Source organism: Adhaeretor mobilis, from assembly GCF_007741515.1.
Taxonomy (GTDB): domain Bacteria; phylum Planctomycetota; class Planctomycetia; order Pirellulales; family Lacipirellulaceae; genus Adhaeretor; species Adhaeretor mobilis.
On the sequence record NZ_CP036263.1, the window covers coordinates 5,161,755 to 5,219,425 of the forward strand.

The window sequence follows — 57,671 nt, forward strand, 5'->3', positions numbered from 1 at the left end:
TAAAGGGATCTTGCGCAATCGTCGCGTGGACACTTCCATCGACAATTCCTTGGAGCGTTTCCGGATCTTCATCAAAAGCAACAATTTTGACTTTGTTGAGAAGGTCTTTATCGGCGAGTCCTTTCAGTATGGCTGGGCCTTGCCAGCCGTTGAGGCCAACGAAACAGTCCAGGTCTTCATTCGCTTGCAGTGCTTGGAGGACATTCTGCTCCGCCTTTGCTGGATCGCCGTCATCCGTCAAGATTGCGACCGTCTGCCAACGAGGGTCCGTTTCCGTCGCGTCCGCTTGAGCATTCTGCATGCTCTTCTCATACCCTTCTATTCTTTCCTGCAGGTTCCCCTTACTAAGGCTGGCAATCAAAACACATACTTTGCCACCTTCAGGGAGAGCTTTTCGTACCATATCGCCCACAAACTTTCCGGCATTGTAGTTGCTTGTGCCGACGTAGTACTGCCGATCTGATTGCGAAGCGTCGGAATCGAAGGTCACCAAGTGCATATCCTTCGCGAGACTATTAAGTAGGGGAGTCTGTTTCTCGGCATCCAAGGGGCTGACAGCACATCCGTCGATGGCGTCGTGGTCGATCTTGGCGAGCAGCTTCAGTTGCTCATCGGCCTGTTCCGCAGCCGTAAGCATTTCTACCTGCAGTTCTACGTTGTGCGCCTTAGCAGCCGCTTCTGCGCCCAGGACCGTGAGTTTCCAGAAATTGGAGTCCCCACCGGTGACAAACACTGCCCGAGTCACCTGTTTTTTCGTTGACTCCGGTTTGGTGGGCACGGTACTGCGATACCAGAATGCTCCGCCTACACTAACCAAGAGCAACAACCACAGCCACGGTCGAATCGCTGACATCTAGGACTCCGAATGGATAAACAGTCAACAAGGGAAATTACTTCAGGAGCAGCAGATAAACAATTTCCCGACTTCTTGAGGGTATTAGTGTCGAACCATTGGCCGCGGTGGTGTTAGCCGCGGTTAGCTTCTCGAAAAAGTCAACCGCGGCTAACGCCACCTCGGCTAATTTCTAGGGGTTCCTTGGTGCTTGTGCCGTTTCAACTCCGGCAAGTTATTTGACAGAACTTCCTTACGTGTCGGAAATCTTCTTTCGTCCCACAGTTTGCTGAGAATACTCAGCGGCTAGCCTACTCGAATCGCTAGCTGCCTGCCCAAGCTAGTTTCTTGACGCAACAGAGCCCTAATTCAAAATTGATCCGAGTTGAGCGGGTGACCATCAGCCGAAAGATTCAGCCGGTCCCAGACCGACGCATAGGGCGGGTTCTCAGAAATTCCGTCAATTCGTATTTCGATATCGTCACTGATCCAGTGAACGCTACCATCGACAAAACAAACGAATAGGCCGCCTTGATGCTGACTGCGTGCTGTTTGTTGGCTATTACGATCTCTTCCAATGCAACCCATCTTCATTTGCGCCAGCGCCACCTTCGTCCCGATTGCTCTGATAACATCTTGGCATCCGATGGTATCGTCAGCCTCGTCTCCTGGTGAATTCGGACCTGCAGCATCTCCATAGTAACCATGTCGCCAAAGTGCGCTCGGTCCACCACCGAGTGCCCACGTGCCACGCACGTCAAATTCGACGACTCCGGCGCGAATCTCTCCTGCCAGTATCGTGTTGCTCGTGCCATCAGTGACACGGGCTATTGTAATCCCGGTGTTAGCGCCCATGACCCCGCGAAGATCATCGCGATTCCACCCCGGTGAATTCGGACCGGCGGCGCTGAAACTCCCGTGACTGTTGGTGGACATAGCACCCAGGCCTGCATTTGCTGCGTAGTTGCCACGAGCCCAATTATTTCCAAAGCCATTCGTGTCAGCCGCAGTATTCCCATTGAAGGGCTCTTGATTGTACTCCGTATCTTCAGGGCAAAGTAAGCCAGGAATCTGAGCGCTGCGTGCCAACTCATTCGCTGGGTCGGAAATTGGTAGCGTCAGATCAAATGCATCATAGATCGACTGCTGCTCCATGTAAGCCAAGGTGAGGACAACCCAGTTGGCCAGATGGGAGTTTTTGTTACTGAAACCCGACGGATCTCCGTTGTTGTTTTCGGGCCAAGTGGAGCTAGGTGGGAACTCCCCGTTGGCCGACTCGTAATTGAGGATCGCGAGCCCCACTTGCTTCATATTATTCTGGCACTGGGTCCGTCGAGCCGCTGCACGAGCCGCTTGGACGGCGGGAAGTAGCAGTCCAACGAGTACGCCGATAATAGCAATGACTACCAAGAGCTCCACTAGGGTGAAAGCTTTGCGAGGCGATTGATGTACTCTTGATTGAATGACTCTAACCATGGTCTTCCTATTCCTTGTCTTAGGGTTTTTCTACTTTGATATCGAAGGGCATGTCCGCCGTGTCCACCACCAGCGGAGTCGAGCTTGCGCTACTGTATTTGGGATCTACAGCATTGGTTCGTTGTCCACCCCCGGTCTTCGAGGAAACAATCACTTTGTGCTTGCCTTGGACCAGTCCGTCGCCGTAGTCGTAGGTGGTGACTTGTTCGATCGTGCCATCTTCAGCGAGACCAGCAATGCCTGGCCGCGGGACGGTCTTCGCATCGACAGGTGGAGTTTGAGGGACGAACTGAACAAATGCGCCTGGTATAGGAGAGCCATCCACAAAAGTCACCTTGCCCTCGACGGGGACTATGTCGTACGCCGTATCAGAATCTCCGCAGCCCATCAAAAGCGAACTACTCGCCATCAGTGCGATGAAGATGTAAATCCTATCGATTCTCCTCAAAGTGATTTCTCCTGTCTGAGAATCCTTCCTCCGGATTCAATGGGTTGATGCTGTTGGGGGGATTACGTGATAAAGAACTAGTGCAAGTAATGCATTATGTGTTGCGTTTCCGACGCAGTAAGGAAGGGAATGCTGCAGTCGCAGCTAGCAGCAACGCTGATGGCTCTGGGACTGCACGAGCGACCGCGGCGCTCATTGCAGGCCCAGTGAATTCCTGTTGCCAAATCAGATAATCAGAGCCAGCAACGTCCATATCGGCGTCCGCATCTCCCTGCATCTTCGTTGCGGTGCCAGTTAAACCATAGTTAGTATCCCAGATAGCGAGATCGTCTCCATCGACGTCAGTATCCTCGTCGAAATCAGCCGCTAGCGCACCGTCATCATATTCCACGGTAAAATTGGAAATCGTGTAGCTGCCACTGCCTGCAGCGAACGGTTGATTGTTAAACATCAAGAAGCCCAAGGTATCAATATTCTCAATTCGGCCTCTCGTGTTAAATGTGTCTTCAGGGTAGACCCCCAGTTCGGTGTCGACATCGAACTCTGCAAACTCACCGTTGTTCGTATCTACGAAAAGGGTTTCCGCGCCAGGCACATCGCTGGTCCAGGTAACGGTCGTGTACCAGCCATTCACAACTTCATCGGCAATACCATCGGGCGGAAAAGAAAAGTCCACGTTGCGTTCGAGTCTTTCAACCGTGGTCGTGAAAGTATGAATGGTTGCGGTGTCCACGCCCAGTCCACCACTTGACTCGCCAGTTGGACTTGAGCCACCGTTCCCAAACGTCCCGCTGCCGCTGAGAAAGCCACTATAATTACCTGCCTCATAAGTAGGGACTGCACCGTTTTCATCATCAGTGATGCTGTCGTCGTAGCGCATTCGTAATGAAGAACCGAAAGCCGGTCCCATATCAATCATGATCGGAATCAACCCTTGATTGGTTGTGGTGTCACCAAAGCCAAAGCGAAATTGGGTATCACCCTCCGTCAGAAGATCGTGAAACTGCACATCGAAGCTCACGCTGAGTTTCTGCCCTACTTGGGATGTGTCGACACCCGTGAACTCTTGGTACACGCGAGGTTGTTCACCTAAATCAGACACCGCACCGGAGTGGGCGGAGGTAAACCCCGAGGAGGACTGATTAGAAAGCGTTTGAACGCCAGCGAACAATTGAAACGGATCGTGTTCCGTCCAAGAGCTGTTGAGGTTAATGGGTTGAGTCGCCGCACTCACTGCCCCACAAACGCTGGCAATCAGGAGCAGTACTCCCAATACGCTGGTAAGACAGTTGGGGCCACGCCCTTTATCGTGCTTATTCTTATTCATGGTATTCTGTTCCTTAAAAACCTCTTGAAAAGTGTTTCAACCAGTTCACCCGCGGTATAACTTCAGGCTCACTTCAATTTGCTTCGTTTCCAACGCATCAACCCGCCAGAGATGGCAGCGGCCAGCGTCAACAGCAACGACGACGGTTCCGGAACCGCACCACTGCTTGCCAGATTCATGGCAGGCCCGGTGAATTCCTGTTGCCAAGTCAGGTAATCAGAACCGTCGACATCCATATCGGCGTCTGCATCTCCCTGCATCTTCGTGGCTGTGCCCGTCAAACCATAGTTAGTATCCCAGCTGGCGAGATCGTCTCCATCGACGTCAGTATCCTCGTCGAAATCAGCGGACAGCGCACCGTCGTCGTATTCCACCATGAAATTGGAAACGGTGTAGCTGCCATTGCCCATGAATGGATTGTTATTAAAGATCACGAAGCCCAACGTATCGATGTTTTCGATGCGTCCTCTGTTGTTGAATACATCTTCTTGGTAAACACCCAGGCCGGTGTCGACATCAAATACCGAAGCACCTCTGCCTGCTTCATCGATATCCAAAAAGATCGTCTCCGCGCCAGGGGCGTCGCTTGTCCAGGTAACGGTCGTGTACCAGCCATTGACGACTTCATCAGCAATACCATCGGGTGGAAAAGAAAAGTCGACGTTTCGTTCGACACGTTCGATTGTCGTCGTGAAGGTATGAGTGACCGAAGTGTCCACACCCAAGCCCCCATTGAGGTCGCCAGTTGGGTTTCCGCCACCTCCACCATAAGTGGTACTGGCGCTCAAAAAACCGCTGTAATTTCCTGGCTCATAGTTGGGGACAGCTCCATTTTCATCGTCAGTAATACTGTCGTCGTAGCGAAATCGGAAGGAAGAGCCCTGGGTTTGTCCGATGTCGATCATGATTGGAACCAGCGCTTGATTGGTCGTTCTGTCACCGAAGCCAAAGCGAAATTGGGTGTCGCCAATCACCGGAACGGTGTGAAACTGCAGATCAAAGCTCGCACTGAATTTCTGCCCCACTTGAGAGACATCGTACCCTGTAAATTCTTGATACACGCGCGGCTGCTCACCTAAGTCCGATACCGCACTCGAGTGTGCCGAAGTAAACCCTGAGGAGGACTGATTAGAAAGTGCTTGAACACCAGCACCGAGTTGAAAGGGGTCGTGCTCCGACCAGGTGCTGTTGAGATTAAGTTGCTGGGTCGCAGCGCTCGCTGCTCCACAACCACAGGCAGACAAGTAGAGCACGCCCAATAGGCTGGTAGCGTGCAGTGCTTCCAATTTTCGAAATTGATTGATCCACTTCATGATGCTCTGCTCCAAAAGATTGACCTAACGAGTGCTTCCCGACGTGATGGCATTGTGCCTCTAATAACACTGCACATGAGAAAAATCAAATGCTTCGTTTCCGTCGCACTAAGCCAGGCAATGCAACGGATAGAATCAGCAGCATTGATGAGGGTTCAGGCACAGAGCCACTTGAAGGTGGAGGTCCTGTATATTGACTTTGCCAAGTTAGGAAGTCAGCACCGTTGACCTCCATGTCTCCATTCGCGTCGCCATCGGCCTTCGTTGCGCTGCCAGAGAGGCCGTAGTTGGTATCCCATGCGGCTAGGTCGCTGTCGTCGACAAAACCATCCTCGTTGAAATCAGCCGACAGGAAAGCACCACCGAGCACAGACAAGACAACGCTGTCAGCGTTGTAGACAAGGTCCCAAGAGAGACCACTACTTAGTGGGGCGAGGGAAAGATCGACCGCCTTAAACTCTCCATTAACACCGCTGCTGTTGGCAGTCTGTAGAATCGTGTAGCTATCTCCGCTGACGGGGCTGTAGCCATCCAGTTCAACGACCAACTCACCGTTGCCAATGCGGGCGTCATCGGTCACCTGGATTGTGGAATGGCTCGATCCGGTGATGACGCTATGTAACTCTGCCGTGCCACTACGTGCGACATACAAAGGGTCACCAAATGTCACCCCACCGCCGCTTAGCGTCTGATCGAGAAGCTCTGCCATGATCAAGTCACCCACAGCAACCGTCGCATCAGGACCTGTGACCTTCAAGGTTGAAGATGCGCTCCCACCGGTGCCTAAAGTCATCCAGAGTCCCTGCACGACTGAGAACTCAGCGCTATCCTTAACATCAATCACCGTGAGGCCTCCACGATATTGGATGTTTCTGTCGTCGCCATCGTGCAACGGCTCATCGTCTCCGGCTGATAGGATCAAGCCCGCTGTAGAGATCAAGTCAACATGCCCATCAGGGAACGGTTCTTGGCCGGGAGCAGCGAACGTGTTGGGATTGCTATCGACCGTAAACTTGCCAGCGCCCTCGAGGGTGATGATGGTGCTGGTCATTTGCTCTGGATCATCATTGTTGAAGTTCTCACGACCCAGATAATTCTGCATTCTGAAGTCGGTCTCTGTTCCACCCGTGGAGGTGTTGAAGATATTAAATTCACCATTGTCTCGCACGGTGATCGTCGCTCGTGCTCTTTGGTTGTAAAGAGCAGACAAATTGAAGATGGCATTGTCTTCAACGACAATGTCTGCCGAATTGCCATGCCGACCGCCGATATTGAAAAGACCATTCTGTATCTCAAAATCCCCAGTCAGATCTGCCGGTCCCTTACTATTACCGAGGGTAAACTGCGCACTGCCTGAAAGAGCCATGCTCACCGCACCTCGATTATTCATGCCGCCCGCGAGACTCACGTGAGAAGTTCCATCCATGATGATCGTGCTTGAAGGCGCACCTGGTGTGCCATGGGCGTTGTCGCCGCCGCCGCCGCCAAGGGTCCATCCATCGAGGCTGCGAAGTACGGCATCATTGTGCAGTTCCACCCTGCCTGTTGAGCCGGGTGCATTGGAGATCCCTAATCCGCCCCCAGCCCCTCCTGCCCCATTGCCGGGGACGTCGCCGAAATCAAGCGTGCCGCCATTGACGATCAGCGTACCACTCGCACCAGAGTTGTTCCCAAGTATCGAACTGGCCGCGTCGTAAATCACCATGTAGCCACTATCCATCTGGTAGGTACCAGTGCTTCCCCCAGCATCGCCTGCGATCAGGGCTTCCGTATCGACACCCGCTCCCGTGCCGGCGGCTGTGATGATAGCCGTGCCACCGCCGTCAATCTTTGGTGCCTTGTTATTGCCGATGGGAATCACACCTGTGGCCCAGTTAGCGGTATCAAAGAAGTCGCCCGTACCAGAACCCGCACCGCCACCATCGTCAGCGCTCCAAGATATCACCTGTGCGACAGACGGATTGGCCAAGCCAGACAAGAATAGCGAGGCAACTACCAATCCGGCGCAGAGAGTCGAAACACTGTGCCTCGAAATCAGTTGCCCTCGATATTCCTTTGATACAATTTCCATGCGATCCCCTATCTCGGAAAAAATGAAAAAACAGATGAGGTACCCCTGCGCTTTGCAGTACTTCAAGGGAGTGACAACTCCCCAGTCAGAATCCTAACAGTGCTGCCTATTCGAATCCAGAAAATGGCAGGTGCAGGTGGACGTCTGCCCCAGAGCCCACCGATATGCCGCGTAACGCCTATCTATTACATAATTCCGTCCAGCGGAGACGAAATTACGAAGAATAGTTGAAGAAACCCCAGATTTCTTGCCCGACGATGGTTCCTGCTTCCGGATTGCAAGAAAGACGTCCTGAAATCGAGCGTTTCCACGGAGAGCCCGCAGAAACATGGAGATAGAGATCAAGCAGAAGTGGGCATGTCATGTATGCAGACATGCGTCGAAGGGGGAGAAGCCGCATGCAGCAAGCCTACTAGCGCACCGATGATGGCAATCACCACCAGCAGTTCCACGAGAGTAAAGCCACGGCCGCTTTTTTCATCTAGAGCATTCCTTCTCGCATAGACAAACAAGCCAAGAAAAAAACTACGACATGAGTGGATCTGACATGCCCCCAAAACCCACTGACTACATGGTAGTCCTATGCCAAGTAGTGACATTTATTCCGTAAGCTCGAGACGAATTTCGAAGAAAAGCTGATAGAAATGCCGGGATTCTCGCAGAACAACTGACCCAGCTGGCCTGCTTCTTCGAGCTTTGCCGGGGCGCGAGCGCGTTGGGAGGTCGAGTCGGCTAGGGTGCCATTCCGTTTCGCTCGAATTCGAAGCGCCCAAATTCGAAACGGATTGGCGTGTTCCGTAAAGCCATTCAGCACAACGGTTTAAAAACCTATGGCCGGGCAAGGAACAGGCCGGCTGAAGTCGTTCCGACCACGGGGATTGCCCCACGGATGACCCGAAGTACCGTTTTTTTTGAGAAGTTTGGCTTTTGTTTCGTAATCCGCGTTCTTTGTTGCGGATATTCAGTACACGCCGCGGCCGACGGCGTGGGTGGGTTGCTCTTCAATAGTTGTTTCCATGGGAGGTTCTAAACTATTTTTATTGGTGCAATTCTCGTGCAGTTAACGACGTCCGCAGTTAGGCTGGACATTGCCACTGCCATCGACTCATCTGCAGTTAGCGCTGCGGTTAACTTTTCCAGGCAATAATCGGCCTACTTTTTTTTCGCGACCGGGAGTGGCCCGGCTCGCAAGACGACCCTTGGCATGTTTTTGCCTGCCCCTATTTCGGCTCTTTTTTGTTGTTTCCGCTACTTCTCTGGGGGGGCGGAACGGTACTTTTTTGTTCCTGTTTTAGAAAGTGAAGCGACTCATGAAAGTTAGAAAAAACGTGTCCATCGCGTGTGCAGTGGCCTTGTCGGCCGTCTTCTGCTGCAACGCAGCCCTTGCCTATGGGCCGATCGCCCTCAACCCTACTTGGGAAGAATGGGACCCAGCTAATCTTGGCACCGGCGTCCAGACGCTTTCCGGCGAGTCCGCGACTGGCTACACCACATCCATTAGTGGCACCGTGGGAGAAACCGGTGAGATTCCGCAAGCTTACCAGACTTTTTCTCCGTTAAATTTATCGCGAGTTGGCGATAAAGTCGAATTCTCTTTTGACATCCAGTTCAACGCTGAATTAGGTGCTATTAATCTAGATACTGACTTTCGCGCTGGCATCAGTTCCACCGCGAACAACTCGGGCGCTGTGTTCGGGTATGATGCGGGAGGTTCTGCCGGTGGAAGTTCGGTTCGCCTGCGTTACGACTCCAATGGTATCACTTTCAACGGCGACAACGGTGGCGCCTTTGACGTAAATAATATTAACCATTCCCTGAATGCCAGTGGCACGATCAATGGTGGGGGCGGCACACCGGCTGGCGATGTGCTCGGTGAGAGTACGACGGAAACCCACTCTTTCGTATTGTCGCTCGAACGCGTAGCGGGTGGACTCGTGGGGTCCTCCTCATGGACCTCCGACGCTCCTGGCGCTGTGCCAGTCGTCAACGCCTATCCTAGTCCCTACGACGATTCCTTTGGGACGAATTTGCCAACGGGCTGGACCAATACCATCGACATGATCCAGATCTCGCTCTTGGAAGAGAACGTCACCACTTCCTATCCTGCTAGCTTTACGATCTCCAACGTCGTTGTGTCGGGTACGCCCGTGCCTGAGCCGAGCTCGCTTCTGTTGCTAGTCGGGTCGATCGCTTGTGCAACCGTTGGCAGTCGACGTGCACGCTAGTCTGAAATCGCTGATTTAATTGTCAGCAATGTAAATCGAGAGGGGGGGAGAATGGAGCCGGCTTGGCCACTTCAGCTCCCCCCCTTTTTTTGCGTAGAGCAGAGTCTTTTTAGAAGGTTATGTAGACATTGCCGTGGTATAAGGTCATTCTGGGACTCCGATACTCCGTGGTCAAGAAACTATAGCCAAGTAACGACGCCCAACTTAAGAGACCATTTGGGGCGAGTCACGGGGAAATCGCCCAAGAGTGAAACTTTTCTCAAGAAGCTCTCGTAATTTTCCCATCGACATGCGGAGAGTAAGTGTGGAAGGGTATAGGTATAGTCAGGCGGGTGGCGAGCCAAACTTACCCAGGATAGGAAATGGCTAACGTTTTAGATGACGGGCAGTTTGTTGAGCGGCTAACCTCCAGCCAAGCCAGGCTGAGGGTCTATGCCGTTTCTCTGGTGCGCGATCCGCACGATGCAGATGACTTGCTCCAAAACGCCTGCCTGACACTTTGGGAAAAGCGACAGCAGTACGACAGCGACCGCGAGTTCTTTCCCTGGGCCTGTGGCATCGTTCTGATCGAGATCCTGCGACATCGGCGGAAAAAAGCAACCGATAAGTTGCTCTTCGACGAAGCCTTGATCACCACTCTTGCGGCGGACTACGTTGCCAAATCCACGGAATATGAATCCCGCTACGAATGTTTGCACAAGTGCATCGCCAAGCTGAGCGACCATGATCGCAGGCTCTTGGAGGAGCACTACCGAAAGGGCACCAAACCCAAGAAGATTTCCCAGCAACGTGGTTTGCCAGTCACGACTGTCTACAGTAGGTTGACAAGAATTCGTGAGCTGTTGCACGCGTGTATCGAGGCTGGGCTCGTTCAACAATCACATCCCTAGTAGATACGTCCGAGGAAGTCACATTCCAACAGCAACCATTTCGGATAATGGGAGCCTTTGAAGCCTTTCAGGCAATTAGAAAAAACAAATGGATGACACCAAACTACGTCTGAAAATTTACCGTTGGCTCGACGGAGTGATCGAGCCGCAGGAAAACTCGGAATTGCAAGCAATTCTGGCAAGCGATGCCCATGCGCGCGATGTCTTTCTGAAGTGCGTGGGCCTTCATGCCGAACTTTGCAACTCCGCTACTGCTCAGAATTACCTCGAATCGATTCAGGGCTTAGCTTCCGTCCCACCGGATCCGAGTTTGTCTACACGTCGCGAAGAGAACGGAGCGTCTCGAATCTGGAGATACCTGGCGCTCGCAGCCACTGTTGTTATCGCCGTCGGTCTTTGGCGAGTAACCGCTACTTCGGAATTGCAAACTGCCGTAGTCGTCACGGACTCGGAGATTCTTGACACGATCAAACCTCTCTCCACTGATTGCGTTTGGTACGTCGAACAATCAGGTCAAGCAGATAAAACGGTACAAGAGCAAGCCAATTCCTTTTTGGCGGGAGATGTCATTCGATTGAGCAAAGGAAGGCTCGAATTACAATACACCCACGGCACCTCCGTGGTGTTGCATGCGCCCGCCGCTTACCAATTAATAACGGACATGAAATCGAGGGTTCTTCTCGGGCGTTTGACCGCTACCGTGCCTACCGAGGGTATCGGTTTCTCTGTGCTGACTCCGCGTGCCACGGTCATCGATTTGGGAACGGAGTTTGGTGTCGAAGTCAATGACGATGGTGCGACCGATGTCGTAGTATTCAATGGCGAAGTAGATGTTGATTACAACGACCACACTAACAATCATAGTGCTCAACGTCTCCGCATGGGCGAAGCGGTACGCCTCGATGCAGTCGGTACAGCAAGCCGCATTGCACAAATCGATGGGCAACTCTACTCGAAAAACAACCTGCAACCGCCAACGCGGCCGGCAGTGATATCAGGGGTCTTCGACAATATTGCGCGCGATTCTACGGTGTTGAATTACTATGAGATTGTTGCTCAGGGTATGCAAGAAGATGCACCTGCATTTGTTGATCGCCTAGCGCACCAGTGGAATGGAATCGATTCCAGCGGCATGCCGCCTTACCTAGTGGGTGCTGATTATGTGAAAACATTCAATAGCGATAAATTCCACAGAAACATTGGTATCAGCGTAGTTCTGTCCGCACCTTGCGACCTGTACATCTTGTTTGACGATCGACTTCCGACACCTGCCTGGCTGCAGAAGGAGTTTCAAGATACGGGAGATAATATAGGCATGGACACGGGCCCCTTTCATTCGCCAGCAACTGGCTGGCAGAACATGGACTCTGCGGGGGTTGGTCCCGGCGAGAGTGTCGAGGATACACTTTCCGTGTGGGTAAAAAAGGTTTCGGAGCCTAGTACCATATTGCTTGGATCCACGGTGACCCCTCAGTCGCATTCTAATATGTATGGCATTGTGGCGGTTCCATTGACATCCCCTTAGGTGATCCCTTCCGCAGTGTGATCCCTTCCGCCTAGCATGCCCGCGATCTTGCCCGGAAAAAAACCCTGCTTGATAATCGAGGTTCACGATCTGGAGTTATAGCCCTCGAACCCAATGGCCGTTGGCGGTAGGAATCGACTTACTGACGGGCGGCGGATTCAAATTATTCTGAATCAATCCTCGAGATTCGCTCGGCCTTGTCCGTCCGGTCCCCTAGGTGAAACTCAAGACTGTTCACTTGCTCGGACGGAAACAGAAGATGTCCGGCCGTCCATCTGAAAAAGAACTTACCCTCTGAAGCGGGAACCAACTCTAAGGGTTGACGACCTTGAATTTGAAGCCACAAGACGTTGCCGATGCGCTCGACTTTCATGGGGGGATCGTCGTCGAACTGAAAGGTTCCTACAAATTTGTCTAGCTTCTCTGGTGGCAGCGAAACGTACGGGCGTGTCGCCTCACTAGCCGGCCCTGGTTTATCTGCTTCAGGAAGCTCGCGCAGCCAAATGTTGCGATAACGAACGGGGTTGCCATGGTCCTGCAGCGCCAGGGGCAAGCGATCGGCATGTGATTCATAGGGGTGGTTTTGCAGCCACGAAGTAGGACCCCACAATTCCCGATCATCGTGAACCACGATCCCGTTGTGTATCACTGTGATACGAGCGGGTGAGAGTAAATTCCCTGCATGATCGAAGCGAGGCCTGCGGAACACGATGTCGTAAGACTGCCATTCCCCTGGTGGCAAGCAGGCATTCACCAGTGGTGGATACTGCCCGTAAATGGCCGCTGCTTGCCCATCTGGGTAGGTCTTATTTTCGAATGAATCGAGGACCTGGAGTTCGTATTTGCCCATGAGGAATACACCGCTGTTTCCTCGTTGCTGACCTGTGCCAAAGGGTGTAGCAGGCGCTGCCCACTCGACATGCAACTGAACATCGCCGAAGCCATCGGCAGAAACCAACTTCCCACTATCGGGCACCGATTCCATATAGCCATCGCGCACCACCCAGCGAGCTGCGGTGCCCTCCACCGATCGCCAATTCTTCAAGTCGGTACCGTCAAAAAGCACTAGGGCATCTGAAGGTGGCGGAACCGGAAGCGCTTGGCGGGCCGGTTTCACAATCGGAGGTTGCGGACGATTGATATCATGAATCAGCCAGCCAGAGGGTGTTTGTGCATTTGCGACAGCTTGCCCCACAGCAAGGAATAAAAGCCACAAGACACTACCACTGCGCAAGGATTTCTTTGCGTGACAATCTGGAATCTGCATAGGAAGAATCGCCTGAGGTAAGGCCGCAGAAGCATCTCCAACGGCGGGTAGACATTGCTCAATGAACGATGACAATGCACAACAATATAGTACACACCGAGAGCACTTTGTGATAACCCATGACTTTGGGACTGCAACTGGAGTTTGCTAGCGATCGCAACGAAACTACAGCGTGAAGCTTCTCAATCGGCTGAGAGCAGTGAGTGCCAATATGCCCCGCCGGTAAGCAACTAGGATAAGACGATATGAAACTCAGCAGATCAACAGAACATTTGAAGTCATGAGCATGAAGAGATGTATTGCCGTACTCGGGGTGTTGCTGGCGACGGCAACAATTTCCGCTGCCGATCAGCGCTATGTGCTGCAGTACGATTCGCCGGGCAATGACAATTTGTTGGTGGAGCGGAAAGAGAAGACCAAGAGTCTTGGTTACATCCAGACGGCGCTACCAATGGGAAATGGCCGATTGGGTGCGATGTTCTCCGGCGGAATCGACCAGGAACATCTGCTGATCAATGAGATCACGTTATGGATGAACGCTAAGCGAGGACTCGACGAAGTGGCGCAGTCTGGCACTCGCAAAGGCGCTTTTCGGCATTTGGAACTCGTGCGGCAGGCCTATCGTGAGGGGAAGTACGGCACCAAGCGAGGCAGCATGGAGAGCCTCTCAACGAAGTTCTTAAGCAGCACTCAACCGCTTGGGAATTATGCGCCATTTGCTGACCTGCTGATTTTCACCGGTCACGATCCCGCATCAGTCAGCAACTATCGCCGCTCGCTGGATTCGCGGACAGGACTGGGCAGTGTCAGTTATCGGATCGGCGAAGGACGGTTTACACGCGAATACTTCTGCAGCCATCCGAACGATGTGGTCGTGGTGCGCTACACAGCCGAGAGGGCGAAGCTGAACCTAACGATTCAGGCGACCACCAAGCATCACGCAACGCTACTGAAGGCGGAAAGCGACCGAATCGTCCTGACTGGAGAAGTCTCGATGGTTCAGGATTCGGTTGAATTCATGCAAGTGGTCCAGGTGAATGCTGTTGACGGAGAACTGATCTCAAGGCCGGACGGTTCGATTCTGGTAAGGGACGCAAGCGATGTGCAGATCATTCTGACGGGCTATTCCGACTACCTGCCTGTGTATCCGTCGTTCAAAGGACGAGATTACCAAGCAGATTGCGAAAGGACGATCACAGCGGCGGGCACCCTTGGATTCGATTCCCTCAGAAAGGCGCATGTGGACGATATATCCGCCCTGATGAAACGCTGCCGGTTGGAACTGGATTTTCGGCCTTCTGGACTAACCACCGATAAGCTGGTGGCGGACGGCGGAAGTGTGGAATTGGAAAACCTCTATTTCAACTACGCTCGCTACCTGCAGCTGAGCTGTTCGCGCAATGCACCCGTTCCCTCGAACCTGCAGGGGCTCTGGAACGCGGACCTGAAACCCCCGTGGAATTGCGACTACCACAACGACATCAACGTGCAGATGAACTACTGGATGGTCGAGACTGCGAACTTGCCGGGATCGTTCAAGCCCTTTGTGGAATGGACTAAGGTCCTGGCTGAATCCGGTTCCCATACCGCTCGTGAGACTTACGGCATCGAAAAGGGTTGGTGTATCGGCGTCAATGGCAATGTCTATGGCTTTAGCGCCCCGAATGAACATGGCCGCCGCATGCAGCAGTCTGCTCATTGGATCGCTCAGCATCTGTTCGAGCATTATGCCTTCAGCAGGGACGAGGCGTACCTGGAGGAGATCTATCCCATCCTCAAAGGCGCGGCGGAGTTCTTCGTGGAGTTCCTCGCACCGTGGAAGGACGGAACCCTTGTCGTCTATCCCACTTGGTCGCCAGAGAACGTTTATCTGCCAAAGCAGCATGGCAAACTGAACAAGCAGACCTATGGCGCGTCGTGGGATCAACAGCTTGTTCTGAATCTCTTTACCGACTGCATCGAAGCCTCCACTATACTGGACCGCGATGAGGCCTTCCGCAAAACCCTGCAGAACATGATCCCCAAGCTTTGTCCCCAGAAAATCGGACAGCACGGCCAGCTTCAGGAATGGCCAGAGGATTGGGACCGTCCGACGGATAAACATCGCCATATTTCACACCTTATTGCCCTGCATCCGGGCAGGGACATTTCGCCGTTGACGACGAAGGAACTGGCACAGGCTGCGTTGGTGACCATGAAGCACCGAGGCGATGAATCCACAGGCTGGAGTTCCGGTTGGAAGACCTGTTTCTGGGCTCGACTGCACAACGGAGACAAGGCGCATCAAATCTACCGTTTCCTCACCGCGAAGCGGGCCTATCCGAATCTGTTCGATTTCCACCCCCCGTTCCAAATTGACGGCAACTTCGGCGGCGCGGCGGGCGTTTGCGAAATGCTACTGCAAAGCCATCTGCGCAGTGTCGATGCGCATGCCCAAACGATCGAAGAGGCCGCACTTGTTGCCTATGAGATCGATCCGAAATCCCCGAATTGTTTTGTCCCTGTTGTGCAGGATGAGAGCGTGGCTCAGGCTCCCTACATCTTGCAGCTACTACCGGCGCTGCCCTCGGCTTGGCCAAGTGGCCGTGTCCGCGGGCTTCGAGCGCGGGGCGGGTTTGAGGTGGATATAACGTGGAAAGATGGCCAGCTGGTAGCAGCGACCATCCGCTCTAAGCAGGGAGGCGACTTTCGCCTTCATTGGGAGGGCACGCTTAGCGACACGATCAATTTGCCAAAGGGCCAATCGTTTTCATTGCCCGAGGAGGCTCGACTCCGTTCAACCCAAGTGGGAAATCCCGGGTGATGCTAATCATGGAGTCCTGAGGGCAGTATCGCGTACCCTCGGGGATTCTTCACACGCGTCGGCTTTTTTTGTGATTTCTGTAGATTAATTGGTAATCCGAGCAGGACCCTGCGGAGTATCAGTACCGGTGTATTTGTGTGCACTGCGTATTCGACAATTCTCCAACAGTATCAAGTTGCAGGTAGGCACTCATCTCATGCCATATTCAATGCAATCATCCCCTCGTGCCATACGAGTGAAGATTGGCGGTTTTACGCTCGTCGAATTGCTAATAGTGATTGCCATCATTGGCGTGCTCGTTGGGCTCTTGCTGCCCGCAGTACAAGCGGCCCGCGAATCCGCACGAAGGGCCCAGTGCATCAACAACCAGCAGCAGTTCGTGCTGTCGATGCACAACTATGAGTCAAGCCATGGAAAGTTCCCGAAGGGAATCGATGGGGAAGACTCGCTTGGACTCAATGCAACAGCACAGGTCTTCCTACTTCCGTTCATTGAGCAGGTTTCGCTCCAGGATGGTTGGAATTTCAAAGCGAAGGCAGACGCAAACATCGCGATTACCAGTATAAGACTTCCTACACTTTCCTGTCCTTCAGATGATGCTGCTGGAAGGCTCGTTGCGACAACCAACGCATCTAGACTTTTCTCCCGCTCAAATTATGTAACCTGTTTTGGCAGCAACACGATGCTTGCTGATCAAGCGGGGGAACAGATTTGGATGGATCACGATGGAAGCCAAGTTGACTGGACCACCGATGGCACTTATGGCGTGGATAGCGACACCACTTTTGCAAGAATGGAAGATGGGAGTTCTAATGTCATCGTCGCCAGTGAAGTCTTAAGTGGTAGGGATGACGATGGTACCGATGCAGGAAATTGTGACTCCAAATACTGTGTCGATGTTCGAGGAGTTTGGTCTTTATTCCTGCCGGGGGCATCGTGGTACACGCATTTCAACACGCCCAATGGAGCTGCAGACGCGGGGCCAGTGGGGGGAGCGGGCCGTAGCTGGGCTGTGAATGAAATGAACCCGTGGATGCCAGTGATATCTGGTGGACAGTATCATGAGTATCACGCCAGTGCTCGCAGCGCCCATCCAGGCGGGGTGCTGGCTGCCTATGGAGACGGTCACGTCGGTTTTATTCCGGACGAAATCGATGTTGTCGTGTGGAGAAGTCTTGCCGCGATCGATGACGGCAATACCGCAACGTTTGAATAGTGAATGGAGGTTGGCTAATTTCTTACGTATAGCAAGTTTTAGCCATTTGGTACCATGATGAAATCAGATTTTTCGAGCCGCGTCTTTTTGGCGGCTTTACTTGCTGCTTCCACTATGCTGACAGGGTGCAGCGAACCTAGTCGTCTTTCAGTCAATGGCGAAGTCAGTATTGATGGAGTACCTGTTGAGCATGGGTACGTGCAATTCACCCCCCTGACTGGGACCAGTGGACCCACCTCCGGTGCAGATATCAAGAAGGGCGCTTATCAAGTCGCTTCAGTTAGAGGGCTTGTGCAAGGCCGTTATCGCGTAGAGATTCAGTCTTGGAAACGTTCCGGCAAAGTGTCTGTGGACCCCGTCACTGGTGAAAATTTTCAAGGAGGAAACTTAGTGCAACTCTTACCAGCCAAATACAATAAGGAGTCTGAGCTGACCATGGATATTGAATCCGGGAATCGGACTTTCGATTTTCATCTCAAGCCGTGATTCGCGCCTTTCGGACTTCAAAGCCCCGGGGTGATTGATGAAATAAGGCTTGTCAACTGCATTGATGTAGTCTTCGACTCGTGAATGCCCTAAGGCAACATCGGTGAATGCTCCGTCGCGATCAGGAACGATGATCGATGCACTAGTAGCGCCGTAGTTAGTGATCTCTACCTTCCTCCCAGACGCACTTTCGAGCGTATAGAGCCGAATGCTGTCGAAGGCTTTGACCGCAATTTCTCCCGCCTGCGCACTCAACGTCACACAAAGGCCAACATTACTGTAACAATCCAGGTTGGTTGCATTTTGAAACTTCTGAAATAGAGTGTTATTGCATCGAGTGTCGAAAATCCACTACTTGTCTGGCCACGCGCCTACGGTCAGGATAACTTCTAGTAAGCCTGTGCGGGAGGCTCACGCGTGACAGATGCCCGATTAGAGTCCAACCCATCAAGACAAGTCCGATATTCAGCTATGATCTTAAGAAAATGCTTACTTTCGATTCTTATTCTTGCTACTGTTTCTCAGCTTGCCCGTTTTGCTCAGGCAGAAAGTGAGCGCCTGCCGAATTTTCTTGTCATTGTCGTCGACGACTTAGGCTACATGGACATCGGAGCTAACAACCCCAATTGTTTCTACGACACGCCCAACATCGATGGGTTGGCAAGTTCAGGCATGCGGTTCACCGATGGCTATGCCACTAATCCCGTCTGCTCGCCGACGCGGTTTAGCCTTATGACAGGAAGGTACCCCACGCGCAGGCAATGCACCAATTTCTTCTCTGGCAAGAGGTCCTGCAAATATCATCCGGCGGAATTGAACGATCGCATGCCGCTGGATGAAATCACCATCGCTCAAGCCTTGCACGACAAGGGGTACGCCACTTTTTTTGCCGGCAAGTGGCACCTCGGACCAAGCAAAGAATACTTTCCTCAGAATCGAGGCTTCGATGTCAACATGGGTGGTCATCACAAGGGTGGACCCTACACAGGCAAGAAATACTTTGCCCCCTTTGAAAACCCTGAGCTAAATCCCGAGAGTCCAACAGGAGAACATCTACCTGATCGGCTGGCCAGCGAAACAGCAACATTCATCAGGGAACACAAGCAGCAGCCCTTCTTGGCGTACTTGTCCTTTTACTCGGTTCACACGCCGCTCATGGGACGAGCTGACCTAGTAGAAAAATACAATCAAAGAGCCAGTGATGTTGAAGGCAATGTCTTCGAAGCGGAGGAGCAGGTTTTCCTCACGAAAGACGTACGCAAGGTCAGGGTTATTCAGAATCATGCCGTCTACGCTGCGATGGTCGAAGCCACTGATCAAGCGATCGGCAAAGTACTGGAGCAACTAGAAGCGTCCGGCCTCACGGAAAATACAGTTGTCGTTTTCACTTCCGATCACGGCGGACTATGCACATCAGAAGGATCTCCGACAAGCAATATGCCGCTCCGTTGTGGCAAGGGATGGATCTATGAGGGTGGCATTCGGGTACCGTGGATCGTACGCTACCCTGGCGTCACACTGGGCGGCTCAGTAAGTCACGAGCCGCTCAACTCGAACGATCTGTTTCCCACGATAGCAGCAGCAGCGGAAGTAAAAGTCGAGCATGAAATCGATGGAGTGAACCTTATCCCCGCACTTTCAGGTAATGAACTGTCGGAGCGTCCCCTCTTCTGGCACTATCCTCACTACAGCAACCAAGGCGGTTTCCCGGGGGGAGCCATTCGTGAAGGTAAGTTCAAGCTGGTCGAACGCTATGAGGACGGCCGAGTGCACCTTTACAATCTTGAGGAGGATATTGGCGAACAAACCGACATCACGAGCACGAACCTCGATGTAGCCAAACACATGCGTGACCGACTGCACGAGTGGTACAAGACAGTAGATGCGAGATTCCTTAGAGAGAAGAACGGACAAACTCCCTGGAGCCCATAACTGGGGCGAGTTATGCTCTGATTCCCAAACACCCTAAACCCTGCGAGACTACCATGAGGTCATCCACAATCAATCGCCGGCAAATGCTAATGTCCTCTGCAGCTGCAGCAGGTGTAACAGCGGCTCTTCAGGCTAGTTCATCGCGTGCCCAAGTAAGTGCTGCCTCAAAACCGCACTCCAACGGAGTGATCCTCTTTCAAGGTGACTCCATCACGGATGCCGGCCGTGCGCGCAAGACTGAAGCCAACCCGAACAATGCCACAACACTCGGCAGAGGTTATCCGATGCTGATCGGGGCCGGCCTACTCGAACAGAATCCGGCTGCAAATTTACGAATCTACAACCGGGGAATTAGCGGCAACAAGGTGCCTGATCTCAGCAGCCGCTGGAAAAACGATTGCCTGGATCTAAAACCGACTATCCTTAGCATTCTGGTTGGCGTGAATGACATCTGGCACAAATTAAACGGCAAGTACGACGGCACTGTAGAAGACTACAGCACAGGCTTTGCGGCACTTATCGAGCAAACCAAGAAGGCTCTCCCTAGGACAACGATTGTGATCTGCGAGCCGTTTGCTCTGCGGTGCGGTGCGGTGAACGACTCGTGGTTTCCAGAAATGGACCAACGCCGCGCTGCGGCTAAAGACGTAGCCACTAGCGCAGGGACAGTCTGGATCCCATTCCAAACTATGTTCGACACCGCCATCGCGGCGGGAACGAAGCCGAACTACTGGGCCGGCGATGGTGTCCATCCCACGCTGGCTGGGCATGGACTCATGGCAAGAACTTGGCGTGAAGTCGTTGGGCTGTAGTACGACACAAGTGCCCAGCCAATTGAGCTCGATTTTGCATAAACAACGAAACGACAACTAACGTCAAGAAACCCAACGGTAGCGTTCAGATTCCCGTCTGACTGAATGGCGTGAGAGCTTTGTTTCCATCGATTCCGTAGACTGCGGTGTAAGTATCGACACTGAGCAAGGCTCAAGCTAGTGGACTCGTCATGCCTACGGTGATCGCAGCGATGATGCCAGCCTTGGTAGTGCCTTTCCAGAACAGCAGCATGACCAGCGATGGTAAATTGGCCGACCCAGCCACACTAAACGCCCACCCGACTAAGTAGCCGACATTCAGCTTCTGAAATTTCGTACCCGAAATAATCGCGACGACGCCGTCTGCCACAGAGGCAATCTTGGCGATACGCACTTGTTCCACGACGGTCATGTTTCGACTGAACAACTCTTATAATGTCGGCATTTTCGTAGATTCATTGGTAATCTGAGCTTGCGGGTGCGGAGTACTTGCGGGCCGGTGTTTGGCGAATCCTGTAATAGCGTAGAATTAAATAGGACAATATTGGCTGCAACCGACTAAAGCTGAATGGCCGTGTTGGGTGCCGTTAGCGTGAACTTGATGAAATCAAAATTCGCGGTTCGTCCCAACTTATCATCAATTCTTCTCTTCTCCCCCAGTTTGTAAGTTCGACCATGCTGGTATCACCCCGTCGAAAACGGAACACTAGTCGTAGCGGAAACGCCGCTTTTTTACACTCGTGGAACTGCTGGTCGTCATCGCCATTATCGGTGTGTTAGTCGGCTTACTCTTGCCGGCGGTGCAGGCGGCGCGCGAAGCAGCTCGACGGATGCAGCGCGTCAATAATCTGAGACAGATTGGCATTGGCCTGCTGAACCACGAGAGCACCCACGGACTCTTTCCTGCCGGTTGGCAGGGCTGCAATAGTACGGCCCCCGGGCTGGCAGAATTTTGCCCGAAGAAGACAAGCCCTCGAGGGCTATGACATGACGGTTGCCGGCGCAAGCCTATTCGTTCACATCCTTCCCTTCATCGAACAACAGTCGCTCTTCGACCAGCTGGCACCGGATGAAGTCGCGCTGTGGGCTAACAACAACACTTGGGCTGACAGCGAGCCTGCGGTTCAGATTGCAGTTGGCACCCGGCCAGACGCATACGCCTGCCCTAGCAATGGTGAGCTGCAGCTTGTTTCGGAGCAACTCCACGGCGTTTCTTTTTCCCCAGCGACGGGTAGCTACGCGGGCTCAATGGGTTCCTGTGGACCAAGCTTCACTTGCAACGATATCAATGATGCACAGCAGGATCCTGCGCTAAGAATTAATGCCAAGTACAGTAACAATGGGATGTTCTTCTACTCCACACAGCTTCGCCTATCTCAGGTGACCGACGGAACGAGCAATACTATTTTTGTAGGCGAGACTATCGACGGTCACTTCAGCAAGCAATCGAACATTTGGACCAATGGCAACCGCGGGCAGTCGAGCATGCGCTCAAGCGCTACTCCACTTAACTTCCCAATGGGCCTCGACAGTGGTACGGGGCTACTCATCGGTATGGGCGGTGCCGAAGCATCCAACGGTCGTTTTTCCAGTACGCATCCAGGTGGTGCTAACTTTACCTACGCCGATGGGCATGTCGGGTTCATCACGGAGAATATCGACCACGTAACGTATCAGCAGGCCTCGACGCGCGATCGGGGCGAAGTGATATCGGAGTGATGTAAGCTGGAATTTGACATCTGAAATTTGGAGAGTCGGATGATAGAGGCAGGACTACAGGGGTTGAAATTATCGCTCGGGAGCAGATGGCACCGATCCCGACGCAGGGAAGGAGTGGCGTTAGCCGTAGTGCTTACTCTCGGCTTGCTTTCTGGATGTGGAGATGGCCGACCGGAGCGGGTTGCTGTATCCGGAGTCGTTCTCATTGATGGCAAGCCGCTGACGCACGGCTCGGTTCTCTTCGTTCCTGGACAGGGAAGGCCGGGCGGCGGGGGCTCTCGATGAAGCCGGCCGATTTACGCTCACTTGTTACGAACCAGGGGACGGTGTGCCGCCCGGCAAGTACCGGGTACAAGTCAGGGGCGTCGAGCCCATGGGTGAAGTGGCACAGCGCTGGCACGCACCAAAAAAATACGCCGATGCCGAGACTTCTGGACTCGAATTCGAAGTCGACTCAGCAAGGGACGACGTCAAGATCGAGCTCGATTGGGAAGTAAAAAAAAACGTTTGTAGAGAGATTCTACTAGTAAGCCTCCCGTCCCAGCGTATTGAAGAACGAAGGACGGCAGAGTCGCGGTAGCTGAGTTGCACGCTGGCAGAGAGACTGCGCGCCGAAATCAACCTAGAAGCTCCCTGACGGTTTAAACAGTACCCTGCAGAGCCTCAAACATCAGTAGCGGCGGAGTGTCTAGAACTTCACTAGGCGACACGCACCGGGGATGCGGCATTGGAATAGGTTGTAAACTACGGTTTGAGCCGTTCCCGGCTCAATATTCCAGGCTCATTTCCGATCAACCCAAACGGGGAATCCTGGCGTGCGCCAATCGTGGGTTCTTGGGAGGAACTCGTAATTTCCACGATTTGTTCCCCCCGCATCGCATTACTTTTTAACAATTCCGTAGAATTCTTCGTAATTTGATCGGAGCGATGCGGAGTAATAACGGTGACGGTGCATCGGCGAAGCTTTATCAACAGAGAACTGACCACTCACTGATCACCCTTCCATTCATATTCTATATCATTTCAATAGTGCCTGTGTTGAAGATCTCACTGCATTGTGTGCTGATTACCCTCGTGCTCGCACATACCGCTGCGTTTGGAGTGACGATCGATCCTGCTTCACCCGTTGGCGCGACGAACATCCGCGGTGGTTGGAACATCAAAGCCTGGCCGACGCGATTTAACACGATCGGTGAAGCTCAAGACCTTAATGGACATTTCGACGCAAACATCCTCCGCATCCCGATGTTTGCGACGGCACACAACGCGGACGGAAGCGTTGGCACTTCTGCCTACAGCACTGAGGTCGATGCGATTCGATCGGTCCTGGCTGTGAATCCCGACGTCGAAATTTTTTCCGGTCTCAAGCTACAAAGGGCTAATACGTTCCCTGCATGGGTGAGTGAAGGGGCTGCGCAGTGGCCCGTTGAAACCGGCGGGATTTTTGGCAACACCGTCCAACGCCACAGTCCCGATCACTACAGCACGATGGTCGCCGACTATCTGACCTTCATAAAGCGTGAAGTCATCAACACCACGCTTGGCACTCAGCCGTTTTCTACTACTCCAAGCTGCGATGGCAAGGGAGATCCTGACGACGAGCCACTCTATCAGGCGTTTGTTGAAGGCAACTCTGTCCAGTTCTGGATAGTTAATGCTGACAACACGATATTCAATCGGCCAATTGATCAAATAACGGGGCAGCTTTTGACCGATGCAGCGAGCGTCGAGACGACGTTCTACGGTGCGATCGACAATGACATCAGTCTCAATGAGATCTTCTCGCTACCGGTTACCTTCGATGCGGATGCGCAAGGCTTTTGGGTCAATGTCTTCCCTGCTCAATTGGTGGTAATCATCTGATTTGAACTTGCCGATGCGGGTGAATTTGATCGAGACGGTGACGTGGATGGACTCGATTTCCTGGCTTGGCAATGTAATTCCAATCTTGGGAGTTTGGCTGACTGGGAAGCCAATTACCGACTAGCCCTCACCATTAACGTAACGACTGTGCCGGAGCCAGGCCCCCCTCCTGCTGGCTTGTGCTGCCCTCTCTTTGGTTTGGTAGACATGGTCGCTAAGCAGGCGGTGAGCGCAACCTCAGATAGAAACGGAAAGCCCTAAGCTGTTGAAGAACGCATGACAAGGACCCTAATATATAACAACCAAACCGTATGGCTCCACTCCGCATAGCAATGGTCCCCACGAAACTGGTGGCATACTTCTCTAACAAGAAGGGCGCCATAAGTGGAGCCTGTTTTTCTGGAGTCTAGGCACAGGAAATACCATGACCAACCGCTTCGTGCATTCTGCCTTTGCAGTCGTTGCGTTCTTCAATCTCTGCAGCGTTGCCAGAAGCGATGGCAGTGCTGCTATTGGTGATGAAAGGCGTCAACCGAATATCGTCTTCATCCTGGCTGATGATCTTGGGTATGGCGATGTGCAGTGCCTCAATCCGGAGCGAGGCAAGATCACCACGCCACATATGGATCGACTGGCCTCACAGGGTATGACGTTTACCGACGCGCACACCACATCGTCGGTTTGCACACCAACTCGCTATGGCGTCTTAACCGGGCGTTACAACTGGCGAACGCATTTACAGAACGGGGTCCTCTGGGGTTACAGCACCCCACTGATCGCCAAAGACCGGCTGACCGTGGCTGGGCTGTTGCAAGAGAGTGGTTACCACACGGCCTGCATCGGCAAGTGGCACCTGGGACTCGCCATGCCGACGGCAGACGGAAAGGAAGCAAACAAGCAAGGGTCCAATGTGGATTGGAACGGGGTGATCAGCGACAGTCCGGTTCACCACGGATTCGACTACTACTATGGCATCTCTGCATCGTTGGATATGCCCCCCTACATCTATATCGAGAACGACCAGTTTGTAGGTCAGTGCACGACCAAGAAGACATTTCTTCGCAAAGGGCTGGCTCACGCCGATTTTGAAGCGGTAGATGTACTCCCCAATCTTGGAAAGAAGACCGCTGAATTTATCGCCCAGCAAACTGCTGACGTCCCCTTCTTCGTCTACGTGCCACTAACCTCACCTCACACGCCCATCGCACCCACGCAAGAATGGATCGGCAAAAGTGGGCTAGGCAAGTACGGCGACTTTGTGATGCAGACCGACGATGTGATTGGACAGATCATCCATGCTATCGACGCTACCGGACTGAGCGAGAAGACGATCGTCATTGTCACCAGCGACAATGGTTGCTCCAAGGCAGCCAAGATTTCGGAACTCGAGGCCCTGGGGCACTATCCTAGTGCGCACTTGCGTGGTTCGAAGGCGGATCTCTGGGACGGCGGACATCGCGTTCCGTTCTTTGTACGTTGGCCAAGCATCATCGAAGCGGGAAGCCAATGCGCTCAAACGATCTGTCAAACCGATCTGATGGCTACCTGTGCGGACTTGCTGGGAGCGGCATTACCCGCGGGCGCCGGCGAAGACAGTGTTAGTTTTCTGCCGGCATTGAGCGGGAAGCCTATTGTTTGCTCTCGCAACGGCGTGATTCACCATTCCATCAGCGGGCACTTTGCCTATCGTCATGGAAAATGGAAGCTACTACTAGCCAGGGGCTCGGGCGGATGGACTGCCCCCAGAGAAGCGGCGGCTGCCAAAAACGGTAGCCCGATCGCTCAGCTGTATGACATGGAGAACGACCCGGGCGAAAAAACGAATCTTTACGAGTCACATCCCAAAGTTACTGCGCGTTTGCTCAAAATGTTGGAGGACGATATTACGAACGGACGCAGCACCAACGGGCCGGCACTTAAAAACGATGTCTCGGCGATCAACTTATGGAAAAGTAGAAAGCAGAAGGAACAATGAACAAAATCACTCTGTCACTGATATGCCTGCTGGCATTTAGTCAATCTGCTTCTCCTCTTGAGACTCATGCTTTTGAGTCGAACGCCGGAGCAAAAAAGCAACCCTACGATGGTTCTTGGGAATCACTACAGAAGATGCCGGTTCCTGCTTGGTTCGATGACGGAAAGATCGGCATTTTCATCCATTGGGGACCCTACAGTGCGATCGGCTATCGCAAGGGAGGCGGCTATGCGGAGCATGTGCCGAAACTGTTTTACGCCGATCCGAAAAATTACTATCCCTACATGAAGCAGCGTTGGGGGGCGCACCCGCCTGAGTTCGGCTACAAGGATATCATTCCTGAATTCACAGCGGAGAATTGGGATCCGGATGCCTGGGCGGAGCTCTTTGAAGAGGTTGGCGCAAAATATGTTGTGCTGACCGCCGAGCATCACGACGGCTGGGCCAATTGGGATTCCGATCTTACGCCCTGGAACGCGGTGGACAAAGGACCGCATCGCGATTTGGTCGGCGACCTGGGCAAGGCCGTTCGGAAACGGGGACTTAAGTACGCGCCGTCGTATCACCGCGAGCGCCATACGGGCTTTTTTGCCATGGAGAAGTATGTGGTTCACAGCGAGCCGCGCCCCGACATTGCTGAGGAAATCAGACGTGTTCCCGAGGCGGCCATGCTCTACGGGCCTGAGTTCAGCTACAGCAAAGCGTTTGTCGATGACTATGTCGCCCGCTGGAAGGAGATCCAGGCAAAGTACCATCCCGACATGCTGTGGGTTGATGACTTTCCTATCTACACCCGCGATGGTAATCGCGTTCGTAACGGCAAGGCAAAGCCTGAGATTAAGTATTTGGACGACCAGGTCCGTGGCATGATCACCGACTTTATGAACGACGGGGCGGCACGTGGTCAGGAAGTATACTGCAACAACAAAGGTGGGAATCGAAACTGGCCCGATGGCGTGGGCTGCTTGGAAAAGGACAATCTGAAGCTCAAAGTGATCGGTCCCAAATGGCAGAGCTGCACGACCTTCGGTTCCTCTTTCGGCTATAAGAAGGGAGATCGATACAAGACGGTTGAGAGTGTAATTCACGAAATGATTGAAGTCGTGAGCCGCAACGGAAACTTTCTAATCAACATTGGGCCGAAGGGTGACGGCACGCTCGTTCCGGAGCAGGTGGAGCGTTTGCAAGCGATGGGCAATTGGCTGAAGATCAACGGCGACGCCATCTACGGTTCGCGCTACTGGAAGGTAAACAATCAGGAGAAAGGGCATCTGGCATTCACCACAAGAGAAAAGAATCTCTACGCCATCTCGCTTGAGAAGCCGGTAGTGCCTTTCACGATCGCAGCGACGAGTGGGTGGACGGCGGATCAGATCAAATCCGTCAAGCTGCTCGGAGCGGAAAGCGAAGTGAGCTGGAAGATCACTCCTGACGGTTTGCGAATCACCCCGCCATCCGACTTGGGAGCCAGTCAGCATGCTTGGGCATTTGAAATAGTAACTACTGAAGAACAGCATCATGCCAATGCGATTCAGTCGAATGCAGTGACGGCTTTGAAGGGAACGAAGAAGGTGGATCTGGAGGGGAATGTCGTTGGAAAGCCAAAGAAGAAATAGTGGACGGTCCGTAAACTTGTTCAGCGTCTGGAAGTGGTCGATCCTAGCCCCAAGAGCCAGGGGGCCACTTCCAGCATCGAATAGTTCTGATTTGCAGAATAATCGTGAGCAGAAGACATGAAACAAATCCAGCTATTGGTGCCGCTATTCCTAGTAGCGGCAAGCCTGTTTACTCCAATTGCCCGTTCGCAGGATCGCCCCAATATCATCTTCCTGATGACGGATGATCAACGTTGGGACAACATGGGCTGCTACGGACGACCGGAATTCAAGACGCCGAATATTGACCAACTAGCAAAACAGGGTGTTGTCTTTGATCAAGCTGTTTGTGCAGTTGCGATTTGTATGCCTAGCCGGGTGACGATGATGACTGGTCGACATGTTTCCAATCACCGAGTGGGATTCGTGGCACCTAACGACTATACCTTGTCGCAGGCCGATTTTGCCAAGGGCTACCCCGCAATGCTCAAGGAGGAAGGATATCGAACCGGCTTTATCGGCAAGGTGGGATTCACGGTTACCGAGAAGGCGCAGCGGCCAAGTACGCCAAGAGAGCATTATTACGAAGTGAATACAGGTGAGGTCTTTGACTTTTTTGCCGGCAGTGAAACTGTGCCTTCTAGGGGCCTCGAACTGTGGCCAGCCAATGATCCAGGCCTGCAGGAAATCTACCGAGCGGGGCGCAAAGGCACGGGACGTACGCTGAAGACTGGCGAGGCTATCCTGCGGTTCTTGGATACCCAGCCCAAAGACCAACCGTTTTGCCTTTCTGTCAGTTTCTATGCCGTCAAACATGACAGCGACAGAGATATGTATATGCCGCATTATCAGCAGTTCAAAGATTACGGATTCTCGGCGCCGGACAACTGGGTGGAAGGCGATAATGAAAAACTTCCGCAGGTGGTGAAAGATCACGCCCGTGGTGTGCCGCTGCATCGCCAGCGTTCATCAACCCCTGCGATGTATGAAAACCTGGTGCGCCGTTTTGCGACTCAGGGATACAGTGTCGATCAGCAAGTGGGGCTGATGATGGAGAAACTGAAGGAGATGGGCCAGCTTGAGAATACGGTTATCATTTACACCAGTGACAATGGGCGATTTCAGGGATCGCACGGTCTGTTCGATAAGTGCCTACTCTACGAAGAATCGGTCAGGGCGCCGCTCATTGTTTTTGACGGGCGGATATCTGACTCCAAACAAGGTCGTCGTGAAGATGCCCTGATTTCTTCCGTTGACATGGCACCGACGATTCTTTCGATCGCAGGATTGAAACCCCCGGCCACGATGCAGGGGCGTGATTTCAGCGGGATCTTGAATCAGACACAGGACATGTCCGAATGGCGGGATGCGGTCCTTATGGAGGACCTTTTTATTGTTAAGCTATTCCGCTCAAAGCGTAAGCCGAATGTAGATGACATCAATCAGAAGCTGATTGATGCCAACGAATCCTATCGTTCCCGTGGAATACGTACAGTTCGGTGGAAGTATTTTGTCTACTACGAACAGAGTCCTCCAATCGAAGAGTTGTATGATTTAGAAATTGATTCGCAGGAACAAACTAATCTGGTGAATAGTCCGGAGCATGCTGAGGTGTTGCAGAAGTTGCGGAAGCGGACTGAGGAAATGTATAAGGAAGCTGTGCGGTAGAACTATCCGAGTGATCTGGCTCGCGTTGTACTAGCAGAAGTTCCGGACGAGGTATCCAACTGCAAACACGTCCGGGTAACAATGTCTATTAAATATCAAGCTCAAGGAAAACTTCATGAAATACCCGCCTAGATATTGCTCGTGGACATTAGCGTTGTTGTTTTCAATAGTTTGCACGCAGTGCGTTGCGACAGAGTTTTATGTTGCTCCTGTGGGAAGTGATACCAACCCGGGAACAATTACCGAACCGTTCAAGACGCTGGAGAAAGCCCAGCAATCGGTGCGTGATGCCCTGCCCAGTGCCACAGAGGAAATCAATGTTTGGATACGGGGCGGAACCTATTACCTGGAAGACACCCTCGTGTTCGGACCAGCGGATTCAGGTTCTTCTTCTGTGCCGGTTACGTATTCCGCTTACCCCGATGAAACGGCCATTATCAGCGGATCCATTCCGCTGTCTCCAAAATGGAGCCCCCATGAGGGCGATCTACTTGTGGCGCGCGTCGAAACCGGGCTGAAGTTTGACATACTGTTCGTTGACGGCGATCTGCAAATATTGGCGCGTTACCCGAACTTTGATCCGAAGGTGAAAATTCTCGATGGCTATGCACCTGATGCTCTGAGCAAATCACGCGTATCCCGATGGTCTGACCCTACAACCGGTTTTGTACGGGGTTTGCACAACAACGAGTGGGGCGGAAACTCGTATAAGATTATCGGCGTCAAACCCAATGGCGATCCGCAGCTTGATTGGGTGGGTGACAACAATCGCGGAAAAGGCCTGCACAGAAAATACCGTATGGTTGAGAACCTTTTCGAGGAACTCGATGCCCCGGGGGAATGGTTCTATGACGAAACAGACGGCAATCTTTACTTCTATCCACCGGCGGGTATAGATCCTTACACGGCAACCTATGAGGGTGCCTCACTTGAAGAGTTGATTCGCATCGTGGGTACACCGGAGAAGAAGGTAAAACATCTGGCGTTTCGCAACCTTACGTTTACCGGCACGCACCGCACCTTGTTCACTCGCGAATACGAAGGTCTGCAGCGCAGCGACTGGCGTCTGGCCCGTGCCGGAGCCCTCTTCATTCAAGATGCGGAGAACGTCACGATTTCCGACTCTTGTTTCGACAGAGTCGGCGGCAATGCCATCTTCTTGAGTGCCTACAACCGCAATCATTTGATCATCGACAATGAGTTTATTGAGAACGGTGCCACCTGCGTCAATGTAGTAGGAAGCACCAAGGCATTGCGCCATATCAATTCATGGGATGATCATATTACCGAGGAGGGTGAAATTGATGGCAAAGCCGGACCACTGACAGAGGATTATCCCAAAGATATCACGATCAGTAGGAACCACATGCAAGATAACGGACGCTTTGAGAAACAGACCGCTGGCGTGAATATCTCGATGGCGGAGAGCATTAAGGTCAGCCACAACACAGTTCACGGTAGTCCACGTGCCGCACTGAATGTGTGCGACGGGACCTGGGGCGGTCACGTGTTTGAATTTAACGACATCTTTGACTGCGTAAATGAAACGCATGATCACGGGCCGTTCAATTCATGGGGTCGTGATCGGTTCTATTCCATCGGCGGCTATAACCACAGTGGTTCCAAGGGAGAGGTTAAATCTAAGTACGCCTCGCTCGATGCCTGGAAGACCACCATCATTCGCAACAACCGTGTGCACTACGACCAGCCCAGTTCGTTCGGCATCGACTTGGACGATGGGTCTAGTAACTACGAAATCTACAACAACCTCTTACTGAATACGGATATTAAGCTGCGCGAGGGATTCAACCGTGTGGTCTACAACAACATTCAAATCAACAAACGGGGTGAGTTCCATGTTTGGTACAACGAGTGCCGCGACAAGTTTACCAACAACATCTTGGTCAACGATGTGGCCTACAACACCAAGTATCTTAAGTCATCCCGGGCGAAGAAAATGGGCTGTGTGCTTGATTACAACCTGTTCTGGAATAGCGGAGACGAGGTCGCCCTTGGCGATGGCGGTTGGGCGAAAGTTGGCTGGGATGTTCACTCAGAAATTGCCGATCCGATGTTTGTCGATCCAGCATCCAACGACTACCGCGTTAAGAGAGAGTCTCCCGCGCTCGCTTTGGGTTTCAACAACTTTCCGATGGACCAGTTCGGTAAGCCCGGCGCGCCACAACCACCCGCAATTACCATCGGTTCCGGTGCATCGGCCGCCGCAACCGCAGAGCCGTTGATGGGCGGCATGATCGCCAGCATCACCGATATGGCCACGCAATCGGTATTGGGCGCACCCGATCGCAAAGGAGTATTTTTCGAGTCGTTGCCAGCCGATAGTTACGCAGCTAAGCAGGGCTTCCGAAAACACGATCTGATCAAGGCGATGAATGGCAAAGAAGTGACCACCAAGAAGAACTTTTGGAGGCGATATGAATCAATCGAATCGGGCTCAACCGTAGAGTGCACGATCGTCCGCAATCAACATGAGGAATCGCTTTCCTTCGTAAAACCGTCACGTTAGAGGCGTTCGCGCATTATTAGGGGATGAGTAAGTTATTGTGTAGGACTCCTGTAGAGCCAGCGAATCTGAGCCAACTCTGGAGCCTATGATCCTTTGAAGGCGTTGCGATTTTGCAAACAACGCCTCCCGAGAGTTATCATCTCTGTTTCCGATTAAGCTCTCGAGAAAACTCGCAAGGTCGACTTGGAATGCAACGCTAGGCAAAACGTAAATCAACGGCTTCGCTTTCCAGAATCGCACATAAAAATGGAGTAGGATACTTGTTTCACGAGCCTTAAGGTCCCGAAAAGGTGCATGAAAGAACGTGATGTTGCGGCCTCGATGGCAGTGAAGACCGAAGAGTTGAAGAAGCAAACTTAAGAGACAATGGCAAGGTAGCAACCAATGTATAACCAACTTCAATGGACGATCTTTCTTCTCATCGTACCTATTACGATTTGTACCCCGAGCGGCGTTACATTCGCTCAAGTCGCAGCAGTCACTCCTGTCACGACAGAGGACTCCTCGATGTCAACACTTGGACTCGCTCCGCCTACTGAGGCGGTGGTGCTGTTCGATGGATCGAACTTCGATGCCTGGAAGCCTTTTTCGTGGAAGTGGATCAATCCGAACGACGATCAGAACGAAATCCAGTGGAAGCTTGTCGATGGCGACGCTATGCAGATCGCCTTTGAATTCGAAGGCAAGCGTCGAAAGCAGGTTCTTTGCACGAAGGAGAAATTCGGCGACTACCGCCTGCACCTCGAGTTTCAGTTACCCAAGGAAGGCACCGGCAACAGTGGGCTATTCTTTGGACCGTTGTACGAGCTCCAGATTCTCAACAGTGCAGGCAAGAAGCGTCCTGGTCTCAACGACTGCGGCGCGATCTATCTAATACGTGCACCCGACTCGAATGCAGCTTTGGGACCGGGCCTGTGGCAAACGGTCGATTTAGAGTATCAGGCGGCACGGTTTCGCGAACACGAGTATATTGCTGAAAACAAGAACGCCCGTGTCACTGTGCGGCTTAACGGAGTGCTTATCCACGACGACTACAAGCTTTCGGTACGGCGGAACAAATATGGCGCATACCCCGAAAAACCGCTCTCGCACATCATCCTGCAAGACCATGACTCCGAAGTGAAGTTCAGAAATATTTGGCTAATCAAACAATGAAACGAATACAATGGTGCAATATGAATTGTAAGCGACTTTTCACGATGGCTCTTCTGATCGCAACCACTCTTGCGATGGCCAATGCGGAGGCGAGTGAGGCTTGGGTCATTGACAGTCAGGCCCAGTGGGAGGAAGCCATTCCAGCAGAACCGGGCTCCGCAAAATCAGGACTGGAGTTGAAGGACGGTGTAGCGAGCCCGACCGGCAATTCGGCTACACTGCAAAGCGCACTAAAGACATTCGATAAGAAGCACTCAGCCCAGTCAATTGTTTTCGAGCAGTCACCGGAATGGTTGAATTGGGAGCCGACAGAGAACTTGGGTCCTGTCAATCTGGGAGATGCTCCAGTGATGTTGAGTCTTGGGCCAGATAATTACTGGATGTTTGGTCGCTACATGAAAGAATCCAAAAAGGATGGCAAGAGCCCGTTGCCGCCGTTTACTCCTGAGCCAGCTACGCTGGAAGGTTTCGACATACCGTTAAAAACGACTAAGTTTCCCAATCAATTTGACGCGGCCGGCGGATTGAAAAAGGGAACCGGAGGCTATCACGCCTGGCAAAGCCGCGACATGGTCAACTGGGTTCATCACGGACCCATTACTGAGAGTGTCGGCAAGTGGATGACGACCGCTGAGTTTGCCGATGGAAAAGCGTACTTCTACTATGACTTTCCCAATGACCAGGACCCTCACGTCTATGTCGACGCCGACCTGTTCGACGGTCTTCCAGGCGACAACAAGGGGATGGCCTACGACGATCCTTCCCATGGGTCTGACTGCGCGATCATCCGCGACCTTGACGGGAAGTTTCATCTGATTGTGGAAGATTGGAGTCCCATCAACGCGCGGACCCACGCCTGGGATTCTCCGCTTGCGGCTCACGCTGTCAGTCCTGACGGAATTCAGGACTTCAAGCTGCTCTCGCCCCCGGTGGACGAGCGCACGAAACCAACCGGCCAGATTGGAACTTACAATCATCCGCACTGGGTCAAGGAGAATCCCGAACGTTTCATGACAAATGTGGCCGAGTACGAGATACACGAGCCAGAGCAAAACGCCTACGGCGATTGGTCAGCGATTTGCATCGGCGGGCAGTACTACCTGTTTTGCGACTTTGATCCTGCTGAAGGCAAGAACATGAGCGTCGGGTGGTTCACGGCGTCGAGCATTGACGGCCCCTTTTCGTTTTGCGATTCCCTCGGCAAGGGGCACCCTGACCCGGATATTTGCTTCGCTGAAGGGAAGTTCTATCTGGCGACTCAAATGAAAACCGATTATGTCAGCGCCGGTCCTTGGGTCGAATCAGTCGAAGCTCGTGTCGGGGTCGATACCGATGGTGACGGCAGCGTCGATCACTGGGGCGATTGGCAACGAGTCAAAGAAACGTACGACTACACGCCTGGTTTTGCCAAGCAGATACAGAAGACTCCAGCTTCGATCGACTTGTCAGATCTACCCGCAGGCTTTGGCTTTCAGTTCGAAGTCAAAGTCACCGACACGACCGAGAACAAGTCGAAACCGAAGCTTGACAAGGTCACTCTGACATTTGAGTGAACCAGTTCTTTAAGAATTTTAGTGGGCAATCTTCTCGCTTGCCCAATTCGTCCATAGCAAACAGACCGGGGCACTTGCCCTGCGGTACTTGTTCTTGAGTAGGAGTTTGATGAGGCACCTAATTATTGTTTCGTGTATGGTCGCAGTTAGCGCTACGTACGCGATGGCTGAGAAACCCAACTTCGTCATCATTCTTACAGACGACCAGGGTTACGCTGATGTGGGCTGCTATGGTTCCCCTGATATTCGCACGCCGCGACTAGACGCCATGGCTGACGAGGGCGTGAAGTTCACAAATTTCTATGCGCAGCCGATCTGCGGGCCATCGCGCGCAGCGTTAATGACCGGCTGCTATCCCATGCGGGTTGCCGAGCGGGGCAGTACGAAGCAGGTCCATACGATTCTTCATAGCAAGGAAATCACTATTGCGGAGATTTTGAAAACGCAAGGCTATGCGACCGCCTGTTTTGGGAAATGGGATCTTGCCAAACACTCGCAGTCGGATTTCTTCCCAGACTTGTTTCCTACGCGGCAAGGCTTCGATTATTTCTTTGGCACGCCGACCAGCAACGACCGCGTTGCCAACTTGTACCGCAATGAAAAGCTGATCGAACCAAAAGCTAACATGGCGACTCTGACCGAACGCTACACCGACGAAGCGATCAGTTTCATGCGGAAACATAAGGACGAGCCATTCTTTGTCTACCTTCCTCATACGATGCCGCACACTCGATTGGACGCCTCGTTGAGATTCAAGGGCAAGAGCAAACGCGGGCTCTACGGCGACGTGATAGAAGAGATCGATTTTAACGTGGGCCGCATTCTGGACGCGGTGCACGAACTGGATCTGGCAAAGAACACCTATGTGATTTTCACCAGCGACAACGGTCCTTGGCTGTCCAAGAATAAAGAACACGCCGACGGTCATTTGCCGAGGGATCACGGCGGTTCGGCGGGCCCCTTGCGGAGCGGAAAGGTATCGACGTTTGAAGGTGGCGTCCGTGTCCCTTGCATTGTTTGGGGGCCCGGTCGCGTGCCAGCGGGGAAAACGTGCGATGCGATCGTGAGTACGCTCGATGTCCTTCCCACCTTTGCGGCTTTAGCTGGCGGGGAAACTCCTGCGGATCGCGTTATTGACGGGGAGGATATACGCCATCTGTTTGGCGGCGAATTCGATAAAGCTAACGCAGACAAGACGCATTTCTACTACCTGAGAATGCATCTGCAGGCGGTGCGACAAGGTAAGTGGAAGTTGCATCTGCCACGCGAGATAGAACCGATTGGCGCCGCCCCTTTTAGTCGAAATCCGCACATTCCCATCGCCGACCGCATCGGCTTTCCCAAGCCGTTTCTCGTAGATTTGGAAGCCGATCTGGCCGAGACTACGGATGTCAGCGAACAGCACCCCCATGTTGTTAAGCGGTTGCTCGCCTTAGCGGAATCGATGCGTGAGGACCTTGGCGACTTCGACCGGGTTGGAAAGAACATGCGGTTCTTCGACCTGAACGGGCTGCGTCCGACCAAGCCGCCGGTTCCAGTGGCTCACAAACCCCACAGCAGCAAACGAAGCAAGGAGATAGAACGTTGAGGACTTTCATTATTACTTTTGGCCTGTTTGTGGCGCTTGCCCTTCGCTCGCAAGCCGACCAGCCAAACTTCGTTGTCATCTTTGCGGACGAACTGGGGTACGGTGACATCAGTTGCTACGACCCGAAGGGTGTCGAGACTCCGCATGTTGATGAATTGGCTGCAGAGGGATTTCGCAGTACGGATTTCTTTATCCCTGCCAACGTTTGCAGCCCCTCGCGAGCCGCATTGCTGACAGGCCGCTACCCGATGCGTTGCGGAATACCTGTTGCCCGGTACGAAAAGGCTGGCTCAAAGTATGAGGATTACGGTCTCGTACTTGACGAAATCACCATCCCCGAATTACTAGGGGCCGCCGGCTATCGCTCACTGATTGTCGGCAAATGGCACCTTGGTATGGAGGTCGAGGGTTCGCACCCCTTGGACGCCGGCTTTCACGAACACCTGGGCATTCCCAGCAACTACGCGACAAACCCGAAGGCACGCGGCCCGAACGCAGACACGCTCTATCGTGGTAAGCAGGTCGAACAGAAAAACGTTCCCCTGGAAGAGCTGACGCAGCGTTACACGGATGAAGTCGTCGAGTTTATCGGCCGGCAAAAGGACGAACCTTTTTTTATCTACGTCGCGCACCACATCGTCCACGGTCCGCACCGGCCCAGTGTAGACTTTGTGGGAACTTCCAAGAAAGGCAAGTACGGCGACTTCATCAAGGAACTCGATCACAGCACGGGCCGCATCATGAAAGCCTTGCACGATGCGGGCGTCGATGACAATACGTTGGTAGTGTTTACCTCCGACAATGGCCCCACCTTTCACGGCTCTGCGGGACCGTTGCGAGGCGGCAAGTACTGCACGATCGAAGGCGGGCATCGCGTGCCGGCCATCTTCCGCTGGCCGGGCAAGATACCAGCAGGGCAAGTCTCTCACGCAACGCTATCGAGCATGGATCTGCTGCCGCTGTTTTGCGACCTCTCTGGCGTGGAGAGACCGCAGGAACGGAAAATCGACGGAGAAAACATCTTACCGATTCTCACAGGCAAAACTGACGAGTCGCCGCATAAGAGGCTGTACTACTACAACGGCACAAACCTGCAGGCCGTTCGCGAAGGTGACTGGAAACTTCATCTGCCTCGTAGTCAGAAGGATCAACCCTTTTGGAACAAGAAGAAGCACGCGTCTCGAGTATTCGTAACGCTTGACGAACCCCACCTCTTTAACCTGAAAGAGGACATTGGCGAGAAGAATAACCTCGCCGCTCAGCATCCTGAAATTGTTGTGCGTTTGCAAGAATTTGCAGAAGAAGCACGTGCCGAACTTGGCGACGTACACACGACCGGCACCGATCAGCGAAGAATCAACCTTGTGGATCCGCAGGAGCGGTAAGGCTTGATTGCATCGTCCCGAGTTGTTTTTTCGGATAGGAGTGAAGTCTTGAGTCAAATGCTAGTCGCTATATGCCTTCTTGCAGGCCTTGCGCTTCGGACAGACGCCGCCCAGCCTAACGTTATCGTCATCATGGCGGACGACCTGGGCTACGCCGACGTTGGCTTCCAGGGCTGCAAGGACATTTCAACGCCCAACATCGACCAGCTTGCTAAAAGCGGAGCGCGCTTTTCGCAGGGCTACGTTACGGGGTGCATGTGTGGTCCATCGAGAGCTGGCTTTATCACCGGCCGCATTCAGTCCACCTTTGGTTACTATGTGAATCCCGCTCAACCATTGGATCCCAAGCAGGGGCTTCCAGCAGGCATAAAGACCGTCGCTCACCATATGCAGCAGCAGGGATACGTAACCGGCGTCGTCGGCAAGTGGCACATGGGAACGGCCGATCATCAGCATCCCGACGCAATGGGGTACTCCGATTGGTTCGGCTTCCTCGGTGGAGGATTGATGTACTATCCGCTGGATCATCCCTCGTACAACGGCCGGTATCTGACAAAGGAGAAACCGTGGAGTACGCGTGACATGCACCACACGTTGCCAATGCTGCACAACGGCACGCCCGTCGAGTGGAATCAATATCTGACTCGCGAGTTGACCGAGGGCGGCATCCGGTTCATCGAAAAGAACCGCGATCAGCCCTTCTTTCTATTCATGTCTTACAACGCACCTCATGAATATCTCGAAGCACCTGCAATAACGATTGCAAAGTACCCCCCCGATTCAGTGAGCGACGTTCCCGGTGTGCCTGCCAAGAGCCGGTCAATCTATGCCGCGATGGTAGACGAGATGGATCAGGGAATCGGACGATTGATGGAAACGCTCAACAAGCTGGACCTCGCGGACAATACCGTCGTCTGGTTTCTAAGTGATCACGGCGGCCTGAAACGCACCAGTGACAACGGACCGCTGCGTGGAGCGAAAGGAAGTGCTTACGAAGGCGGACTCCGTGTTCCCTTCGTGGTCCGCTGGCCGGAGAAGGTGGCACCGGGTACAGTGCTCGATCATCCCGTGACATCGCTAGATATCGGCGCAACTTCACTGGCTCTCGCCGGCGGGAATGTGAAACAAACGAGTCTGCATGGGAGTGACATCACCAGCTATATGACTGGCCAATCGGCCGACGCTCCACACGATGTGATTTACTGGCACGTCGGTCGCAGTCCCCAAGACCTATCCGGAGTAATGCGTGACGGCGACTACAAAATGCTCGCGAAACGCGGCAGAGTCGAACTGTTCAACATCAAAGACGACCCGTCTGAGTCCACAGACCTTGCCAAAGCCCAACCGCAACGGGCCAAACGAATGCTGGTCCAATGGAATGAGTGGAATGGATCGAACGCACCGCCATTGTGGAAGCAAAGTGGACGCAAAGACTATCAGTATGCCGATTATGAGTGGCTCAAGGGCACGCCGCACTACCAACGAACAAAGGAAGAATAAGCAATGCCTAGTCGTCAGCTTCTTGTGTTAGTGACCTTCTTGTGGTGCTGCCAACACACGTTCTCATTTGGGTTTGATCAACCACCAAACTTCGTGGTCATCTTTACAGACGATCAAGGCTACGGCGACCTGAGTTGCTACGGTGGTGCGCACGTCAGCACGCCACGCATCGACCAAATGGCGGCCGAAGGAGCCAAGTTGACCAGTTTCTATGTGGCAGCGCCAGTCTGTACGCCGTCGCGTGCCGGGCTTATGACTGGGTGCTATCCTACACGGATCGGGATGGGGAAAGGCTCGAAGCACGGGGTGCTACTCGCCGGTGATGCGAAAGGCCTCCATCCTAACGAAATCACCATTGCGGAAGTGCTGAAATCGGTCGGCTATCGAACAGGCATGTTCGGCAAATGGCATCTCGGGGACCAGCCCGAGTTTTTGCCGACAGAGCAGGGATTCGACGAGTACTTTGGAATTCCCTACAGCCACGATATCCATCCCTTTCATCCGCGACAGAAACACTATCAGTTTCCACCGCTGCCGCTTCTGGAAGGCGAAACCGTTGTCGAAATGGAACCCGATGCGGACTTCCTAACCAAACGCATCACGCAGCGGTCTGTGGAGTTTATCGAGAAACACAAAGACGATCCATTCTTTCTCTACATTCCACACCCCATTCCTCACGCCCCACTCCATGTTTCGCCTAAGTTGATGGACAAGGTCTCAGGCGACGTCGTGGCGAAGCTGAAAGAGGAAGACGGCTACATCGACTACCGCACGAGAGACAAGCTTTTCCCTGAGGCGATTGCTGAGATCGATTGGTCCGTAGGGCAAATCCTCGACGCACTCCAAGCGAATGGTCTCGACGAAAACACGCTTGTGCTGTTCACCTCAGACAATGGCCCCCCGAGGAACACCCTCTTCGCCACAGCTGGACCATTACGCGGCCACAAAGGATCAACTTTCGAAGGTGGCATGCGCGAACCAACCGTCATCCGCTGGCCCGGTAAAATCCCCGCGGGTGAGGTGAACAATCAATTGATGACAGCCATGGACCTGCTGCCGACATTCGCGAAGCTGGCAGGCGCGGAGGTTCCAACCGACCGAATCATTGATGGCAAGAATATTTGGCCAACACTGGCCAAAAACGCCGACTCGCCTCACGATGCGTTCTTCTACTATGCCGCCAATACGCTCAAAGCCGTGCGGTCGGGGAATTGGAAACTCCACACGAACAAAGGAAAACCAACGGAGCTGTACAATTTAGAGGACGACATCGGCGAGACGAATAACGTGTTGGGTGAGCATCCGAAAGTCGTAGAGCGGCTCACGGAGTATCTCGCCGATTTCGCCGCAGACATCGCCAAGAATAGCCGCCCCGCTGGCTTTGTCGAGAATCCCAAGCCGCTTTCAAAATAACTCTTGATTTCTGGCGTTCAATGGGCCTAACAGGAGCATCGCAGTGCAGAGCAGCAGCGCTCCACTCGCCGGTTCCGGCACGGCCATCGAAATCGGGGTCGACGCGACCACTTCGCTTCCATACTCCGCTTGCCATGCGGGAATGAGAGAAGGTGCGGAACGCTGGATTGCTAGAAAGTCGGCACCGTCAACGTCGTTGTCTCCATCCCAATCGGCTTGCAAGGCGGCGACGACTCTAAGATACGCCTCGTCGGTTCTGTAGTTGATCTGCCACGCTAGGTCGGAGTCCAAGTCCGGCAGAGTAAGCGTATCAAACTGGCCAGTGATAATTCCGCCGTCGTTCAAGGTGGCACGTAGTATGCGAAAAAAGTCACCTAGCTCAGGTTCAAAAACGCCTTCGCCGAGATCTACAAGCGATACTTCTAGCTCGCCCGCCAAGTCAAGCGTCCAGGCGGTGAGAACGTCAAACTTGCTGCCGTTTGGGGTGGTTCTGCCAAGTTCCAGTTGTAAGATGCCGGACGCGGATTGCTCGTAATGCCCAGCCATTCGTAGCTGACCTACCGAGTCCCCGACGGTTACCGTACCGTGGTTGAGGAACCGTCTCTCATTCTCGCTGCCGAAGATCATACTTAAATGGCCCTCACCCTGGACCTTGCCGCCCTGCTCGTTCACTAAAGATGCGTAAGAGACCCTCATGTAATCAGCAAAATGGATCTCCGCCCCCGCTCGATTGAACAATTGGCTGTGGTCGTTGTCATCCGCCCCTTCCAGCGTCATCGTGGTTCCCGCACCGGCGCGAATAATCCCCTCATTCGCCATCTGTTCGTCGAAGACGATTCGGAATCTCGACTCGTCTCGGCTTTCAATCAAGCCTTCGTTCACCCAGTTGGGGCCAGCTCCGACCGTGAGCCAGCCATCGCCGTGGGCAACCAATTCGCCCCGCTGTTGGAACAGCCACCCTTGAGATGCTGTGGTGATGGTCAGATGCGAATCGTTGCCGGCCTCGATGCGGCCCTCATTGGTGAACAGGTAGTCTGTTGGATTGATAAACGCAGCAAACCCGCTACTTGAAATCGTGTGGTCGGGGCCGTTGAGCAGGGTCGAGTTTTCCGGAACCCACAGCTCACCGTCAAAGCGTATCTCCCCACTGCCGAGAAAGCGGACTCGGCCAAGCCCTTCGTAAGTGCCATTCGATTGGTGGCCGTTGATCGAGCCAGTGGTTATCACTCCGTCGTTATAGATTGTGCCGGCGAGGACCGTACCGTACGGTGCTTCAACGTGCCCGCTGATGTGGGCTTCGGCAGCCGAACTGGGAATCCCGAAAGTTCCGTAGTCGTCGGCCGTGTAATTGATCGAGCCAAACTGTATAACCCCCCCTTCGTCGGCGTGCAAAATTCCGCCAACGACGCTGCCGATTGCGACGGTCGAACCTGGGCCCGCGTAGATCGTTCCTGGGGCGGTGTTGCCGAATTCGTCGGTCTCGTAATTTTTGATTCTGGAACCTTCGTCGAACCAGATGTATAAATCTGCGCCGTCAATCGCGCGGATGATGCCGCTGTTGGTCATCAAATTTCGATCGTTGCCGTCTTTAAACGAAAACTCGTTGAAGGTCGACGAATCGTTCGCTTCGATGATGCCACGGTTGATGAATTCTAGGTTTTCAATACTGGCTGTCCCATGTCTCGTTTCTTTGAATCTCAACGTATTGTCGACATTGATCAGCCGCGAGGCGCCCTGCCACTCTTTTTCAAACCCCGGTGTCGAGATCGAACCTCCCCCGGTGAGTGTGACTTCGTCGGCGGCGATGAGGATTTCGTGGGCATCGAATTCGTGGGTGAAGATCGTACCGGTGTTGTCGATGTGTCCGACCAGGCTGAGATAGTCGTCATTGTTTAGAGACGGTCCGCTTTCGATGAACCCCTCCAAACGCACGTTCTCTAGAATGCTCTTACGAAGTGATAGGCCCATGTCGGGCTCGGGTTTGAACGTGGAACCCCGGATTGTACCGCCAAAAGTGCGCACGTTGCAAAGGCAAAGTGACGATTCATCGTCTACTTCAATGACGCCTCTGGTGTTGTTCAAAGTGTCACCCTCGAATCCAAGTCCCAGGTTTCCCCCATTGACCGCACGAATGACGCCCGAATTCGTCCAGGCCGCTTCACCGGGAGTTTGGCCTTCAGGACCGGAGAGATCTAAGTTCAGCATGCTGTGAGGGCCATCAGATTCGATCACCCCGCGATTGTCGACCAAAAGACCTTCGCCAAACGTTGAGGCGTTGAATACTTGGGGGTCGGAGGAACGGGCAGTGATTGTATTGTCAACGTTAATGAACCTAGGTGTCCCCTCGGCCAGATTCGTGACTGTGCCGCCTGAAATCGTCGCATCGCCGATGAGTTCAATGCTCCCACCGCCCGAAACGGCCACTTGATTGGCAATCGCCAGATTCCCATGGTCGACTGTGATCGTTCTGAGATTCGCGAAGGTGCTGTTGTGGAGCGTAGCGTCACCGACAATCGTCGTTTGTGCATCGAGCTCAACGTTCTGGAGCGACACGCTGGAGAGCAGTTCCACATGACCTTCTTCAACACCGCCTGTGTTGGACGTCTGAATCCGCCCGCCGTAGATGTTCGCCTTTTCAATCAACACACGCGAATCGCCCTGCGCCTCGATCGTGCCCAAGAGATCGTCATCTTGATTCAAGATCGCCCCGTTTTCCCATTGAAACAGACGTAGCGTGCCACCATTGCTCGCGCGGAGCGTCCCGCGATTGAACAGGTTGTCCGTGTCATTGTGGTTCCCCTGCCCCAGTTGTGCTTGGACGCTGAGTTGAGCGACTGGCTTGTTGGCGTCGATCAAGTGCTCGTTCCAGATCGCCACCAATTCGATAGTGCCGCTGCCTTCAACAAGGCCCTGGTTCCAGAACAAGTGAGCCGAACCCTCGCCGTTGGGGCTTTGCCACCCGAGTTTTCCATAAGTTAGGGAAATGAGACCTGACGGCGTGTTGAGCGAGGTCTCCCTGATCTTCAAGCCGTTATAAGGACCAAGCGTGTTCTCTATATTGATAGTACCAGAGTTTTCTAAAGCACCGCTCCGAACTTCCGTTGCGGAAACGGTGAGCTCGTCGCCTGAATCCACGACCAAGCCATAGACAAAGTAGCGATCATCGGCAATCACACTCGAATTTTGGTTCGTATTATCGTCAATCCGAACGGCGTTTGGACTCGAAAAGCCAAGCGGCACCTCACCCAGAGACCAATTTTCCGCAACGCCCCAATTGCCCGTCGGCGGGCCGATCCAGACGTTGGTCTGAGCGTTGACTAGCGACCCGGCGTTCAAGAACGTCAGGACTATAACCGAGCAGAGCGCCCTTGTAGTACGATTCATAGGGAGAAAGTTCTGAAAAGCCGATGCTGGCAAGAGTCACTTTGCGATGAGAGGTCATATTATGATGCAAGAGCCAATTCGTGTCAAAAAGGCTTGAACGCTCACACTGTTTGTAGGTCTCATGAATCGTGCTAGATTGTTGCTTCCTGAACCGGTTCAGCGCACGCACAAAAATGGTAATCCGAGCTAGAGCATGAAACTACTTTTTGGGGCAGCAGCTACACTGCTAATGGCCGTCGCAGCCCAAGCGGACGAGCCTAACACCAAGCTATTAAAAGTCGAATATTCCGAAGCGAAAGGAATTGGCCCGGAAAAGGGAGTGATGCGCCGAGACCCCAGCGACATTATCAAGGTCAATGACCACTTCTATGTGTGGTATTCAAAGGGGAACATCTCTCCAGGTTACGATGCGACCGTTTGGTACGCGACTTCGCCCGACGGCCACACATGGACCGAAAAAGGCATGGCGCTCGACAAAGGCGAGCCCGGCACCTGGGAAGCGGCGAGTGTGTTCACGCCCAACATTCTCGTCGCGGAGGGACGCTACTGGCTTTTTTACACGGGGACTTCCAGGGAGTTTGCCAGGCCCTTCAACCCGGACTCAACAATAGGCATTGCCGTTTCAGACTCACCCGAGGGTCCCTGGGAACGTCTCGCCACCAACCCGGCCCTAAAGAACAGTGACAAGCGGGAGGACTTCGACAGTCACCTAGTTGATGACGCATGTCTGATCAAGCGCGATGGGAAGTATTGGTTCTACTATAAGGGGCGTCAGCTAGGGAAAAGTCCGGCGCAAACTCAAATGGGCTTGGCGATCGCAGACCATCCGCAGGGCCCTTACGTGAAGCATGAGGAGAATCCCGTGATTCCTGGCAATCACGAGGTGCTCGTCTGGCCGCAGGGAACCGGCGTGGCCGCGATGATCGGCAAGGTGGGACCCAAGGAGATCACGAATTCGATCCTCTATGCTGAGGAAGGAATTCGGTTTACCAAAACCCACAAGGTTATCAATGGTCCGCGGGCTGGTGGTGCCTACCGTTCTGAAGCGTTTACAGATGATGGAACTGGGAAGCAGATTGACTGGGGCGTGCATATTGGAATTCGGAAGGGATCGCTTCCGTACATTCAGCGTTTTGACCTTAGGGAGTAATGAAGAATGACGCGATTTCATTTCATCGTGTTTTTGTTATTCGCACATTGGCTTTGCGATTCCGCTGACGCATTCGAAGCAAGTGTGAGGTCGCCTAACGAATCTCACACGGTAAACTTTGCGCTAAGTGAAAAAGGCGAACCCACCTACAGCGCCACTTCGGATAGCAAGCCGCTGATACTCCGTTCGCGTTTGGGGTTCGAGCCAAACCTTCTAGGTGGCTTTGTCCAAAGAGATACCAAGCAACGCGCGGTCCGAGATACATGGCAGTTCGCTCTTGGCGAGCGCAGCAAAGTCCCCGACAACTATAACGAACTGACAGTTGCACTCGAACACAAAACGGGAGTGAGAGTAGATGTCGTAATGCGTGCCTACAATGAAGGCGTAGCCATCAGATACCAATTCCCAAAGAAGCAGAACGATGGCGTGAAGCTGCAATTCGGAGGTGAGCATACGGAATTCCGATTACCTGTGGGTACGCAAGGTTACGAAGAATACGGAACAGAGGGCCCCTACCATCTCAGCTTGATTTCTGAAATCAAACCGTATTGCGAACGACCATTGACTATCGTGAGACCCGATGGTGGCTACGCAGCGATCTGCGAGGCGGGCAACATCGACTACCCTCGAATGATGCTATCGCCGCTCGAAGGCGTCGATGGTGCTCTCGTTAGCGCCCTGGGCGGTCGAACTACTAATACCGAATCTGAGCATCAGCGGCATGACCCCACCGTCTCCATGCAGCCCGGCGATGCGACACCTTGGCGATTGCTGCTAGTTGGCGATACCCCAGGCAAGTTGCTAGAAAACAATTACCTGTTGCTCAATTTGAGTCCGCCGTGCCGGCTAGAAGACACCTCGTGGATCAAACCTGGCAAGGTGATGCGATCGGAACTCACCACCGCGAGCGGCAAGGCGGTAATCGACTTCGCCAAGACGGCCGGGTTGAGTTACGTCCATTTTGATGCCGGTTGGTACGGTCCAGAGCGGAGTCGCAAGTCTGATGCGAGGCGAGTCGCACCAGAAAAGAGTCACGAACTGGGGATCCAAGAGGTCATCGATTACGGCCAAGAGCAAGGTGTAGGCGTTCTGGTCTACGTCAATCAGGTCCACCTCAAGACCCAGCTCTCAGAGATCTTGCCGCTCTATGAGCGATGGGGGATGAAAGGCATCAAATTTGGCTTCGTGCCCGTAGGCCCGCAGACGGAAACCCGTTGGCTGACCAATTCCTTTGCGGAAGCGGCGCGGCATCACTTAATGATTAATGTGCATGACGGTTTTCGCGCAAACGGCATCAATCGAACCTTTCCGAACTTGATGACTGTCGAAGGGATTCGTGGCAACGAGAGAATGCCAACCGCTGCCCACAACTGCACACTACTCTTTACTCGTTACCTGTGCGGTGTCGGCGATTATACCGTGTGCTACTATAGCGACCGAATCCAGACGACTAAGGCTCATCAACTCGCAATGGCTGTCGTATCATTCAGTCCGCTGCAGTGGATCTTCTGGTACGACCGTCCTGAGAAGTATAATGGAGAGCCCGAGATCGAGTTCTTTCGGGAGGTGCCGACAGTGTGGGACGAGACTCGTGTGCTGGAAGGGAAGATTGGAGAGTATGCGACCATTGCTCGGCGAAGCGGCGAGGAATGGTTTATCGGGATGATCAATGCGAACGAGCCGCGGCAAGCAAGCCTGCCCCTGAGCTTTCTCAGACCCGATCGCGACTATGAGGCCTCTGTCTATTACGACGACCCAGACGTAGACACTAAAACGCACGTGGGAATTCGTCGCCAACAGATCACTACTACATCAACGCTTGACGTTGCGTTGTTGAAGTCTGGAGGGGCGGCCATCTGGATCCGGCCGAGTTCCAGCGAATAGAGGATTTCCACGAACAGCAAGATGCCCCCAACACCTTTCCCCTGAAGCCGTTGCCTGGAAGCAGGTCAAGTGGAGTGTACCTCTTGGCAATCTAAGAGGTTCGCTCACTTTCATTCAGCGATTTGATTTCATAGAGGTTCATGAGATGCAGAAGAGTTTGATACTAATTGCATGGTACGCCCTGACTGCAACGGACCTGTTGGCAGCACCCGTGACTGTTCGATCCCCAAACGAGCAAGTTGCAACATCGTTTGTTGTGGAGAATGGGTCACTGTGCTACCAGGTCTCTAGGGATGGCAAGCCGGTCATTGCGTCCTCTAAAGTGGAGATCTTCGCGGGGGCGGAAATGGCGATGATCGAACATTCCATTCGCAAACACGATTCGAACTGGAAGCCGGTCTATGGCCAATTTAGCACCATCCGCGACCACCACCGCGAACTAACAATTTCGCTGATAGCAGACGGCATTCCGGTGAAACTGCTTTGCCGCGCGTTCGATTCAGGGATTGGATTTCGTTTTGTCTTGCCTAAGGAGTCCGCTGATAAATCCATGAGGTATTCTAGTGAGTACAAGGTGCTCGATGGGGCGGCTCATTATGCGGGTCCGGTCGGTGCCACAGTGGAACTTTCGGCAAAGACAAAGCGCGTCGCCGTACCTCTTGTAACCGAATGCCGAGACGGGCTGCACCTCGCGTTCCTGGAGTCCGACCTCTATTCCGCCGTCGGTTTTGAGTGCATGCGAATTCAGTTTCACGCAACCAAAAAGTCGTTGAGGGCCTCCAGTTCAGCGGTTTCGATCGGTGAGGGGCAACTCACTCCGTGGCGGGTCATCCTCATAGGCGAGACGGCCGGGGAATTGACCGTTAACACTGTGGCATTGAATTTGGCTGCTCCCTGTAAGCTGGAAGACACGAGCTGGATTGAGCCCGGCAAGGGGCTCTGGGACTGGCGGATTCACGGGTACCACAATGGGGAGTTTGTGTATGACATTGATACTCGTAGCTACCTGCATCTGATCGATTTCTGTGCCGAACAAGGGCTCGAATATTTCACTGTCGACGACCATTGGTTCAAGACGGCAGAGAATGGTAAAATGGTCGTGGCCCCGGAAGTCGATATTGCCAAGGTGATGGACTATGCCAAGGAAAAGGGCGTTATGATCATGCTCTACTACGATCGTAAGAAGGGCGACTTTGGCGATCAGACACTCTTTAGCCACTATGCTGATCTGGGCGCTACGGGCATGAAGTATGGCTTCATGGGAAACCGTGCTGGCTTCACTCGGGATGCTATTGATGCCGCCGCAGAAAACAAACTGCTCATCAACTTTCACGATGGCCCGGTGCCCATGGCGGGCGTTGAGCGCACGATGCCCAACCTAGTCAGCCGCGAATATTGCCACGGGCAGCAGGACAGTCGGAGAGCCTTTACTCCCGAAACCTTTCTTAAAATGGCGATGGTTAGCGCATTGACCGGCCCGTTGGATATGTCGAACGGTAATTTTGGGATCAATAGCATCAACGCCGGTGAGCGCAAGAAGGGGCCCAAGAAGAAGAACAGCTATATCTCAACGGTGGTCAGCGAGGTGGCTCGCAACCTCGTAATCTACACCGGGCTCGTCACGCTCCCCGACGCACCAGAAGAGTATCTAAAGAAAGCCGATCTATTTGAGTTTTTAAAAGCCATGCCAGCCACCTGGGACGATTCACTCGTCCTAAACTCAAAGATCGGAACCTACATTACCGTCGCTCGACGCAGTAGCGACACCTGGTTCATTGGCTCGGTCAACGATCAAAGCGAACGTACACTAGATGTTCGGCTCGATTTCCTGGAGCCGGAAGTCGCCTATGAGGCGACGCTCTATCAGGACGCGCGGGACTCACATGGGGTAAAGAATCCCGAAGCTTATGAGGTCAAAACAATCACCATCAAGCAGGGCGACACCGTTCCGGCTACAATGGCCGTCGGCGGCGGGCATGCGATGATTATTCGTCCGGTCAATCAGTCAGGCTGGTGATCATGGATTCTTCAGTCCTTGGAAGGTTTCCATTGAGAGAGTGCCTTCATGGACGCTATACGTGGCAGAGAATAGAATCTGAAAAGGCATTTTTATTAGGTCAATCAGTGAGCTCGCAGCTTGCGATGGCGCACAACACACGACAGTAGCGTGACCACCTCAGGATTTGGGAAATCGAACCGACAAAACGACGAGTACTTCTAACATGGGAATCAAGATGCATAGAGCTCTGTTGACACTCGTGATCGTTGGCTGGATTGCTGCGGACCCATCATGGGCAGCGCGCCATGACGTGGACGAAAGCCACAACCCTAAGGCAGACTTGGCGTTTACTCATGAGGCGTCAGCTCCCGAAGAGCCATTGACACTCTGGTACCGCGAACCGGCGACCAAGTGGGAGACCCAGGCGCTACCCGTGGGAAATGGCCGGCTGGCCGCCATGGTTTTCGGCGGGGTTAATAACGAGCGGATCCAATTCAACGAAGAGACCGTCTGGGATGGCGTGCCCACGGATTACAACAATCCCGAAGCACTGAATGCTTTGCCGGAAGTTCGGCGTCTGCTCTTCGAGGGTAAGAACGATGAAGCGACCCGTCTGGCTGGAAGAACCATGATGGGAATTCCGACGAAGATCAAATCGTATCAGACCCTCGGCGACCTGTGGCTTGACTTTCCCGATACGGATAAGGTCTCTGGCTACCGGCGTGACCTGGATCTTACGACGGCAATCAGCCGGACTCAATACACTGTGGATGGGGTCGAGTATACGCGGGAAGTGTTTGTGAGCGCGCCAGCCCAAGCCATCGTGATCCACCTCAACGCCAGCCAACCGGGAAAGATCAGCTTCACAGCCAAGCTTGCTCGCGAAAAAGCGTCCACGACGTCCGCTTCGGGCAATCGTCTGATCCTGCGTGGGAAACTCGGCGTCGACTACGAAGCGCAGCTCCGCCCTGTGGTCCGTGGCGGTAGTGTCAGCTCCACCGATGGGGAACTGAAGGTCACTGATGCGGATGAAGTAACGCTGCTGGTTGTGGGAGCAACGAGCTACAACAGTGCCACAGATATTTCGGGTGATGCCACGGCACGCTGCGAAAGCTATCTTGAGGCAATCGGCCTTGGGGCGGTCAGCGAGGAGTCCTACGAAGATTTACGCGCTGCGCACATCGCTGACTACCAGCAGCTGTTCAACCGTGTGCTGCTGGACCTGGGGACAACCGATGCGGTTAGCAAGCCAACTGATCAGCGGCTGAGGGAGATCAAAAAGGGGAAGCACGATCCGCAGTTCGAGACACTCTACTTCCAATTTGGGCGCTACCTGTTGATCAGCAGTTCCCGTGACGGGCATCTGCCAGCCAACCTGCAAGGCAAGTGGGCACAGCAGTATAAGGCGGCGTGGAACAGTGACTATCATTTCAACATCAACTTTCAGATGAACTACTGGCCTGCTCAGGTCTGCAATCTCTCTGAATGCCACATGCCTTTTTTCGACTATGTGGAAAGCCTGATTCCCTTTGGTGAGAAGACGGCCAAAGTGCATTATGGCGCGGAGGGGTGGACGCTGCATCACCTCTCCGACATTTACGGCAGGACCTCTCCGGCGGACGGCGTATGGGGCATTTGGCCGATGGGCGCAGCCTGGGCAAGCCGCGACCTGATGGAGCACTACCGCTTCAACGGCGATAAGGAGTTCCTAACCCAGCGGGCATACCCCACCATGAAGGGAGCCGCCCAATTCATGCTAGATTTTTTGGTCGAGGCGCCCGCAGGCACCCCGGCTGCCGGACGACTAGTTACAAGTCCCTCCCACTCTCCCGAGAATGCATTCATCAAAGCGGACGGAACGGAGTCGGAATTCACTTATGGGGCAACGATGGACCTCCAGATTGTTTACGACCTGTTCACTAGTCTGCTAGAAGCGAATCGGGCGATCGATCCAACGGGCAACTTCGACAAGGAGTTCCGAGCGGAGCTTGAAACGGCATTGGCCAAACTACAGCCCTTGCAGATCAGCTCCAATACGGGCCGCTTACAGGAGTGGATTGAAGACTATGGAGAGAAAGATCCACACCATCGCCACACGTCCCATCTGTTTGGACTTCATCCAGGGAAGCAGATCACCAAGAACGGCACACCCGAACTGTTTGAGGCTGCCAGGAAATCACTCGAAAGGCGTGGGGATTTCGGCAAAGGCTGGAGCATGGCGTGGAAGGTGAATTTCTGGGCCCGCTTTCACGATGGTGAGCGCGCCCACAAGCTGTTGGGCAACCTGCTGAGGAAGATGACGCTAACCAACTTGTTTGATACGCATCCGCCATTCCAAATTGACGGCAACTTTGGCGGAACGGCAGCCATTGCCGAGATGCTGTTGCAAAGCCACGACGATGGAATTGATCTACTACCTGCTCTCCCGAGCGCCTGGCCAACGGGATCAGTGCAGGGTCTGCGCGCACGCGGTGGCTTTGAGGTGGACATCCACTGGAAGGACGGTCGGCTAACTCGTGCAACGATACGTTCGCTGAATGGAAATCCGCTGAAGGTCCGCTATGGGGACGAAACTCGCAAGCTCGATCTAGCACAAGGCGATAGCTTCACCTGGAATAAAAAGTAGGACTTCTGGCATTTGTGAAACGTTTGAACTATGGGTATGACCAAGTACCTCCTTAATCAATGACAACTAAGGCGGTCCATGCTTGAGGGACGATCAATTCTCTAATTACGCGAACCAATTTGCCGACTGAATGCGCTTCGCGATTCGCCACATAGGAGGGAGCTACCTTGTTTAAGCAAATATCACTAGCACTATGCATGTTAGCCTTGGTCTCTGGGCAAGCCTATTCAGACCAGCCCAATGTCATTTTTGTGATGGTCGATGATATCAGCCACAATTCTTTTAGCTATTACAAAGCCGATGGGCCTAGAACTCCGTTTATCGACGACTTGGCTCGAAAGAGTGCTCGTCTTACCGACTTCCACGTGTCACCAACGTGTTCGCCAACGCGAGCCTCTTTGATGACTGGGCGGTACAATGCCGTCACGGGAGTTTGGCATACGATTTACCAGCGCAACCAATTGCGCGCTGATGAAATCACGATGGCCGACGTCTTCAAACACAACGGCTATGCGACTGGCTTGTTTTGGAAATGGCACCTGGGCGACAACTACCCGTTTCGGCCCAAAGACCGTGGCTTCGATCATGTGGTTTGGACCAAGGCAGGCGGGGTCGGCCAGTCTTCTGACTATTGGGGAAATATGCAGACTAGACTCAGTGCCTGGATCAACGATGAGTTGGTTGTCATGGAAGATGAAGACGACGGTATTGAGGGCGCATTCAGTACGAATTTCTTCTTCAACCGGGCCATGGAATGGATCGAAGAGAGAGCCAACGAAAACCAACCGTTCTTTGCCTACATTCCTACCGCGACAGTCCACGATCCGTTCCACCTGCCACCCGACGCACGAGATGGTGTAGACGCCGTCACTGGCAGTATTGAGAATATCGACAAGAACATGGGGCGATTGTTGAAGTTTCTGGATGAGAAAGGGATCGCCAACAATACGATACTAGTGTTCACGACGGACAATGGGGGGCATGGAGATGACACACCCCTAAGAGGTGGCAAAGGGTCCCAGTTCGATGGGGGATCTCGAGTTCCGTGTTTCGTTCGTTGGCCAGCGGGAGGAGTCGGCGGCTTGGGCAAAGGGCACGACGTGACTCCCCTTACAGCTCATATTGATTGGCTGCCAACGTTCATGGACATGCTGGGGTTTGAGGACCTTCCGGATCGCCCGGGGAATTTGGCAATCCACGGGCAGAGCTTTAAGAACTTTCTGGATACGGACTTGAGCAATGACCCTGGCCCCGAATTCAAGAATCGGACCATAGTTATTGAGAACATGCGAACGGAGAATGCGGAAAAGCACAAGAAGTACTCGGCCAAGAAAGACATTTGGAATGGAAACAAAATCACGAATAAGTGGCGTTTGGTTCGGGGCAGTGCAAAGGGAAGGTACGAACTGTATGACGTACTTGGTGATGAAGCGCAGGAAGAGAATCTGATCGAGAACAAGGCCCATGAAGGTGTTGCTGAAGACCTTAAGGCAGAGTACGAAAAGTACTGGGATCTCGTAGCGCGACGTTCCGACGAATATACACGCATTATCCTTGGGCACTCCTCTGAGCCAGTCACTCAGCTGAACAGCCATGATTTTCACAGCAGGTACATTTGGAATCATGCCATAGTCGCAACAGGAAAAACAGGCAGCGGGTTCATTGCCGTCGAGTTCTCAGAGCCTGGGACTTACCATTTCGACCTGCGTCGCTGGCCCAAAGAAATTGAGGACCAAACGACACTCACAACAGCCCCCGATGGCGTGGTGTACGACGGGAAAACAGAATCTGTTCCACTAGATATTGCGAGTGCCCGGATCAAAATCTGGAATGGAGATGAAGTCTACGTCGACACGCGCAAGAATGCAGAAGCGGGTGCTGATGGTATTCCGTTTGTGGTTGAGAGCTTGCCTGCGGGACCAGCCTTCATCCAAACCTGGTTTTACAATTTCGCTGGCGAACCAGAGGGAGCTGTGTACTACAACTATGCTCGCCGGGAAGTCTCTCAAAAATGAGAACATCGCTTATGGATCGCCCGCCAGTTATCGCAATACTCGCAAAAGGGAACTGACCAAGAGTGGCAGCTTCACCTTGAGAGAGTCGAAAGGTCTTTGAAATAAAATGAAACGCTCGAAAAGACATTACCACTCAACGGTGCGCACTAGCTTGTTTGTTCAGGTTGCAAGTGCTCTCGTCGTACTGCTCCAGGCGGCTTCTCAGGGTGCCCCGACCGATGCGCTGCGACTTTGGTATGAGCAACCGGCAACCGAATGGGCGGAAGCTTTACCAATCGGCAATGGACGACTTGGAGCCATGGTCTATGGGGGAATTCAGCGGGAGCATCTGCAACTAAACGAAGACACGCTCTGGAGCGGTGGTCCCCGCAGTTACGACAATCCACAGGCCTATCAGCATCTTGGAAAAGTTCGAGAATTGCTCGAGCGGGGCGAGTACGCCGAAGCTGAGGACACAGCGCAGAAGATGATGGGCAAGCCAATCTACCAAGCGGCTTATCAGCCGTTGGGCGATCTCTACCTCCAGTTTCCGCCTGACCAACACTCGCACGGCGAGGAGGCAAGCGACTATCGACGCGAGCTGGATTTGCAGAATGCCGTGGCCACGGTGACCTATCGCAAAGGGGATGCTCGTTTCACGCGAAAGGTGTTCGCATCCCATCCCGATCAAGTGATCGTGATACGTCTTGAGTGCGACAAGCCTGGGCAGTTGAGCTTCGATGTGCTGATGACCAGTCTTCATCCTTCCCGATCTCAAACGATCGCGGACGACACACTCTCCATGACAGGCCAAGTTGCACCTCGCACCGACAAAGGATTGACCGGGTCGCGTGCCTTGATCGGACCCTGGGAAGGCGAAGGAGTGAAATTCGCTGCCCAGGTGAAAGTCGCCACCAAAGGTGGGACAGTCGTTGCTCAGGATGATAAGGTTTCCATTCGAGAGGCCGATGCGGTCACGCTGTACTATTCGGCGGCGACTAGCTTTGTCAGTCGCCAAGACACGAGCGGCAACCCGTTGGAATCCGCCGGGGAACATCTTGCCGGCATTCAGGGAAAGACATTTGATGAACTCTACCAGAGGCATGCTGAAGATTATGCGTCGCTGTTCGGCCGTGTCGCGATCGATTTGGGCGGGAAAAATGCAGATTCTCTCCCCACCGACCAGCGGATCGAAAGAGCCGACGTTGGAAAAGCAGATCCACTTCTGCTTGAACAAGTTTTCCAATATGGCCGCTACCTGATGATTGCCGGCTCACGTCCCGGCACGCAGCCTCTGAACCTACAGGGGATTTGGAACAACGATCTCAATCCGCGCTGGGGAAGTAAGTATACGATCAACATCAACATCGAGATGAACTATTGGGTGGCGGAAGTCTGCAACCTGAGCGAATGTCATGAACCGCTCCTGCGCATGGTCAGCGAGTTGGAGGCACCGGGCAGGAGTACAGCGAAAGTCCACTACAGAACCGATGGCTGGATGGCTCATCACAACACGGACCTCTGGCGCGGCACCGCGCCTGTTGACGGAGCGCAGTGGGGAATGTGGCCGATGGGTGGCGCGTGGCTTTGCCAACATCTTTGGGAGCACTATCTCTATACGGGCGACGCCGATCACCTCAAGGATTCGTATCCACTCATGAAGGGCGCCGTTGAGTTCTTCCTAGATGTTCTCGTCGAAAACGAAGACGGTGATCTGATCACATCGCCGTCGCTCTCCCCCGAGCATAGCCATGGTGGCGGGACAAGGGATGGCCTAAGCGTCGGCCGCTCTGGAATTTCACTATGCACCGGTCCCACCATCGACATGCAGATTCTGCGAGATCTATTTGCAAACACCATAAAGGCGTCCGAAATTCTGGATGTTGATAAAGACTTCCGATCGAAAATGGCAGATGCGCGAGCACGTTTGGCGCCCATGAAAATCGGTCGACATGGCCAACTTCAGGAATGGCTGGTGGACTGGGATAATCCCAAGGATCGGCATAGCCACGTCTCGCACATGTATGGACTGTTTCCCAGCGATCAGATCAACCCTCGCGACACCCCGGAGTTGTTTGAGGCGGCGCGAACATCCATGATCCACCGGGGATTCTCCGGTGGGTGGTCTGGTGCTTGGCGGGTCGCGCTGTGGGCTCGCCTGGGTGATGGGGATAGGGCACTGAGCGCGTTGACCCAGCACGTGGTGCCCCGCTTCGGACCGAACTTGTTCAACGGCGGAGCGGGCTTTCAGATTGACGCCAATTTTGGCGCGACAGCCGGCATCGCTGAGATGCTCATGCAAAGCCATTTAGCGGCCGAAGACGGAAGCCAATTGCTGCACCTGCTTCCAGCCCTGCCTTCTACCTGGCCAGAAGGATCGGTGCAGGGTTTACGTGCACGCGGAGGGTTTGAGGTTGATATCTACTGGAAAGAAGGGAAGCTCGTGAAGGCAGACATCACATCGCTGCGGGGCAGACCACTAGTTGTCCAAACTCCGGATGGGAAACGCAAGGCATACGAAAGCACAGTAGCTGGCAAAGCCTATACGGTGAAGTGAAGGAGCCCTGGCGTATGAGCCCAACGGACCCACACCTCATCAGATCGAAAATACTGACCATTGACGCCTTAAGTAACACCTCCATCCTCGCAGAACGCTATCTCAAATGCCCGACTGATAATCCGCCTGTCCGCACGGCGTGGCTTGGCACATGGCCCACAATCAACGACCCTGTCTTTGCTTGGTGCTTCCCAACAGGTTCGGATACTGCTGAACACGATATTCAACTACCGCAAATTTCCCCTGACCCAATTGATTGCAACAACCGAATATGAATCACCCCATCCGAATGATCGTCGCAGCAACCATCGGTGCTACTCTAGCTGGAAACGGCCTGAGTGCTGACGTAGTGGCATCTTCCCCACCGAATGTGGTGCTTATCTTTGCGGATGACCTGGGCTATGGCGATCTCGGTTGCTATGGCGCAACGAACGTAAAAACCCCGAACATCGACCGGTTAGCGAAAGAGGGGCGGCGCTTCACAGATGCCCACACGGCGTCTGCTGTCTGCACCCCATCGCGGTATGCGTTGCTGACCGGCAAGTACCCTGTCCGCGCCAACGACGGTGCCGGAGTTTGGGGACCTGCTCCGATTGATTCTGGGCTGTTGATCGACACGGAGGAATTCACCCTTGCCGACGCTTTTAAACAAGAGGGCTACGCGACGGCAGCGCTGGGCAAGTGGCATTTGGGATTCGGAAGCGGAAAGAATGACTGGCAAGAACCGCTACGCCCCGGGCCGCAGGACCTCGGTTTCGATTACTACTTTGGACTTCCTGTGGTCAACAGTGCTCCCCCTTACGTCTATGTCGAGAACGATCGCGTCGTCGGTGGCGACCCTGCCGATCCACTTGTCTATCTCGGCAGAGGTCGGCGAAAAGGGGCGACGCCGATTACTCCGATTCCACCTGAAGCCTCGCAGCGCACGCCTAATTTCTTCAAAGGCGCAGTCGAAGCTCATAAGAAATACAACGACTATACGGTGGGAACTGTCTTAGCCGAGAAGGCAGTCGACTGGATCGCGGCCCACAAGGAAAATCCCTTCTTCCTCTACCTGGCAACCACGCACATCCACCATCCCTACACACCGGGCGAACGCTTTCAAGGAACGAGTGACGCGGCGCTCTATGGTGACTTCATTCAAGAGTTGGATTGGATGGTTGGCCAAGTATTGCAAAGCCTTGAGAAGCAGGGGTTGAGTGACAACACGCTGGTCATCTTTATGAGTGACAACGGCGGGATGCTGAACCTCGGCGGGCGCAATGCCGTGCAGCTGGGACACCGTTTGAATGGCGACCTGCTCGGATTCAAGTTCGGCGTTTGGGAAGGTGGGCACCGGGTGCCATTGATCGCAAGGTGGCCTGGCAAAATCGATGCGGGGACCGAATCGGATCAGCTGATTTGCAATGTCGACATGCTCGCCACATTGATGGAGCTGCTCGGTCAAGATTCGGATTCGCTGAGCAGCAAGGACTCCGTCAATGTACTGCCAGCGTTGCTTGAGAATCCTGAC

At 53.4% G+C, this 57,671-nt stretch carries 38 protein-coding genes (2 of these 38 cut by a window edge); 28 read left to right on the forward strand and 10 right to left on the reverse strand.

The features are described from left to right. From HG15A2_RS20325 to HG15A2_RS25230, 7 genes are all read right to left on the reverse strand, one after another. Window positions 1-853 carry the 5' portion of a substrate-binding domain-containing protein gene (locus HG15A2_RS20325; RefSeq protein WP_145062764.1) on the reverse strand. It extends 224 nt beyond the left edge of the window, so 853 of the gene's 1,077 nt are visible here — the first part of the coding sequence; it begins with the start codon at window positions 851-853; its stop codon lies beyond the left edge, outside the window. A gap of 348 nt (window positions 854-1,201) precedes the next feature. Continuing rightward, on the reverse strand, window positions 1,202-2,308 hold the full coding sequence (locus tag HG15A2_RS20330; RefSeq protein ID WP_145062766.1) for a DUF1559 domain-containing protein: 1,107 nt from the start codon (window positions 2,306-2,308) through the stop codon (window positions 1,202-1,204). Window positions 2,309-2,327: 19 nt separating this feature from the next. Further along, complete coding sequence (locus tag HG15A2_RS20335; RefSeq protein WP_145062768.1) at window positions 2,328-2,756, reverse strand: hypothetical protein; 429 nt, start codon at window positions 2,754-2,756, stop codon at window positions 2,328-2,330. A 94-nt stretch (window positions 2,757-2,850) separates the two neighbouring features. Then, complete coding sequence (locus HG15A2_RS20340) at window positions 2,851-4,083, reverse strand: hypothetical protein (protein ID WP_145062771.1); 1,233 nt, start codon at window positions 4,081-4,083, stop codon at window positions 2,851-2,853. A gap of 68 nt (window positions 4,084-4,151) precedes the next feature. Continuing rightward, window positions 4,152-5,396, reverse strand: coding sequence for a PEP-CTERM sorting domain-containing protein (locus tag HG15A2_RS20345; protein WP_145062774.1), 1,245 nt, complete (start codon window positions 5,394-5,396; stop codon window positions 4,152-4,154). A gap of 85 nt (window positions 5,397-5,481) precedes the next feature. Beyond that, window positions 5,482-7,467 (reverse strand): hypothetical protein, encoded by a 1,986-nt coding sequence (locus HG15A2_RS20350; protein ID WP_145062777.1) that lies wholly within the window; start codon window positions 7,465-7,467, stop codon window positions 5,482-5,484. 341 nt (window positions 7,468-7,808) lie between these two features. Further along, window positions 7,809-8,066: a type II secretion system protein gene (locus HG15A2_RS25230; protein WP_391483906.1), complete on the reverse strand. Its 258-nt coding sequence runs from the start codon at window positions 8,064-8,066 to the stop codon at window positions 7,809-7,811. 711 nt (window positions 8,067-8,777) lie between these two features. On the opposite strand from HG15A2_RS25230, the gene HG15A2_RS20360 reads away from it, so the two are divergent. The 3 genes from HG15A2_RS20360 (at window position 8,778) to HG15A2_RS20370 (ending at window position 12,107) form a co-directional block, all read left to right on the forward strand. Then, entirely contained in the window at window positions 8,778-9,692 is a 915-nt protein-coding gene (locus HG15A2_RS20360) for a PEP-CTERM sorting domain-containing protein (protein ID WP_145062780.1), read from the forward strand. 362 nt (window positions 9,693-10,054) lie between these two features. Beyond that, on the forward strand, window positions 10,055-10,582 hold the full coding sequence (locus HG15A2_RS20365) for a sigma-70 family RNA polymerase sigma factor (protein ID WP_145062783.1): 528 nt from the start codon (window positions 10,055-10,057) through the stop codon (window positions 10,580-10,582). Between the two features lie 88 nt (window positions 10,583-10,670). Then, on the forward strand, window positions 10,671-12,107 hold the full coding sequence (locus tag HG15A2_RS20370) for a FecR family protein (protein WP_145062785.1): 1,437 nt from the start codon (window positions 10,671-10,673) through the stop codon (window positions 12,105-12,107). A gap of 163 nt (window positions 12,108-12,270) precedes the next feature. Here HG15A2_RS20370 and HG15A2_RS20375 read toward each other — a convergent pair whose 3' ends face one another. Continuing rightward, window positions 12,271-13,374: a family 16 glycoside hydrolase gene (locus HG15A2_RS20375; RefSeq protein ID WP_145062788.1), complete on the reverse strand. Its 1,104-nt coding sequence runs from the start codon at window positions 13,372-13,374 to the stop codon at window positions 12,271-12,273. Between the two features lie 280 nt (window positions 13,375-13,654). On the opposite strand from HG15A2_RS20375, the gene HG15A2_RS20380 reads away from it, so the two are divergent. From HG15A2_RS20380 to HG15A2_RS20405, 5 genes are all read left to right on the forward strand, one after another. Continuing rightward, window positions 13,655-16,177, forward strand: coding sequence for a glycoside hydrolase family 95 protein (locus HG15A2_RS20380; RefSeq protein WP_145062791.1), 2,523 nt, complete (start codon window positions 13,655-13,657; stop codon window positions 16,175-16,177). Window positions 16,178-16,385: 208 nt separating this feature from the next. Continuing rightward, window positions 16,386-17,393: a DUF1559 domain-containing protein gene (locus HG15A2_RS20385; RefSeq protein WP_218932141.1), complete on the forward strand. Its 1,008-nt coding sequence runs from the start codon at window positions 16,386-16,388 to the stop codon at window positions 17,391-17,393. Between the two features lie 54 nt (window positions 17,394-17,447). After that, a complete protein-coding gene (locus HG15A2_RS20390; protein ID WP_145062793.1) occupies window positions 17,448-17,879 on the forward strand; it encodes a hypothetical protein in 432 nt (143 codons plus the stop codon). A gap of 471 nt (window positions 17,880-18,350) precedes the next feature. Beyond that, window positions 18,351-19,811 (forward strand): sulfatase, encoded by a 1,461-nt coding sequence (locus tag HG15A2_RS20400; protein ID WP_145062796.1) that lies wholly within the window; start codon window positions 18,351-18,353, stop codon window positions 19,809-19,811. A 53-nt stretch (window positions 19,812-19,864) separates the two neighbouring features. Next, the gene (locus tag HG15A2_RS20405; protein WP_145062800.1) at window positions 19,865-20,623 is read left to right on the forward strand and encodes an SGNH/GDSL hydrolase family protein; all 759 of its coding nucleotides are present in this window, start codon (window positions 19,865-19,867) and stop codon (window positions 20,621-20,623) included. A gap of 172 nt (window positions 20,624-20,795) precedes the next feature. On the opposite strand, the gene HG15A2_RS20410 is transcribed toward HG15A2_RS20405, so the two are convergent. Further along, window positions 20,796-21,050 (reverse strand): sodium:solute symporter family transporter, encoded by a 255-nt coding sequence (locus HG15A2_RS20410; RefSeq protein WP_246117810.1) that lies wholly within the window; start codon window positions 21,048-21,050, stop codon window positions 20,796-20,798. Between the two features lie 313 nt (window positions 21,051-21,363). Here HG15A2_RS20410 and HG15A2_RS24895 point away from each other — a divergent pair, with 313 nt between their 5' ends. The 13 genes from HG15A2_RS24895 (at window position 21,364) to HG15A2_RS20475 (ending at window position 40,564) form a co-directional block, all read left to right on the forward strand. Then, window positions 21,364-21,609 (forward strand): type II secretion system protein, encoded by a 246-nt coding sequence (locus tag HG15A2_RS24895; RefSeq protein WP_145062803.1) that lies wholly within the window; start codon window positions 21,364-21,366, stop codon window positions 21,607-21,609. Window position 21,610: 1 nt separating this feature from the next. Next, complete coding sequence (locus tag HG15A2_RS20420) at window positions 21,611-22,342, forward strand: DUF1559 family PulG-like putative transporter (RefSeq protein WP_145062805.1); 732 nt, start codon at window positions 21,611-21,613, stop codon at window positions 22,340-22,342. 1,035 nt (window positions 22,343-23,377) lie between these two features. Further along, on the forward strand, window positions 23,378-24,205 hold the full coding sequence (locus HG15A2_RS20425; protein WP_218932142.1) for a hypothetical protein: 828 nt from the start codon (window positions 23,378-23,380) through the stop codon (window positions 24,203-24,205). A 424-nt stretch (window positions 24,206-24,629) separates the two neighbouring features. Further along, entirely contained in the window at window positions 24,630-26,180 is a 1,551-nt protein-coding gene (locus tag HG15A2_RS20430) for a sulfatase family protein (RefSeq protein WP_145062811.1), read from the forward strand. After that, complete coding sequence (locus HG15A2_RS20435) at window positions 26,177-27,796, forward strand: alpha-L-fucosidase (protein WP_145062814.1); 1,620 nt, start codon at window positions 26,177-26,179, stop codon at window positions 27,794-27,796. Before HG15A2_RS20430 ends, HG15A2_RS20435 begins: the two co-directional genes overlap by 4 nt. Window positions 27,797-27,913: 117 nt before the next feature. Next, entirely contained in the window at window positions 27,914-29,443 is a 1,530-nt protein-coding gene (locus HG15A2_RS20440; RefSeq protein ID WP_145062817.1) for a sulfatase-like hydrolase/transferase, read from the forward strand. Window positions 29,444-29,558: 115 nt separating this feature from the next. Further along, a complete protein-coding gene (locus HG15A2_RS20445; protein ID WP_145062820.1) occupies window positions 29,559-31,970 on the forward strand; it encodes a PDZ domain-containing protein in 2,412 nt (803 codons plus the stop codon). Window positions 31,971-32,354: 384 nt separating this feature from the next. Beyond that, on the forward strand, window positions 32,355-33,125 hold the full coding sequence (locus tag HG15A2_RS20450) for a 3-keto-disaccharide hydrolase (protein WP_145062823.1): 771 nt from the start codon (window positions 32,355-32,357) through the stop codon (window positions 33,123-33,125). A 44-nt stretch (window positions 33,126-33,169) separates the two neighbouring features. Next, complete coding sequence (locus HG15A2_RS20455; protein WP_145062826.1) at window positions 33,170-34,678, forward strand: glycoside hydrolase family protein; 1,509 nt, start codon at window positions 33,170-33,172, stop codon at window positions 34,676-34,678. A gap of 163 nt (window positions 34,679-34,841) precedes the next feature. Beyond that, window positions 34,842-36,266, forward strand: coding sequence for a sulfatase family protein (locus HG15A2_RS20460; RefSeq protein ID WP_246117811.1), 1,425 nt, complete (start codon window positions 34,842-34,844; stop codon window positions 36,264-36,266). Between the two features lie 8 nt (window positions 36,267-36,274). Next, a complete protein-coding gene (locus tag HG15A2_RS20465; RefSeq protein ID WP_391483929.1) occupies window positions 36,275-37,651 on the forward strand; it encodes a sulfatase family protein in 1,377 nt (458 codons plus the stop codon). Between the two features lie 57 nt (window positions 37,652-37,708). Further along, window positions 37,709-39,151 carry a sulfatase-like hydrolase/transferase gene (locus tag HG15A2_RS20470; RefSeq protein ID WP_145064187.1) on the forward strand — a complete coding sequence of 481 codons (1,443 nt, stop codon included), beginning with the start codon at window positions 37,709-37,711 and terminating at the stop codon, window positions 39,149-39,151. Between the two features lie 3 nt (window positions 39,152-39,154). After that, window positions 39,155-40,564, forward strand: a complete 1,410-nt coding sequence (locus HG15A2_RS20475) for a sulfatase family protein (RefSeq protein WP_145062834.1) — start codon at window positions 39,155-39,157, stop codon at window positions 40,562-40,564. Here HG15A2_RS20475 and HG15A2_RS20480 read toward each other — a convergent pair. Continuing rightward, the gene (locus tag HG15A2_RS20480) at window positions 40,556-43,948 is read right to left on the reverse strand and encodes a hypothetical protein (RefSeq protein ID WP_145062836.1); all 3,393 of its coding nucleotides are present in this window, start codon (window positions 43,946-43,948) and stop codon (window positions 40,556-40,558) included. The two genes, HG15A2_RS20475 and HG15A2_RS20480, sit on opposite strands and share 9 nt — an antisense overlap. A 193-nt stretch (window positions 43,949-44,141) precedes the next feature. Here HG15A2_RS20480 and HG15A2_RS20485 point away from each other — a divergent pair, with 193 nt between their 5' ends. From HG15A2_RS20485 to HG15A2_RS20515, 7 genes are all read left to right on the forward strand, one after another. Beyond that, window positions 44,142-45,098 carry a family 43 glycosylhydrolase gene (locus HG15A2_RS20485; RefSeq protein WP_145062838.1) on the forward strand — a complete coding sequence of 319 codons (957 nt, stop codon included), beginning with the start codon at window positions 44,142-44,144 and terminating at the stop codon, window positions 45,096-45,098. 6 nt (window positions 45,099-45,104) lie between these two features. Next, window positions 45,105-46,982 (forward strand): glycoside hydrolase family 97 protein, encoded by a 1,878-nt coding sequence (locus tag HG15A2_RS20490; RefSeq protein ID WP_145062840.1) that lies wholly within the window; start codon window positions 45,105-45,107, stop codon window positions 46,980-46,982. A gap of 211 nt (window positions 46,983-47,193) precedes the next feature. Next, window positions 47,194-48,999, forward strand: coding sequence for a glycoside hydrolase family 97 protein (locus tag HG15A2_RS20495; protein ID WP_246117812.1), 1,806 nt, complete (start codon window positions 47,194-47,196; stop codon window positions 48,997-48,999). 217 nt (window positions 49,000-49,216) lie between these two features. Beyond that, window positions 49,217-51,607, forward strand: coding sequence for a glycoside hydrolase family 95 protein (locus HG15A2_RS20500; RefSeq protein ID WP_145062844.1), 2,391 nt, complete (start codon window positions 49,217-49,219; stop codon window positions 51,605-51,607). 167 nt (window positions 51,608-51,774) lie between these two features. Next, the gene (locus tag HG15A2_RS20505) at window positions 51,775-53,622 is read left to right on the forward strand and encodes a sulfatase-like hydrolase/transferase (protein ID WP_145062846.1); all 1,848 of its coding nucleotides are present in this window, start codon (window positions 51,775-51,777) and stop codon (window positions 53,620-53,622) included. Window positions 53,623-53,728: 106 nt separating this feature from the next. Further along, window positions 53,729-56,158 (forward strand): glycoside hydrolase family 95 protein, encoded by a 2,430-nt coding sequence (locus HG15A2_RS20510; RefSeq protein ID WP_145062848.1) that lies wholly within the window; start codon window positions 53,729-53,731, stop codon window positions 56,156-56,158. 271 nt (window positions 56,159-56,429) lie between these two features. Then, window positions 56,430-57,671: the 5' portion of a sulfatase family protein gene (locus tag HG15A2_RS20515; protein ID WP_145062849.1), read on the forward strand. 348 nt of this gene lie beyond the right edge of the window; the window shows 1,242 of its 1,590 coding nt (coding positions 1-1,242); its start codon is at window positions 56,430-56,432; the stop codon falls past the right edge of the window.

Bases quoted from the DNA above. Each gene is read 5' to 3' on its own strand.
- HG15A2_RS20490 (WP_145062840.1), top strand. From the start codon at position 45,105: ATGACGCGATTTCATTTCATCGTGTTTTTGTTATTCGCACATTGGCTT.
- HG15A2_RS20445 (WP_145062820.1), top strand. From the start codon at position 29,559: ATGAAATACCCGCCTAGATATTGCTCGTGGACATTAGCGTTGTTGTTT.
- HG15A2_RS20345 (WP_145062774.1), bottom strand. From the start codon at position 5,396: ATGAAGTGGATCAATCAATTTCGAAAATTGGAAGCACTGCACGCTACC.
- HG15A2_RS20420 (WP_145062805.1), top strand. From the start codon at position 21,611: ATGACGGTTGCCGGCGCAAGCCTATTCGTTCACATCCTTCCCTTCATC.
- HG15A2_RS20350 (WP_145062777.1), bottom strand. From the start codon at position 7,467: ATGGAAATTGTATCAAAGGAATATCGAGGGCAACTGATTTCGAGGCAC.
- HG15A2_RS20365 (WP_145062783.1), top strand. From the start codon at position 10,055: ATGGCTAACGTTTTAGATGACGGGCAGTTTGTTGAGCGGCTAACCTCC.
- HG15A2_RS20375 (WP_145062788.1), bottom strand. From the start codon at position 13,374: ATGCAGATTCCAGATTGTCACGCAAAGAAATCCTTGCGCAGTGGTAGT.
- HG15A2_RS20370 (WP_145062785.1), top strand. From the start codon at position 10,671: ATGGATGACACCAAACTACGTCTGAAAATTTACCGTTGGCTCGACGGA.
- HG15A2_RS20455 (WP_145062826.1), top strand. From the start codon at position 33,170: ATGGCTCTTCTGATCGCAACCACTCTTGCGATGGCCAATGCGGAGGCG.
- HG15A2_RS20400 (WP_145062796.1), top strand. From the start codon at position 18,351: ATGATCTTAAGAAAATGCTTACTTTCGATTCTTATTCTTGCTACTGTT.
- HG15A2_RS20450 (WP_145062823.1), top strand. From the start codon at position 32,355: ATGTATAACCAACTTCAATGGACGATCTTTCTTCTCATCGTACCTATT.
- HG15A2_RS20380 (WP_145062791.1), top strand. From the start codon at position 13,655: ATGAGCATGAAGAGATGTATTGCCGTACTCGGGGTGTTGCTGGCGACG.
- HG15A2_RS20480 (WP_145062836.1), bottom strand. From the start codon at position 43,948: ATGAATCGTACTACAAGGGCGCTCTGCTCGGTTATAGTCCTGACGTTC.
- HG15A2_RS25230 (WP_391483906.1), bottom strand. From the start codon at position 8,066: ATGTCACTACTTGGCATAGGACTACCATGTAGTCAGTGGGTTTTGGGG.
- HG15A2_RS20390 (WP_145062793.1), top strand. From the start codon at position 17,448: ATGATGAAATCAGATTTTTCGAGCCGCGTCTTTTTGGCGGCTTTACTT.
- HG15A2_RS20330 (WP_145062766.1), bottom strand. From the start codon at position 2,308: ATGGTTAGAGTCATTCAATCAAGAGTACATCAATCGCCTCGCAAAGCT.
- HG15A2_RS20360 (WP_145062780.1), top strand. From the start codon at position 8,778: ATGAAAGTTAGAAAAAACGTGTCCATCGCGTGTGCAGTGGCCTTGTCG.
- HG15A2_RS20340 (WP_145062771.1), bottom strand. From the start codon at position 4,083: ATGAATAAGAATAAGCACGATAAAGGGCGTGGCCCCAACTGTCTTACC.
- HG15A2_RS20500 (WP_145062844.1), top strand. From the start codon at position 49,217: ATGCATAGAGCTCTGTTGACACTCGTGATCGTTGGCTGGATTGCTGCG.
- HG15A2_RS20510 (WP_145062848.1), top strand. From the start codon at position 53,729: ATGAAACGCTCGAAAAGACATTACCACTCAACGGTGCGCACTAGCTTG.
- HG15A2_RS20430 (WP_145062811.1), top strand. From the start codon at position 24,630: ATGACCAACCGCTTCGTGCATTCTGCCTTTGCAGTCGTTGCGTTCTTC.
- HG15A2_RS20470 (WP_145064187.1), top strand. From the start codon at position 37,709: ATGCTAGTCGCTATATGCCTTCTTGCAGGCCTTGCGCTTCGGACAGAC.
- HG15A2_RS20385 (WP_218932141.1), top strand. From the start codon at position 16,386: ATGCAATCATCCCCTCGTGCCATACGAGTGAAGATTGGCGGTTTTACG.
- HG15A2_RS20405 (WP_145062800.1), top strand. From the start codon at position 19,865: ATGAGGTCATCCACAATCAATCGCCGGCAAATGCTAATGTCCTCTGCA.
- HG15A2_RS20485 (WP_145062838.1), top strand. From the start codon at position 44,142: ATGAAACTACTTTTTGGGGCAGCAGCTACACTGCTAATGGCCGTCGCA.
- HG15A2_RS20440 (WP_145062817.1), top strand. From the start codon at position 27,914: ATGAAACAAATCCAGCTATTGGTGCCGCTATTCCTAGTAGCGGCAAGC.
- HG15A2_RS20435 (WP_145062814.1), top strand. From the start codon at position 26,177: ATGAACAAAATCACTCTGTCACTGATATGCCTGCTGGCATTTAGTCAA.
- HG15A2_RS20475 (WP_145062834.1), top strand. From the start codon at position 39,155: ATGCCTAGTCGTCAGCTTCTTGTGTTAGTGACCTTCTTGTGGTGCTGC.
- HG15A2_RS20460 (WP_246117811.1), top strand. From the start codon at position 34,842: ATGGCTGAGAAACCCAACTTCGTCATCATTCTTACAGACGACCAGGGT.